This is a genomic window from Streptomyces sp. JNUCC 63 (genome assembly GCF_054366325.1).
The window spans coordinates 7,913,869-7,971,539 of the sequence record NZ_CM135963.1; the positions used below are offsets into that span (position 1 = coordinate 7,913,869).

The following is a 57,671-nucleotide window of genomic DNA, read 5'->3' on the forward strand; positions in this document are numbered from 1 at the left end:
GCCATCAGGGATCTCCGACGGCAGCACATCCCGCCTGGAACTCCTGACGGGATGACTGTGATCCGGCTACCCGACCGCCATGGCCCAAACGTAGGAGTCGCGGCGCACCCGAACGCTGATTTCGAACGCTTGCGCTAATTCTGGGTGTAGTGCATACCTGAAGAGGTACAGGTCGGACAGGTGGTGCGTGAGCGACGGGAGGTGCGGGTGGTGGATTTACTCATCTGCATGCCGCTTCGGGGTTCTCGGCTCGCTACGGCGCCTCCCACCCCACGGACCTGGTGGCCCGGGCGGCGGAGCGGGGCATGAGTGCGCTGGCGCTCACCGACCGGGACGGCGTCACCGGGATGATCCGCTTCGTGAAGGCCTGCGCCGCCCACGGTGTGCGGCCGGTCCTGGGTGTCGACCTCGCCGTCGCCGCCCACACCCCCGCCGCCCCCGCCCGGCGGCGTCGCACGCCCGTGAAGGGTGGCGCCCACGTGGTCGAGCCGCGCCTGCGCATCACCCTGCTCGCCCGGACGAAGGAGGGCTGGGCGCGGCTGTGCCGGCTGGTGTCGGCCGCGCACGCCGCGGCCGCGGGCGGCCCTGCGGTGCTGCCCCTGCCCGCGCTCGCGGAACACGCGGGGCCCGGCCTGGTCGTGCTGCTGGGCCCGATGTCCGAGCCGGTGCGCGCCCTGGCCGCCGGCCGGCCGGACGTCGCCGAGCAGCTGCTCGCCCCGTGGCGTGCGTTGTTCGGCGCAGGCCTGCGCCTGGAGTGCGTGTACTACGGACTCGCGGGCACCGGGCCGGGGTCGCTGCGGCTGGCCGCGCGCACGCTGCAGCTGGCCGACCACACGGGCGTGACGGCGGTGGTGAGCAACGCGGTCCGGTATGCCGACCCCGGCCAGTACCGGCTCGCGGACGTGCTGGACGCGGCCCGGCTGCTGCGGCCGATCCCCTTCCGCCGCCCGGCCGGGCTGGACCCGGGCGAGCGGTGGCTGAAGGACCCGCAGGCGATGGCCGAGGCCGCCGCGCGGATCGCGCGCGCCGCCGGCGCGGGTCGGCGGCGCGCGGCCCGGCTCCTGGCCCAGACGGCGGCGACCGCCGCGTCCTGCACGCTCGATCCGGTGGCCGATCTCGGGCTGGGGCGGCCGCATTTGCCCGAGCCGGAGATGGTCGGGGCCGGCCGCGGGCCGGGCCAGGCGGACCGGCTGCTGCGCGAGCGGTGCGAGGCCGGGCTGATCCGACGCGGCCTGGACCACGACCGGGCCGCACGAGAGCGAATGGAGGAGGAGCTCGCGGTCATCGCCCGGCTCGGCTACGCCGCCTACTTCCTCACCGTCGCCACCGTCGTCGCCGACGTGCGGGAGATGGGCATCCGGGTCGCCGCGCGCGGCTCCGGTGCGGGCAGCATGGTCAACCACCTGCTGCACATCGCCACGGCCAACCCCCTCGACCACCACCTGCTCATGGAGCGCTTCCTGAGCGTTCGGCGCCGGTCGCTGCCGGACATCGACATCGATGTGGAGTCCGCCCGCCGTCTGGAGGTCTACGACAAGATCTTCGACCGGTTCGGCGCCGAGCGAGTCGCGGCGTGCGGCATGCCGGAGACCTACCGTGCCCGGCACGCCCTCAGAGACACCGGGCTCGCCCTGGGGATCGCGCCGCATGAGGTGAACCGGGTGGCGAAGTCCTTTCCGCACATCCGCGCGCGCGACATCCGGGCCGCGCTCGCCGAGCTGCCCGAGCTGAAGCAACTGGCCGCCGAGGCCGGCCGGTTCGGGATGTTATTCGAACTCGCTGAGGGCCTGGACGCGCTGCCCCGCGGCATGGCCATGCACCCGTGCGGCGTCATCCTGTCCAACGCCTCCCTGCGAGACCGGCTGCCCGTCCAGCCCACGCCGGGCGGCCGGTACCCGATGGTGCACGCGGACAAGGACGATGTGGAGCTCGACGGGTTCGGCCTGGTCAAGCTCGACGTCCTCGGGGTGCGCATGCAGTCGGCGATGGCGCACGCCGTCACCGAGATCGCGCGGGCGACCGGACGCCGCATCGACCTGGACGATCCCCAGCAGGTGCCGCTGGACGACTACTTCGCCTTCAAACTCATCCAGGACGCTCGCACCATCGGCCTGTTCCAACTCGAGTCATCCGGACAGCAGGATCTTTTGTCCCGGCTGCAGCCGCGCGACGTTCAGGACGTCATCGCCGACATCAGCCTCTTCAGGCCCGGACCGGTGGCAGGCGGCATGCCCGAGCAGTACATCGCCGCCCGGCACGGCGCCAAACCCGCCTACCTCCACCCGGACCTCAAGCCGATCCTCCGGGACACCTACGGCGTGGTCATCTGGCACGAACAGATCATCGACATGGTCAGCGTGCTCACCGGCTGCGACCGGGCGCTGGCCGAACTCGCCCGCCGCGCCCTCGGCGACACTGAGCGCCTGCCGGGGCTGCGGGCCTGGTTCCACACCCAGGCGGCCGCCCGCGGCTACGACCCCACCATGCTCACCCAGGTGTGGCAGACCATCGAGTCCTTCGGCGCCTACGGTTTTTGCAGAGCGCACGCGGTCGCCTTCGCCGTCCCCGCCCTGCAGTCGGCGTGGCTCAAGGCCCACTTCCCGGCCGCCCTGTACGCCGGCCTGCTGGAGCACGACCCCGGCATGTGGCCCAAGCGGATCATCGTCGCCGACGCCCGCCGCCACGGCGTGCCCGTCCTCGGCGTCGACATCAACCACTCCCGCCCCCACCACAGCATCGAACAGACCGCCGACGGCACCTGGGGCGTGCGCCTGGCCCTGAGCGCCGTGAAGAACATCAGCCAAGCGGACGTGGCCCGGATCGCCGACCACCAGCCCTACACCTGCCTGCAGGATCTGTGGCACCGCGCCCGCCCCGCCCGCCCGACCGCCGAACGCCTCGTGCGGATCGGCGCCCTCGACCCCCTCGCCGGCACACAGACCCGCCGCGACCTGCTGCTGCAGATCACCGAGCTGCACCGGCACGCCCGCACCCGCACCACCACCGGCCAGCTGCCCCTCGACCACGGCCAGGAAAGCGCGCCCGCCCCCTCCGGGCTGCCGGAGATGACCAGCCGCCAAGCCCTCGCAGCCGAGCTGGAACACCTCCAGATCGACGTCACCCGGCACCTGATGGACCACCACCATCAGCTGCTGCGCGAACTGGGCGCCGTCCCCGCCGGCCGCCTCGCCCAGCTGCACCCGGGTCGGCAGGTCCTCGTCGCCGGCATCCGCGCCTCCACCCAGACCCCGCCCATCGCCTCGGGCCGGCGCATCATCTTCGTCACCCTCGAGGACGGCACCGGCATGATCGACCTGGCGTTCTTCGAAGACAGCCACGACGCCTGCGCCCACACCATCTTCCACTGCGGGCTGCTCCTGGTCCGCGGCCACATCCAGCGCCGCGGCCGCCGCACCACCCTCACCGGGCAGCGGGTGTGGGACCTCGACGAACTCGCCGCCGCCCGCCGCGACCACGGCCCCGAAGCCGCCACCCGCCTCCTGGGCGACGACCTCCCGCCGGCCACGCACCCGGCCCGCCCGCGGCGCACGCTGCCGACGGAGACCGGTGCCGTCCTGCACCCGTGGGCCGACCTGCAGGTAGCCGGCACCCGCTTTGCCGACCTGACCAAGTTCGGCCACACCAGCCCTGCAAGCGCCGGACAAGCACCATGACCCCGGCCCAGCCCTCCGTACGGCACATCGTGCACGTCCACTACCACGGCCTCACCCCGGCAGATCCGCGCTACCCGCAGGTGCTGGACCTGCTCGCCACCATCAGCGCCCGCGTCCAGGCCTACCCGCCCGACACGGCGATCGCCGACGTCACCGGCGCCGAGCGGTACTTCGAGCGCGACCTGGAAGGCCTGGCCCAGATGATCCGGCTCCGCACCCTGGCCTGGACCGGCGTGCACACCACGATCGGCGCCGGCCCCAGTCTCATGCTGGCCGCCATGGCGGCCGCCGTCACCGCGCCCGGCGGCATCACCGTCATCCCCGACAACGACGAGGCGATCGTCGCCTTCCTCCACCCGCGCCCGGTCGCCGCGCTGCCCGGCGTCGGCCCGGCCACCGCCCGCACCCTGACTCACCACGGTCTGGAGACCGTCGGCGACGTCGCCCGTACCCCGCTCGCCATCCTCCAGCGCCTGCTCGGCGTGGCCGCCGGCCGCCAGCTCCACGAGCGCGCCCACGCCCACGACCCGAGGACCGTCGTCCCGCACGCCCTGCCCAAGACCACCACCGTCCACCACGGCTTCGACCACGACGAACTCGACCCGGACGAACACCACCGCGCCCTGCTCGCCCTCACCCACCGGCTCGGCGCCCGCCTGCGCGACGACCAGGTCGTAGCCCGCACGCTCACGCTCACCGTGCGCTACGCCGACCGCGCCACCACCAGCCGCACCCGCACGCTGCCCGAAGCCACCGCGCACACCCTCGCCCTGACCCGCACGGCCACCGGGCTCTACGAGGCCCTCGGCCTGCAGCGCGCCCGGGTACGCGCGCTGTCCCTGACCGCCGAGCTCACCGACGCGACGGCCGCCGTTCACCAGCTCACCTTTGATCCGGGCGGTACCAAGGCCCGCCGCATCGAGGCCGCTGCGGACCGAGCCCGCCGGCGCTTCGGCGCGGATGCAGTGCTGCCCGCCGCCCTGTCCGGGCGTCGCGTCCGGCGATGAGGGAGAGGGCGACGACGGCAGCAACGAGGCAGTTGGTTGCGGCAGGCGCTAGGCGCCTGCCGCACGTTCTGTCCCCACCTGGCTGACGCCTCTGCGACAGTACGAGCACAAGGGATTGCCGCCGTGGCCGAACCGATGAGTCTTCCGCTGGCACTTCGCGCGCGGCCCGACCTCGTCACCACGGCAGGTCAGAACCGAGGGATCGGCCTCCGTGGGCGGCGGTACGGGAGTCGCCATCGCAAAGTCCTGTTCTGGGCGAAAAGCGACACTCGCCTTGAACGAGGAACAGAACACGCACTTGGGCGAGGTGCCTGCTCGATGCGCCGGCGCTCACCCGGCCGGACCCACCGAACGGGCCCAGGGAGACGCTGAAGGCCGGCGTCGTAGTGCCTTGCGCTTGACAGGACTGGCAGGGCTCGGGCGGCCCCGCACCCTGTGCCGGAGCCGCCCCAACCGCCTCCGGCCGTTTGCGATCGCCTTCACGACCACGCTTTGGCTGATCAGCCCCGTGAAGCCAATGGGCACTGGCTAGCGGCCGCGTGGTTGACCTGCTGCTGAGGGAGGAAGAGCCCGCGGTGTGCGGCTCATGAGTCCGCGTCTTCCTGCTTGATCTTGATCCAGTCGCGGGAACGGCGTCCGGGCAAGTAGGGGCTGGTGAGCCGTTTGGCGACTATGCCGTCGAAGCCTTCCCTGACCGATTCCTCAAGTGCCTGGGAGGCGAGCGCGGGCCAGGCGGCGGGTACGGCGATACCGGGTCCGGCCAGATTGAGATCGTCCAGCAGGTCCCGGCGCGAGGTATAGGGCAGCTGCACCGTGGGCTCGCCCAGATAGAGGATGTCGAAGATCATCAGGTGGACGGGCAGGTCCTTGATCGCGTGGGCGACCGCGTCCGGATGGTGCAGGCTCATCCGCTGCTGCAGCCGCTCCACTGATGGACGGCCCTCGCTGTCCAGGACGATGATCTCAGCGTCGAGCACTGCCTCCAAAGCGGGCAGCGCAGAAGCCAGCGACTGGAATTCCGGGTACTGGGCGGTGACGTCCAGCCCCGTCGCGGAGAGCAGGCGAACGGTGCCGTCGCCGGGCAGATGGGCAAGGATCCGGGCGCCATTCCACAGTGTCTCGTACGCGTACTCAGCTTCGGTCTCCGGTGTGGGTCGCGGGCCGATCACTGCGAGCATCGGCGACAGAAGAGGCCGTACGCCCCGCGAGGCCGACGACGGGTGCACACTCATGGTTGTTTCCACCTGACTCCCGTGACGCGTTATCGACCGCCCTGCTCAGCGACGGAGAAGCTGCTCGCGTGCCATGGCGTCCGTCAACTGCCTGCGCGCCACATACAGCGCCGTATCCATCCGGCGGGTGCCTGTGACCACACACAATGTGTACGTCACATCCTCAAGCCGACGCGCGGTCTCCGCGTTGCCGCCGGACGCCAAGCGCCATCTGAGCGGCTCGCACCGCTCGACCAGCTCTCGCAGGAGCGCAGGATCCGCCCTCAGCACGCCGGCCGCCTCCGTCCTCGCCCGTCCGTATCATCCTCCCTCACCCATACGGTCGCAGCCGTTGACGCAAGCCGCACCTGGAAAGTGCGCCCCCTGGACCCGGCCGACCATAAAGCCGTCCGTCCCCAGCCAGCCGCCTGAAGCCCGCTTCCCGGCGGAAGCACTGGGCTACGACGGCCAGACGACTGCACCGTCACGTACCACCCAGCGGCTCGGGCTGGCAATCTTCATAGGGGCGGATCCATCCCAGGTCGACGCTGCCGTCGAGGCGTCGATGACGATCGCCGGCCTTGATCGCGAGCCGGCTGAGGAGTTCGCCGGCACGCTCGAAACCGTCGGGGTGGATCTCCTGCCGACTGGTCAAAGCCCAGGCGCCACGACTGGTGTCCTGCCGGCGCAGCAGGACCGAGGCCAACGCGCCCTCCACCTTGAACGCCGCGCCGTCGCCGCCCAGAAGAGGCTCAGGACGGTCCTCGATCACGGGCTCCCCGTGCTCATCCTCCACCACGACCGGAAACTCGGTGACGATGCGCAGAGTCTGCGGCTTGGGCCCCATGCCGAGGTGCCGTCGCAGCTCTGCGAGTTCCTCCTCCGGCAACTCGTCACGCAGGTCCAACGCGAGGATGAGTTCGAACATGTCAGCCATAGCCGCACACGCTGGCCCGGCGCACTGTCAGTGGAGGCTGACACGATAGCGGACATGACGATCAAGGACGTGCCCTGTCACCCAGTCACCCAACAGCGCATCGAACACGCACTACAGGACATGCCGTCGCGTGCCCTTCGCCGCTGCCACTCCGTGTACTTGGGGCGACCTACCGCCGCGCCCAAGGCCGCAGAGAAATGGGCAAGGAGCTCCACGACCACATCGCCGCGTGCACCGTGACGGACCCTGCGCTGCGCATGCCCGAGGCGCGCTCCGCCCTGCTCACTGCGGCGGAATGCGCTCTGGGGATGCTGAGCCTCGGCTGTTTCCCGACGGCGACTTCGAGGTTCCCCTGCCCCTCATCGGTGAGAGGCTCAGCGGCGAAGACCGGGGCCTGGGAGCCGCCCCACCCGGCGACCACGGCATGCACCTGGGTCCGCGCGTTCGCGATGTCCGTGATCAGCGGCGTCATATGGGAACGGAGCCGGGTGATCGACCCGCTGCCGCACGAGGACTACCTTGTTGACCAGGACGATCAGGCCGGCTTGGCCCGTCTGCGGCTCCTTGACACCGACGGCGAGGTCACCGACTCGGTAGGTGCGGTTGGCGTGGCTCGCCCAGGCCGCCGCGGCCCTTGCGCTGGGCACCAGGACCACGACGTCAACTGGCGCGGCCCCGGCGACGCTATCGCCGCCGGCTCGGCTTCTTCGTCATCACCTTCGACGCCGTGGTCGTCAACATCGCGCTGCCTTCGATCCGGCACGACCTCGGCGGCGGCATCACCGGCCTGCAGTGGGTGGTGGACGGCTACACCCTGATGTTCGCCGCGCTGCTGCTGTCGGCTGGCTCGCTGTCCGACCGCGTCGGCGCGCGCCGCGCGTTCGGCACCGGTCTGGCGGTGTTCGCTTCGGCCTCGGCGTCCTGCGGCCTGGCCCCGAACCTTGGCGCGCTGGTCGCCGCCCGCCTCGTACAGGGCTCGGCGGCGGCGGTGATGATGCCGGCCTCCATGGCACTGATCGGCCACGCCTACCCCGACTCCCGCCGACGGGCGCGCGCGGTGGCGATCTGGGCGATGGGCGGCGCGGTGGCGTCCTCCTCCGGGCCGGTGCTCGGAGGGCTGCTGACCCTGCTGTCCTGGCGGTGGATCTTCTTCATCAACGTCCCGGTCGGTGCGGCGGCGCTGCTCCTGCTCGCCCGCACTCCCCGCTCGCCCCACCGGCGTGTCCCGTTCGACTGGGCGGGCCAGGTCACTGCGGTGCTGGCCATGGGCGGGCTGACCTACGGGGCGATCGAAGCCGGCGCCGCGGGATTCGGCGCCACCCCGGTGATCGCCGCCTTCGGGGTGGCCGCCGTGGCGCTCGCCTCCTTCCTGGCCGCCCAGGCCCGCGGCAGCCATCCGATGATGCCGCTGGACCTGTTCCGCTCCCGCACCGTGACCGTCGCCGTCGCCGTCGGGTTCGCGTTCATCGTCGGCTACTACGGGCTGCCGTTCGTGATCAGCCTGTACCTGCAGCAGCAGCGGGGCCTGTCCGCTCTGGCCACCGGGACTGCGTTCTTGCCCATGATGCTGATCGGTGCCGCCCTGACCCCCTTCAGCGCACGCCTTGCGGAGAGGATCGGCGCCCGTGCGCTCGTCAGCACGGGCCTGGCCCTGATGACCGCCGGGCTGGTGTTCCTCGCCCTCGCATCCGCCTCCGCACCGGTGTGGGCGGTCGCTGCGCTCATGGTCCTGGTCGGGCTGGCCGGGCCGCTGGTGATGCCGCCGGTCACCGCTGTCCTGCTGGGCGCCGTTCCCTCCCACCGGGCCGGGGTGACCAGCGGCGTGTTCAACACCAGCCGGCAGGTCGGCGGCGTCCTGGCCGTCGCCGTCTTCGGCGCCCTGCTCGCCCAGCCGGGCGGTTTCCTGATCGGCATGCGCACCAGCCTGCTCATCGCCGCAGCGGTGGCCCTCACGGCCACGGCGGTTAGTACATCCCTGGCACCCGCTCCGCGCCCCTGACCGAACCTGGAACCCCACGAGAGGAGACCGCCGATGATCCCCTGGACCGGCGACGAACTGGAGAGGATCGCCGCCGCAGACGAACTGCGGATCGCGCCGCTGCGCCTCGACGGCACCCCGCGCCGGCCAGTACCGATCTGGGTCGTCCGCGACGGCGACAACCTGTATGTCCGTTCCTACCGAGGCACCGACGGTGCCTGGTACCAGGCTGCCCGAGCCAGCCACCAAGCCCGCATCACTGCCGGCGGTATCGAGAAGGAGGTCGCCCTGGCCGAGGAGAGTGATCCCGGCATCAACGACCGGATCGATGCGGCCTACCGCACCAAGTACGACCGCTACGGCGGCACCTATGTCACTCCCATGGTCGCCGCACCGGCCCGAGCCACCACCTTCAAGCTCCTACCACAATGAGCGAGGGCCGGCGCCTCGACCTGGCTCAGTCCTCGTGGCCGTTGTTCTCGTGGGTGATCGAGAACCGGCTGCACTTCGTGCGCGACACCGCCTTCCGCGAAGACGCCTCCAAGATCCGCACCGGGCACGGCCCGGAGAACATGGCCACCCTGCGTAGCTTCGCTATCAACCAGCTCCGCACCGCAGGACACACCAACATCGCTCGCGGCTTGCGCGAGATGGCTCTCCGCCCCTTCGAGCACCCCCTGGCCCTCCTGGGAATCGGCTGACCAGCACCGACGCATGAACATCAGACTTTGCAATCCCCCTGGGGTTGTCCCGTAAATGATCCCTCAGAGGCCATCAAGGCCCGTCCGTTCAGACGTTCTCCGACGACGTTCGGGGGCGTGGGCCTCGGCTCACGTAGACGGCGGTTCCGGCGACGGCGAGCACTGCTGCGACCACGGCCGCGGGCCGGCTTCCGGGCGCCTGCGCCTGCCAGGTCAGCGCCTCCCCCGCGGTGCCCGTGCCCGAGAACACCGCCGCGTCGAGCGTCCACCCGAGAGGCACGAACCACGACCGGGCGGCACCGACCGTGGCTGCACCCAGGGCGGTCAGGCCCAGTAGGCCGGCCGTGTCGCGGATGACAGATCCGAACGGCCCGAATCGTGTGCCGGTGAGCAGCGTGGCCAGCAGGAGCAGGAGTACGCATCCCAGGGCCGTGGCCAGGTGGGACATCCGCAGCCACGCCCACGGCCTCGCCGCCGTGCGGTCCAGGGTGTCGTCGGGGCCGCCGAGCGTGGCGGTGACGACGGCCACGAGGAGAAGCACCGTCAGGACGAGTACGGCGCTGCTCACCTCGCCCTTGTCGCTGAAGACCGCCGCCAGCAGCCACGCGATGGCCATGCCCGCGACCGCCGCACCGAGCGCCGCCGGCACCCGACGCGAGCGGGCGTAGAGCATCAGTCCTCTCATCGCGCGCTCCGGGTCAGGAGGTCGGTGGTGTCCTGGCACTTCTGGGCGGCCTGGTAGACGGCGGTCACCCGGGCGTCGGCCTCGGCTCGCGGCAGTGCCTTCAGACCCTTCCAGAGCTTGTCGGCCTCCGGGTCCTCGAATTCGAGGCCATCGAGACCGACGGTCGGCTCCCGGTCGAGCAGCCAGTGGGCCGCAGCGGTGGCTACCTGGAAGTTCCGGGTGTCTCCGCAGCTGAGAGGGCCGGTGAACACTTCGGTGAGCATCGCCGGTTCGAGCCGGCCCGGGTGGGCGAGGCGACCGTGCTTGTCGACCGCGATCGTCATCAGCGCGGTGTCGGCCCGCGACCTCGGTGAGGTGGGAGGAAAGAACGTGGTGGTGTCCTCGTGTGCCGCGACGACCGGTGTTTTCGACAGGAGTTCCAACGCGTGCCGGGCCTTGGGTGTCACCTCGGGCAGCAACCCTTCGTGCGCCCGGCTGACGCAGACCCGCGGAGTGTCGTCGGTGCACACCAGTTCCTGGGCGACCGGGTCGAGCGTTCCTTGGTCGTAGGCATCGCCGGTCGGCACGACCAGGACCGTGGCCGTAGCCCCGATTGCCAGCGGCAACAGTGCGGTGAACGCGAACTTACGGTTTTGGACGGCGAAGAGCACGACACCGGCCATCGCGACCGCGACCATCCAGAGTGCCTGGGCGGCGCTGACCCCGCCGCTGACGGTGTCGTAGTCGCTGAACATGCTCATCCCCATGGCCGGGGAGAACGCCGCCGTGACTCCACCGTCCGGAAGGGCGTGGGGCGCGAAGATCAGCAGCGCGAAGCCGATTACGGCCAGCGCGGGTGCGGTGGCGAGCGCCGGCACCAGGCGTCCGACGGCCAGCCCGAGCCAGACCGAGGCGATCATCGCGACCAGCCCGACGGCCACGACGACAAACGCGGCTGACGGAAGGTAACGCGCCGTGTCGGCGATCCGTGGTGCCGCCGCGAGGAGCGTGACCAGGTACGCGACGAGCACCGCCAGCCCGGTCGTGACCAGAATCGGCACGATGTGCTGCGGTCGCGGGCGGGGCACGCTGGTGAACAGCTCGGCGACGTTCGCCCGGTGCCCGCGGTAGGACTGCCAGGCGCCGGCGGCCATCGCAAGGGGCGAGAGAACCGCGAGGTATTCGCGCTGCGTCCTGGCCAACGCCATCCACCCGGTGGACCATCGCCCCGCAGTGGCGTGGAGCACGATCGTGCCGGCGACGGCGATCAGGAGCGCGGCGCCGAGAGCGGCAGACCGCCGGAGCTCGATGCCGAGGATGCGGTTCATGCGTTGCTCCGGTGCTGACGCAGGAGTGCGGAGTAGCCGCGCTCCGCCGGGCTGTCGCCCGCGTCGCCCTGCCCGCCGCGGGCGATCAGGTCGTCGGGGGTGCTCTGGAAGAGGAGTCGGCCTTCGTGCATGAGGATGACGTCGGTGCAGGCGGCGACGACGTCCTCGACGAGGTGGGTGGAGACCAGCACACAGCTGTCGGCGCCGAGGTCACGCAGCAGGTCGCGGAAGTCGAGACGCTGTTCGGGGTCGAGTCCGACGGTGGGCTCGTCGAGCAGCAGCAGCTCGGGGTCGTTCACGATGGCCTGCGCGATGCCGGCCCGGCGCAGCATGCCGCCGGACAGCGCCTTCATCTTGGTGTCGGCCTTGGCGGTGAGACCCACTCGATCGATCGCGCGTTGCACGGCGTCGGGTACCGCGGTTTTGGGCATTTCCTTGAGCCAGGCCATGTACTCGACGAACTCGCGGACGGTGAACCGCGGGTAGAAGCCGAACTGCTGCGGCAGATATCCCAGTCCGCGACGTACCTCGCGCAGGTCGGCGCGGCCGTCGACCTGCGCGCCGAGCAGCGTCAACGAGCCGCCGGCGGGCTTGATGACGGTGGACAGCGCGCGCATCAGCGTGGTCTTGCCGGCGCCGTTCGGTCCGAGCACACCATGCACGCCGGCCTTCAGGGTCAGGTCGAGGCCGTCGACGGCCAGGTGGCGGCCGGCCCGGACACGCAATTCTTCAGCGTGGACGGGAAAGGGATGAAGGGTGGGGGTCGTTTCGGCAGCACTCACCGCTCGCATGGGGCTCTCCTGTTGATGAAGGGTCAGTTGCCGCTGGTCAGGCGGTGGAAGTGAGGGGCGGCGAGCAGGGTGCTCGCGGCAAGGGCCACGGTGGTCACCGCCCAGACAGCGGTGCTGTCCGGCTGCAGTACCGGGGACAGAGATTGGGTCGCCACACTCGGCAGCAGGACGGCCGTGGACCACGCTGCTCCGAGTCCGATAGCCGCGCGCCGCACGCCGATGAAGGCGCCGAGCACGAGGGTGGCCGCAGTGAACGCCAGGCACGGCAGCAGGGTCAGGGCCAGTGAGGTTCCGGTGCTCACGCCCCCCGCCAGCAACGCCGGAAGCACGACGACGAGCACCGCGAACGTGCGCCGCAGCACCATGGCCAGGCCGGCTGCGGGTGTGGTGGCGATCAGCTCCCAGACCGGGTCGATCCGCCGGCTCCAAGCCACCGCGACGCCGGGCAGCGGAGCCACCGGGGCCAGCAGCAGCACGAGCGACGGCAGGCTCGGCTCGGCGGAGTTGAGGAGCACGCCGCAACCCAGCACCGCGACGGTCACCGCGAGCCAGGGCAGCAGCGTCCAGGCGAGCCAGCGTCGGTTCACGGCCGCTGCCTGTGTGCGTTGCCGGACCGGAGGCGGGCTCGTTTCGATCGCCTGGTCGAGCGAGATGGCGACACGGTCGAGCAGATCCGCCGTGGCCGGGGTGGCGTTTGCGGCGAGTTCCTCACGGCAGTCCGCGCACGCGTCGAGATGGACCTCGATGGACCAGAGTGCGGCATCGTCGAGTCCGCGCCCGCCGTCCGCGTAGCGGGCCAGCATCAGGGGGGTGGGATGAGTCATGAGAGCGCCTCCCGCAGCGCGATCCGGGCCCGCCGCGCGCGGGTCTTCACCGTGCCCTCCGGCATGCCGAGCAGCACCGCCGTCTGCCGGACCGACAGGTCGTCGAGCACCATCGCCTGCAGCACCTGGCGCAACTCCGGCGGCAGCCGCAGCAGCGCCTGTTCGAGGTTCTGGTCGACGCGGTTCGCCATCACCTCGTCCTCGGCGGCCGGCGCGGTCGTCTCAACCAGGGCAATGGTCGGCACCCGCTCGTGCCGGGCTCGTCGGCGGAACGCATCGACGAGACGGTTCGCGGCGATCGTCCAGAGCCAGCCGACCGCACTGCCCTCGGTCACGGAGCCTGCGTAGCTGCCGGCTGCCCGCCAGACCGCCAGGTAGGTCTCCTGGAGCACTTCGGCGATGACGTCGTCGTCAGCGCAGCGGCGACGGAGCCGCACCGCCAGCCAGGGCGAGGTACGCCGATACAACTCGTCGAACGCCGCCCGGTCACCGCAGGCGATGCGACGCACGAGCTCTGCCTCGTCGGGGTCTGCCACGCTTTTCACGATCAGGGAGACGATGCGACCGTCGATTCAGGTTCTCGGGCGGTTCGGCGACTATCGAGAGTGACGTCGCTTTACGCCGAGTGGAAAGCTGTCCGAGTAGCCGACCGTGTGCCGTTCAGAAACGCGTCGCTGCAGCTCGCAAGGGGTCTGGCGATGCTCGAGGGCTCGCTGGGACCATGCCTCAGGTGATTGTCCCGCTGGTGCATCAGGTGACACGGAAGCTGCTGTCGGTCCCGGCAGCGCTGCGTCGGCAGGCGGCCAAGAACGCCGAGCTTCTTGCCCTGCGGCACGAGAACGCGGTGCTGCGCAGACAGCTCGCGCGTCCGGTGCGCCACGAACCGGTGGACCGCTTGTGGTTCGCGGCGCTGTCCTCGCTGATACCCCGGCAGCGGTGGGCGAACGTGTTCCTGGTGACGCCGGGGACTTCGCTCGGGTGGCACCGAAGGCTCGTGGCGCGCAGGTGGGACTACAGCAGGCGACGGAGCAGGCCCGGCCGACCACGGACCGCGGAGGCGATCAAGGAGCTGGTGCTGCGGCCGGCCGCAGAGAACCCTCGCTGGGGCTGCCGCAGGATCCAAGGCGAGCTCGCCCGGCTCGGGCATCGGGTCGGCGCCTCCACGGTACGGGAGATCTTGACCGCTGCCGGCGCAGGCCCTGCACCCCGCAGAGGCGGGCCCACGTGGTGAGAGTTCCTCACGGTGCAGGCCAACGGCATCATTGCCTGCGATTTCCTGCACATCGACCTGGTGGATCTCCGCCGGGTCTACGCGCTGGTCCTCCTCGAGCACGGCACACGCCGCCTGCACATCGCCGGCGTCACCGCTCACCCAACCGCGCGGTGGACGGTGCAGCAGGCCCGCGACCTCGCCATCGATCTGGGCGTGCGCCTCGAGTCCCTGCGCTTCTTGGTCCGGGACCGGGACGGCAAGTACGCCGACTCCTTCGACGCAGTCTTCGAGTCCGAGACCATCGAGGTCTTGGGGACCGCGCCGCGATCCCCACGGATGAACGCGCACTGTGAACGGGTCATCGGGACCCTGCGGCGCGAGGCCCTCGACCATGTGCTGATCTGGAACGAGACCCATGCCCGGCGAGTGCTCGACGCCTATGCCCGGCACTACAACGGGCATCGCCCACATCAGGCCCGAGTGCAACTGCCACCGCTCGCCGAACGGCAGCCTGCACCGGTCACCGACCTGAGCACCACCCGACTCCTACGCAGCCGCGTTCTCGGCGGCCTGATCGGCGAATACAGATACGTGGCTTGACCAGCAGAGACGAATATCCGAACGGCACAGGCCGGGAAGCGCTCCCGGCCGGTCGTCTCAAAGTGAGACAGCCGACGACTCGCAGGCTCCCTGCTCCGTGCCTAACGTCGATTTTGTGGCACGAGGCATTCACAGGGACGGAGGCCGACGTGTACAGCAAGGACGGCGAGAACTACTTCATCGTGGACGCGCACATCGCGCTGTGGGACGCACGCCCCGAGAACCAGCTCAACATCCACGGCAAGCAGTTCATCGACTGCTTCTACGACTACCACCGCAATCTCAGCCCCGAGTCGGAGGTGTGGCCGTACGAGGAGTACCTCTACTACGGCGGGCAGCGGCTGATGAAGGACCTCTTCGTCGACGGGTACGTAGACCACGCGATCTTCCAGCCCGCCCTGCTCAGTGCTTTCTACCGCAACGGCTTCGGGCAGACCGAGGAGGCCTTCGCGCTGGCCCGGCAGCACCCCGACAAGCTGACCTACAACCACTGCTGGGACCCCCGGTACGAGGAGCGGGGCCTCGACCAGCTCCGGCGGGACGCCGACCGGTTCCAGCTCAAGGGAGCCAAGCTCTACACCGCGGAGTGGCACGGCGACTCGCGCGGCTACAAGCTGGACGACCCGTGGTCCTACCGCTACCTGGAGATGGCCCAGGAACTGGGCATCAAGAACATCCACGTCCACAAGGGGCCGACGATCCGGCCGCTGGACCTTGACGCCTTCGACGTCGCGGACGTCGACAAGGCCGCGACGGACTTTCCCGAGCTGAACTTCGTCGTCGAGCACTGCGGGCTGCCCCGGCTGGAGGACTTCTGCTGGATCGCCACGCAGGAGCCCAACGTGCACGCCGGACTCGCGGTCGCCATCCCGTTCATCCACACCCGCCCCCGCTACTTCGCGCAGATCATCGGAGAGTTGCTGTACTGGCTGGACGAGAACCGCATCCAGTTCTCCAGCGACTACGCGCTGTGGACGCCCCGATGGCTGATCGAGCGGTTCGTCGACTTCCAGATCCCCGAGGACATGCAGGATGAATACCCGCCGATCACCGTCGAGCAGAAGAAGAAGATCCTCGGCCTGAACGCGGCGGCCATGTACGGCATCCCGGTGCCCGCCGGGGCCGAGGTCTCGGCCACCGCCCCGGGCCCGGCCGCGAGCGAGGCCACGGGCCCGGCCGGGGCAGCCTCCGTCGCGGCGCAGCCCAATGAGGCGTGACAGTGCCCACCGGAACACTGGAGCAGCGGGCCAGGGAGGCGCTGGACGCGGTCCTCGACCCCGAACTGGACGAACCCATCACCGACCTCGGCTTCGTCCGCTCCGTCGAGGCCGGCCCCGACCGCGGGCTGACGGTGCACCTGCGGCTGCCCACCTCCTTCTGCTCCCCGAACTTCGCCTACCTCATGGCCTCCGACGCCAAGGACGTCCTGGCCGCCCTGCCGGACGCCGGCCCGGTCACGGTCCTGCTCGACGACCACCACGACTCCGACCTGATCAACCGCGGCCTGGCCGCCGACGCCGGGTACCGGGGTACGTTCGGCGCCGAGTCCGAGGAGAGCCTGGAGGAACTGCGGCTCGTCTTCCGGCTCAAGGCCCACGCCGCGGCGATGGAGCGGGCCCTCACCGCGCTGCTGCGGCAGGACCCCGCGCTCACCGAGGAGAAACTGCACGACGTGGTGCTCGGCGACCTGCCCGACACCGCCGCGACCCGCGCGCTGCTGCGCCGGCGCGAGGCGCTCGGTCTCGGCACGGCACCCTCGGAGCCCGTCCTCGTCGACGATGACGGACGCCCCTTCCCGCCGGACGAGATTCCGCTGCGACTGCGGTTCGCCCGCGCGATCCGCATCTCGATCGACGGCAACGCCCACTTCTGCCGCGGTCTGCTGCGGACCCGCTACCCGGAGTCCGCGGCCGACCAGTCCCCCCGGGCCACGGATCCGCGGCCCGCCACGCTTCCCAAGGAGAAGGCCTCGTGAAAGCAGTCCAGGTCGTCGGCTACGGCCGCAACCCGGAGATGACCGACGTGCCGGACCCCTCGGTCACCGGCCCGTACGACGTGGTCGTCAGGATCGGCGGCGCCGGCGTGTGCCGGACCGACCTGCACATCCTGGAAGGGCAGTGGGCAGAGAAGTCCGGGGTGACACTGCCCTACACGATCGGGCACGAGAACGCCGGCTGGGTGCACGCGGTCGGCAGCGCCGTCACCAACGTCGCCGAGGGCGACAAGGTCATCGTCCACCCGCTGATCACCTGCGGGCTGTGCCGGGCGTGCCGGTCCGGGGACGACGTCCACTGCGAGCAGAGCCTCTTCCCCGGCATCGACACGGCCGGCGGCTATGCCGAGTACCTGAAGACCTCCGCCCGCAGCGTGGTCCGCATCGACGACCCCCTGGAGCCGGCCGACGTCGCGGCCCTGGCCGACGCCGGCCTCACGGCGTACCACGCCGTGGCCAAGGCGGCCCGGAAGCTGCGGCCCGGCGACCGCTGCGTGGTCATCGGCGCCGGCGGGCTCGGGCACATCGGCGTGCAGGTGCTCAAAGCCCTGACGGCCGCCGAGATCGTGGTCGTCGACCGCAACCCCGACGCGGTGAAGCTGGCCGGCTCCATCGGCGCCGACCACGGCGTCGTCGCCGACGGGGGACAGGTCGAGCAGGTGCTGGAGCTGACCGGCGGCCGGGGAGCGGAGGTGGTGATCGACTTCGTCGGCGAGGGCGGCGCCACCCGGGACGGGGTGCGCATGCTGCGCCGCGCGGGCGACTACCACGTGGTCGGGTACGGCGAGAACATCGACGTGCCGACCATCGACATCATCTCCAACGAGATCAACTTCATCGGCAACCTCGTCGGCTCCTACAACGACCTGTGCGAGCTGATGGTGCTCGCCGCCCAGGGGCGGGTCCGCCTGCACACCACCCCCTATCCGCTCGACCGCTTCCAGGACGCCCTCACCGACCTGGACGCGGGTCGGGTCCGGGGACGCGCGATCCTCGTCCCCTGAGCGGGAACACTGCAAGGGCCCGGGCCGCCGGGCACACGCACCGTCTGTGAGGAGCATCGATGATCTTCATCACCGCGAAGTTCCGCGTCCTGCCCGAGCACGCTGACGCCTGGCCCGAGATCACCGGGGAGTTCACCCGGGCGACCCGCGCCGAACCGGGCTGCCTGTGGTTCGAGTGGTCCCGCAGCGTCGACGACCCGGCGGAGTACGTCCTGACCGAGGCGTTCCGCGACGACGAGGCCGGCGCGGCGCACGTCGGCTCCGACCACTTCCGGACGGCCTGCGAGGCACTGCCGCGTCACCTCGCGGAGACGCCCCGCATCGTGAACGTGACCGTCCCCCAGGACGACTGGTCACGCCTCGGTGAGATGGCCGTGCCGCAGGAGAGCTGACCCCTGGGGCCGGTCCCGTATGCGCCGGACAGCCTGACCCAGTCGCAGAACATCAGCCTCATTCATCCAGCCCATTCAACAGCAAGCGCAGTAGCCCTACTCGCCACTCGGCTCCGGCACGGCTTCAGGTGCGCGGCGCCGAGCTGGCGACGATCCGTGCATCTCAGGAGAAGAGCAGGGGCACAGCCGCCGTGCACAGCAGAGAGACCGCATCGAACTCCCACAGTCCCTCGCGCCAGGGCCACCACGGTCGGCCTCCTCGTAGCCGAACTCGGCGAGCGCCCGGCGGCGGTCGGAGATAGGGGCCCGACTGCCTGGCGCCGCTGCCCTGTGCCGCTCGAGAAGTCGTCGCCGCAGGTCACGCGGCGTATCTGTACTCGCTGATGAGGCCGCCGAGGATTCGGGTGCGCAGCAGCTTGTGGGCGCCGCTGTCCATCGCGGTGGGCTGTTTTGGGGCATCGGGTGGTAGCTGGCTGCGCGCCGGGTGGGGCCGATGCTCGTCGTGGTGCCTCTGACAGGCCGTGAGCACCTGCCGGGCATGCGTCTCTGCCCTGACGAGGATGGGGTCGAGTACCTCGCGGCAAAGGCTGCCGACGACGCGCTCGCAGGGGGCGGTCGTCCCAGGCGCCCGCGGTGCACTCCTGATCACGTCCAGTTCCTCTGCCTCGAAGACCGCGTCGAACGCCGCACCGTACCTGCCGTCGCGGTCACGCGGCAGAAACCGCAGAGACTCCCTGCGCGTGCCTATTGCCGCATCAGACAACCTTTGCCCCGTAGTGATGTGACGCGCCGTTCTGATGCTGGTTCGGGCGGCGCGGTGTCGCCAGGCTGTCCGGGTGGCAGAACGAGTACGCGTCCGCGAGATCGATGACGACGAGGGACAGCGCCTGTTGCGGATCATCCGCAGAGGCACGGGGTCAGTGATGACGTGGCGGCGGGCCCAGACGGTGCTGCTGTCCGCGCAGGGCGTGCCCGTGGCAAAGATCGCCGAGGTGACGTTCACCAGCGCGGACCGGGTCCGGGACGTGATCCACAACTTCAACGCCGACGGCTTCGAGTCGCTCTACCCGAAGTGCAAAGGTGGCCGGCCGAGGACGTTCACCCTGCCCGAGCGCCACGAGATCGAGAAGATCGCCAAGTCCAAGCCGGCTGAGCACGGCCTGCCGTTTTCGACCTGGAGCCTGGCCAAGCCGGCCGACTTCCTGGTCGCCGAGGGAGTGGTCGACGACATCAGCCACGAGGGCCTGCGCATCCTGCTGCGCGAGGAGGGCGTGTCATATCAACCCATAAAGACCTGGAAGACCTCCCGCGACCCGGACTACGCGGCCAAGAAGGCCCGCGTCGAGCACCTCTACGCCATGGCCGACGGCGAGGTCATACCCGAGGAGGGCGAGCCCAACGTCGTCTTCTGCCTGGACGAGTTCGGTCCGCTCAATCTCCAGCCGCACCCCGGCCGGCAGTGGGCCGAACGCGGCGGGAAGCACAAGGACCCCGAGCGGGAGCCGAGGCCCCGCCGACGGGCGACCTACACCCGCCCGCACGGGGGTCGGCACCTGTTCGCGGCCTTGGACCTGGGCAAGGACAAGATCTACGGGCACATCAAGCCGAAGAAGAACAGGACGAGGTTCTTGGAGTTCTGCCGCTGTCTGCGCAGCCTCTACCCGCCCAAGATCCGTATCGCGATCGTGCTCGACAACTTCTCCCCGCACCTGACCACGAAGAAGGACACCCGGGTCGGCGACTGGGCCGCGGCCAACAACGTCGAGTTCGCCTACACACCGACCAACAGCTCCTGGCTGAACCGCATCGAGGCCCAGTTCACCGCCCTGCGTTACTTCACGCTGGACGGCACCGACCATGCCGGCCACAAGGAGCAGGGCAGCATGATCCGCCGCTACATCATCTGGCGGAACAAGCACAGCGCCGATATTCGCTTGCACGCCATCGTCATGCGGGCCAACGTCGCCTGACATCCGACGAAGGCAGAGAAGATGACCACGCAGACCCACCCCGTCGACCACGAACTCATCCAGGCCGCAGCCCACGTCGCTCGCACACGCTGCCGGAGCGACAACCACACCATGGCAGCCGCAGCCCGCGCCCGGGACGGCCGGATCGTCACCGCGGTGAACGCCTACCACTTCACCGGAGGGCCCTGCGCCGAGTTGGTCCTCATCGGCGCGGCAGCCGCCCAGGGCGCCTACGAGCTGGACACCATCGTCGCCGTGGGCGACCGCGACCGAGGGGTTGTTCCCCCGTGCGGCCGGTGCCGCCAGGTCCTTCTCGACTACTTCCCTGTCCTGAAGGTCATCGTCGGCGAGGGCGACCGCATCCGAACCGTCCTGATCACCGACTTGCTGCCCGAAAGCTACGTCTGGGCCGACCACCAGCTCGACGCCGAGAAAACCGCGCCACTCAGCACGAGCTGACACCGCCAGCCGACAACAGGGCGAACGTTGCTTGATGCGGCACCAGTCGGCCTTTTCCACATCGACCTCTCCCGCGTCCTGGCAGGTAAGCAGTGGCGCGAGTTCGAAGGAGACCTGCTGCCCAGTCCGTTTACGCTGACCGGCTCGCGCGACCGGATGCGTGCTCACCCGGTATCCGTGGCGAAGGTCCTCCTCCTGAACGGGGGATGCGCAGCCTTGGCCGTCCCCGCAGTGCCCGCCGGCCGGGCCGCTGCGCATGCTGTGCGCAGCGGCTTTGGGGCCTGCGCATTTCCGGCCGGGTGGGCTGCGCAACGCGTGGACCTGCTGTGGTCGGGGTCCTGGCCATCGTGGTCAGGGTGGCGAGGGCCGTGGTCGGGCCTGCGCCGCCGACCTGCCCGGTCACGGGGATCCGGACACCGCGAGACGGCTCACCCAGGCTCATCCACGAGAGCCCGAAAAAAGTTCGGACGGTGATGTCGAGAACTGGTGACTGGCTCCGTCCCTGGGGTGAACGCGGCCCACAATGGGTCGCACCAGCACCGGGGAGAAGCACGATGGCGAAGTACTTGCTGCTCAAGCATTACCGCGGCGCTCCGGCTGCGGTCAACGACGTGCCGATGGAGCGGTGGACGCCCGAGGAGATCTCGGCGCACGTGCGGTACATGCACGACTTCGCGGCCCGGCTGGAGCGGACCGGCGAGTTCGTCGACGGTCAGGCGCTCGCCCCCGAGGGCACGTTCGTGCGGTACGACGGCGAGGGGCGCCCGCCGGTCACCGACGGCCCGTTCGCCGAGACCAAGGACCTCATCGCCGGCTGGATGGTGATCGACGTCGACAGCTACGAGCGCGCCATCGAGCTGGCCGGGGAACTGTCGGCCGCCCCAGGGGCGGGCGGGAAGCCGATCCACGAGTGGCTCGAGGTGCGCCCGTTCCTGGCCGCGCCGCCCACCATCACGGAATGACCTCTCCGATGAACGAGGCCCTGCTCAGGAGCCTCACGCCGAGCGTGCTCGCCATCCTCGTCCGCCGCGGAGCCGACTTCGCGGCGGCCGAGGACGCCGTGCAGGACGCGCTTGTCGAGGCGGTCCGGCTCTGGCCGGCCGACCCCTCCCCAAGCTCTTCGAGCAGGGAATACCCCATGCGGGATGCGAAGGGCTGGCTGGTCACCGTGGCCTGGCGCAAGTTCCTCGACACGAGGCGGGCGGACGCCGCCCGCCGCCGGCGTGAGGACCTCCTCGACGAGGAGCCGGCGCCCGGGCCCGCGCCCGCGGTGGACGACACCCTCCAGCTCTACTTCCTGTGCGCCCACCCGTCGCTGACGCCGTCGTCCGCCATCGCGCTCACGCTGCGCGCCGTCGGCGGGCTGACCACCCGCCAGATCGCCCGGGCCTACCTGGTGCCCGAGGCGACCATGGTGCTGGGGGTGCCCCCTCTGGGGGAGGATCAGCCGGGCCAAGCGCACAGTGGCCGGGGTGCGGTTCCACCAGCCCGGCGACGTCGCCACCGTGCTGCGCGTCCTCTACCTGGTCTTCAACGAGGGCTACTCGGGCGACGTCGACCTCGCCACCGAGGCCATCCGGCTCACCCGGCGGCTCGCGGCCCAGGTCGACCACCCCGAGGCGGCGGGGCTGCTCGCCCTCATGCTGCTCCACCACGCCCGGCGCGCCGCCCGGACCGCGCCCGACGGCAGCCTGGTACCGCTCGCCGAGCAGGACCGCGGCCGGTGGGACACCGCCTCGATCGCCGAGGGCATCGCGATCCTGCAGGCGGCCCTCGCCCGCGACCGGCTGGGCGAGTTCCAGGCCCAGGCCGCCATCGCGGCCCTCCACGCCGACGCGCCCACCGCCGAGGAGACCGACTGGGTGCAGATCCTCGAGTGGTACGACGAGCTCGCGCGCCTGACCGACAGCCCCATCGTCCGGCTCAACCGCGCGGTCGCCGTCGGCGAGGCCGACGGACCGCGCGCCGGGCTGGCGGCGCTCGCGGCGCTGGACGCCTCACTGCCCCGCCACGCCGCGGTGGCGGCGTACCTCCACGAGCGCGACGGCAACCTGGCGACGGCGGCACGGCTGTACGCCGAGGCGGCCCACAAGGCACCCAACCTCGCCGAGCGCGACCACCTGACGCGCCAGGCCGCCCGGCTCAACGCCCGCCGGTGTCGCTGACGGGTCGCGCTCGGATCTTCCCGCAGCACTCGGTGCGGCCCCGTGGCCCAAGCGGTCGCCTCACAGCGAGGAGGCAGGTCGGCCAGGTGGAGGCGCTGAACGAACGGAACACCCCCGCGTCGGCGGGGAGAACAGGGCGAACTGAAGCGTGCCGCCCGTGACGGGCGGAGCCCTCCCGCGTCGGCGCGGCGGGCCTGGACGGCGACGAGGAGGTCCTCGGCCAGGTCGCGGTTGCCGCCCCTCGCCAGGTCGTCGCCGCACGTGGATGTCGGATTCCTGCCAGCCTCCCCCTGTGCGGGGCTGGTTGAGTGCGGGGTATGACGAACGAGAGCACTCCTACCCTGCGTGACCGTGCCCTGGCCTTCCACGCCTTGCACGTTCCCGGGCGGCCGCTCGTCCTGCCGAACGCCTGGGACGCCGCCAGCGCCCGGGTCGTGGAGGACGCCGGTGCCGCCGCCGTGGCGACCACCAGCGCCGGGCTCGCCTGGGCCCTCGGGGCCGCCGACGGAGACAGGCTGGACAGAGACCAGGCACTCGCCGCTCTCGCCCGGATCACGGCCGTCGTCCGCGTGCCGGTCAGCGCCGACATCGAGAGCGGGTACGCGGCGGACGCCGCGGGCATCGCCGACACGATCCGCGCGGTGCTCGCGGCCGGCGTGACCGGAGTGAACATCGAGGACGCGCTGCACGAGGAGGGCGCGGGTCTGCTGCGGCCGACCGGTGAGCAGGCCGAGCGGATTGCCGCCGCCCGGGAGGCCGCCGACGCCGAGGGGGTGCCGCTGTTCCTCAACGCCCGCATCGACACGTTCCTGCGCGGCGCCGGCGACGTGGACGCCACCCTGGAGCGTGCCGCCGCCTTCCGGGCCGCCGGCGCCGACGGAGTCTTCGTGCCCGGGGCCGTCGACCCGGGCGTCGTGAAGGCGCTCGCCGACGGCGTCGACGGGCCGCTCAACGTCATGGCCGGCCCGGGAGCCCCGACGGTCGCCGAACTGGCCGCGCTCGGTGTCGCGCGGGTGAGCGTGGGCTCGGGCATCGCCCAGGCCGCGCACGCCGTGGTCCGCCGCGCCGCGCGGGAGCTGCTGGACGCGGGAACCTACGGGACGCTGGCCGCGGGACTCGACTACGCCGAGCTCGACACGCTGATGCGGGCGGGCCGCTGGTCCAGGGCCACACCCGCATCAGCGGGGAGGCCCTGACGTCGGCCAGCTCACAGATACCACCCGGCGGAACACTCCCGCGTCGGCGGGAAGGACTCGACGTCCCGAGTCTTGCCCCAGGCTGGTGTTGGAACACTGTGAGGCTCGTAAAGTCCTCGCTGCAGGTGGGAGCTCGCGTGCAAGACCCCTTGGCGGTGGCTGGGATGCTGCACCAGTGATCATCTCGCTGCTGTACCGGGCCACCCGGGCGGTGCTGTCCGTGCCTGCGGTCCTGCTGCGCCGGGACACGGCCAAGGGCGCCGAACTGCTGGTGCTGCGGCACGAGAACGCGGTGCTGCGACGGCAACTCGCCAGAACGGGTCCGCTACGAGCCCGCGGACCGGTTCTGGCCGGCCGCGCTGTCGTCGCCGATACCGCGCCGGCGCTGGAACTGTGTCTTCCCGGTCACGCCGGGGACGCTGCCGACCTGGCACCGCAGGCTGATCGCCAAGAAGTGGGACTACGCCGACCGACGCCGCACCGGCCGCCCTCCCACGGCCGCCGCGCTCAAGAAGCCGGTTCTGCATCCGGCAGAGGAGAATCCGCGGTGGGGCCACCGGCGGATCCAGGGTGAGCCGGCCCGGCCGGGGCATCCGATCGCACCGTCCACGGTCTGGGAAATTTTGCACGCGGCCGGCATCGGCCCGGCCCCGCGCCGCACCGGCCCGAGCCGGCGCGAATTCCTCACCCCCAGGCCGAGGGGATCATCGCGGCGGACTTCTTCCACGTCGACACGATCACCGGCAGGCGGCTGCACGCGCCGGCGTTCGGCGAACACGGCACCCGCCGGCTCCGCATCACCGGCATCACCGCCCACCCCACCGCGCAGTGGGCGACCCAGCAGGCCCGCAATCTGACCGCCGACCTCGGCAGCCGTGTCGAGTCGCTCCGCTTCGTTCTCCGCGACCGCGACAGCAAGTACACCGACTCCTTCGACGCCGTCTTCGAGCCGGATTCTCCACACGCGCACGGGCATCCCGCAGCAGCCGAGCCTCGTTGTCGGGGACTCGGCAGGCCGCGAGGAACGCCTCCAGCAACTCCGCTGTGATCCGCCCGCGTCCCTTCAGCACGGCCTGAAGCGTCGACTTCGGCAACCGGAAGGGAGTCGCGCGCTCCAGCTCCCGCAGCGAGACGAACCCGGCGCGGGCCATGATCCGCTGCATGGCGCGCCCAAAGCCGGCCCGCGTGGTGATCTGCGTAGCGTCGTAGCCCTTGCGCGCGTTGGGGTCGCGTGCCGCTCGCGCCTCGCGGAGCAGGTCCTCGCCCTCGGCGGAGTCGACGCCCGTGCCGGCGGCCCAGGCCCTCACCACCTTCGGACTGAAGACCCGCCCATCGACGGCCCGGCGCAGGGTGTCGGCTGCAACCTTGTGCCCGGCCGCCTCCGCAGCCGCGGCCAGCTGGCGGTAGGACCGGTTGCCCCGGATGGTGTGCAACCACCGTTACAAGACTGCCAGTTCCACCGTCCCCGAGCCGGAGGCGGGACCGCCACCGCGGGGCGCTGCGGCGTTCACGAACCGCTCCCGGCGCAGCAGGTGGAACAGGGGCGCACGGGGACGGCCGCGAGGCCGGCTGTGCGGCGGTCGCCGACCCGGGCGGGGGCGGTGATCCCGCCGCCCGGGGAAGAGGAGAACGAGGACATGGCAACGCGTCTTTCAGCGCAGAAGGGCGGAGGTGCGCCCGGCCAGCGCGGCCGGGCTGTGTCCGCACGGCGGGGGCGCCACCCGCGGCGCGGACGCCCCGATCGTGGCAGGAGGATCGACGGAATTTCCAGCCGCGCCCCCTGCTCGCCGCGAAGGTACGCCCACTCCGCCCCTGATGAAAACCCCAGGTCACGGCCCGCTCTCCGATATTTCTGTCCAAGTTGACGCGACGTCCGGCACTCCTGTCGAACAGCAGAGCGCCATCAACGCGTTCCAGGACCACAGCGCGCCGCTCGGTGTGCCCGTCCGCAGTACGCGGCGCGGATCCCCTGGAAGACGCTGCCGGACACGCACACCGTCCATCGCCGACAGGGTGATCCCGCCTCGATACAGGCCCAGGCCACGGTGGAGCCGTCCGCTCCCACCACCGCGATCCGAGCCCCCATCTCTTGGGGCCACAGGCCCCCGGCAGCGCCTTCGATGCCATCACGGGAGCCTTCCGGGCTGTGTTGCGGTGGACAGGTGGCGTCGTTGGTCCGGCTTCGTGAAAACAGGAACCAGCGCGGTCGAAATCGGGCATGCGCGTCGTGGTGGTCATTCACGCTGTGGGTGAGGCCGCACCGGGCGGCCGCCCTACGCCAAGAGGAGACATTGTGCGTATCCCCACCACACTCGCTGCCCTTGCCCTGGCCTCAGTCGGTCTCATCGGCACCGCCGGCACCGCCGCCGCTGACACTGACAGCGACCAGAACACCAGCGCGCCCTCCACCCTGTTGTGCAACAGAGGCACCGGTGTCCTTGCTCTTCCAGTTGGCCAGGCCGCCTGCAAGGTTCTCCCTCACGGCCCGGCATCCCGGAAGCAGTGACACTGCGGGCCTTCCCAGTGCTTTGTCCGGGTGAAGACCGGCAGCGCCTCTGGCTCTGACAAACCTTCACGCAGGCTTGATCGGAGGTTCGATGGGAAGCAGGGGGGATTCCCTCGTCCTGAAGCCCCGGTTGTCTCATACCAGCTGATCCGCCGTCACCCTTGCCTGCTGCTGCCTGCTCCCGTACGGGACTGCGGAGCGGACTCGTACGGGAGCAGACAGCCGGCGGAGCCGGATTGGCCTGCCGGGCAACGGAGTTGCCCGGCAGGCCTGGAGCGGAGTTCTGTGGCGTGGCTGCTGCGCTTGGTTATTGATCTTGTTCGTGGTGGGCTGTTGTCCAGTTGTACTGAGCGGCGTGTTGGTTCTACGGGGGGAGGCTCGCGCTGAACCCTAACTACCCGGCCTTGGAAGTTTCCCCGTGATCTTGGACACTCGGTCTCTATGCCGCGAGGGTGTGCTGGTGGCGCTGCCTGGTCTCAGCCGGGGTGAGGTAGCCGAAGATCTCGTGCTTGCGCAGGCGGCGCCGGTTGTAGAACGTCCCGATGAAGGCGAAGACCTCGGCGCGGGCGGTGGCCCGGTCGGGCCGGGTGCGGGTGCCGATCTCTTCCTTGAGCAGGACCCAGAAGCTCTCCGCGGCGGCGTTGATGCCCCTATGGATGTCAAGCGACGCCTCGGGCTGGTCCCGTGTCGTTTGCAGCGGTGTTTGTGGGGGCGATGAGTCGGTAGATCTCTCGTGCGACGTACCGCTTGAGGCAGCGGATGACCTCGCGCTTGGTCTTGCCCTCCGCGAGGCGTCGCCGCAGGTAGTCCTGGGAACGGCCCTCCCAGCGCAGGCGGCTGAGGACGATCCGGAAGAGGGCGGCGTTGGCCTGGCGGTCGCCGCCTCGGTTCAGTCTGCGGCGCTGGGTCTTGCCGGAGGAGGCCTCGACCGGGCTGGTGCCGCACAGGGCGGCGAAGGACGCCTCACTGTCGAGGCGTTCGGGGTTGTCACCTGCTGCGATGAGCAGGGCTGCTGCGCCGTCCGGGCCAACACCGTGGACGTCGAGCAGGCCAGGAGCACTCGCTTTGATCGCTTCGGTTATCCGCGTGTTGAGGTCGTTGATCTCCGCGGTCAGGTTCTGGATGCGGCGGGCCAGCAGTCTCAGGGTGTGCCGTGCGGCCCCTGCCGGCCCGGAGAGCCCTGAGTCCTCCAGCTCGGCGCACTGCTTGAACAGCTTCGGGTTGCTCAGCCCGGCCAGGGACTCACGAAGTTCGGCATCGGCGCAGACCAGGACGCTCTTGAGCTGGTTGATGGCCTGAGTCCTCGACTTGGTCGCGGACCCCTTCGCCAGCTTGAACAGCCGCAGCATCTCCACCGGACCATCACTCGTCTTCGCCGTGGCAGTGGCGCGACCGGACAATACGGCGCGGGCGGCGGCTTCGGCATCGATGGCATCGGTCTTGCCGTGACGCCGTCGGGCGGCCTTGTCGGGCTGGTTGACCTCGGTGACCTCAATGCCTTCGGCCCGCAGGTGCCGCGTGAGGGCGGCTCCATAGGAGCCGGTGCACTCGACCCCGGCTCGCCGCAGCATGCCGAACGAGCGGGCCCAGGAGACGAGTTGACGATAGCCCTCCGCAGTCGCCGGGAAGCTGCGGCCGTCCAGAGCGGCGCCGAGCGTGGTGATGACGGCTGCGGCGTGGATGTCCTTGTGGGTGTCCACCCCGAGCAGAATGTCCTCCTCGGCTTCGGCCGGGACGTGACGTGGGGCCGTGGGCTGCATGATGCTGGGCAAGGTCGCCTGTCTCCTGATCGCCTCGGGTGCTGGTGGCCGTCGCCGGGCCGGGGCGGTCAAGACTGTGACGGTGCCTGTCGCGAAGGCCCCTATCGGGACACGTCCCCTGCCCGGCGGCAGCGAAGGCCGCTCCAGGCAGTGGCCGACAGATCAACGCCAAGGCAACAACGCCAGTCGAAGCACGGGTCAGGCCACCGCCCGAAGCGGTACCTGACCATCCTCACAGTCGAAGCACGATCCGGTGCGGCCGCAGCCTTGTCGCAGGCCCAGCTCGCTTATTTCACCGCGGAATTCGGCTGATGTGTATTCGCTGCCGCGATCCGAGTGTGTGATGCATCCCGGCTGCAGGCCGCCGCGGCCATGGGCCATCTTCAGGGCGTCGACGACGAGGGAGGCGCGGTGGTGGTCGGCCATTGCGTATCCGACGACCTCGCGGGTGGCCAGGTCCAGCCGGCAGGCGAGGTAGAGCCGGCCCTCGGCCGTGGGGAGGAAGGTGATGTCCCCGACCGGCTTCGTGCCCGGCAGCGCGGCGTGGAAGGCGCGGCCGATCAGGTCCGGGGCCGCTCTCGCCCTCTTGTCCGGCCGGGTCGGCGAGCGCCGTCGACGGCGGTGGGCGCCCTGGCCACCGCGTTCGCGCATGACGCGGGCGACGCTCCCCCGCAAGCGGGGGTACCCCCAGCGGTTCACCGCCCGGCCCAGGCGCCGCAGTTCGGCGTGGATGCGCGGGACGCCGTACGTGTGGCGGGATGCGACGTGGATGACGGTGGTCTCGTGGGCCAGGGCCTCGTCGGCCGCCTTCCGTGCGGCGCGGGCCTTCGCCGCCGCCTGCCAGGCGTAGAAGGAGGAGCGGGCCACGTTCAGCAGCCGGCACAGGAAAGCGACGCCGTGGGTGGTCTTCTCCGCTTCGATGAACGCGTACGTCTCGTTCATCGATCGCTCTCCTTCGCGAAGAAGACCGCGGCTTTTCGCAGCACCTCGATCGTCCTGGCCTGCTCGGCATTCTGCTTCCGCAGTCGCTTGAGCTCCTCACGCTCGGCACTGGTCAGCTCGCCGGGGCGCCCTTCGCCTCGGTCCGCCTTCGCTTGGCGGTACCAGTTGCGCAGGGACTCCGGACTCACCCCGAGTTCCCGGGCGACTTCGGTGACCGCCCGGCCCGTGGAGTCGACGAGCGCAATCGCGTCCCGTTTGAACTCCGCTGTGCACCGCTTCGTGTACTTGCTTCCCACCCGGTGCTACTTCCTCTGGAACCTCATGTCCCAGTCTCCAGGTGTCCACGATCAAGGGGAAGCTTCATCATCGACCTGGCCCCTCCTGCGGGACCTGCCCCGGCTGGGCATCAGCATTTTCGCCGAGGATCAGGCGGCGGCCTGCCGAGCCCTCGCGGGGCGGGGCCACAGGTTCCGCGATGTCGGCTGGAAGAGGACCGCCGAGGGTGCGGTGTTCATCGACGGCGCCGCAGCCGTGTTCGACTGCTTGGTCCACCAGGAGATCGACGCTGGCGACCACGTGATCGTCCTGCTCAAAATCGAGGCGCTCCGGGCCGACCGTGCACGGCTGCCCCTCGTCTTTCACCACAGCAACATGGGACGACTGGCCAACTCCCACGGCCGCGCTGCTCAGGTACTCCCGTTGCTGCTGGTCAGTGAAGGTGGTGCGGCGTTGTTCCCGCCCGTGTGCTCGTAAGAGGACGTCCCGATTTTCCATCCGGACTCCTACGGCCACCGGCCGAACCGGTCGGCCCTGGACGCGGTCGGGACCTGCCGACGGCGCTGCCGGGAGTGTTCTCGTCGCCGCCGGCAAGCGCGATGCCGACGCCGCCCCAGCGCATCTGCATCGCCGCCGACCAGAGGGCCTGCAGGCCGCCACCGAGGACTGCCCACCCTGCAGACGCGGGAACAGCACGTTGATCAGTCGGCCCAGCCGCGTCTTCTGCAGGACCGCGGTGATCCGTCCCGGCATCCCTGTGGCCAGGCGGCTGCGCCCACCATGGCTGCGCATCGGGAAGCCGGTGACGGCTCGCAGGAAAAGTCGGGCTGCTGGACGTCGGGACCGGAGGGCACCGGCGTGCGGTAGGTGTCCGGTCTGCGCGTGGTGTCGGCGTACATGAGAGTACCCAGGTAGGTACGGCCGAACGTACCCCGCCGTCTCAGTTGCTCCCCTGCCCTCACGCCGGCGGCCGGGGCGCCCGGGGCGTCCGTGCGTCGCCGTACCCAGTCCATCGGCCGCTCGTGACCCCACCACCCCGGGACGCGTTGCAACCCTGGCACAGTCGGCCGGGAGAGAACGCGCCCTCAACACCAGGGGCGGCAAACCCCGTCCACAGGTCGCAGTGCTCGGGCAGAGGCTCCGCCGCAGTACATCACGGCGCCTCGCCCGGACCTCATCGTCGATCAACGATTCCCCGTGACGATGTCGCCACCCTGCACGACGTGGTCGGCGGCCGGACGCCCACACAGGGCAGTGCCGCGCAGATCCGCCCTCGTGCGGGCACCGGCTGACGGTACGGTGACCATCCGAGGACTGGGCACCGTAGTCGCCGTGACCGAGACCCGCCTCAGTAAAGCGCGGCGGACCGCACGCCGGTCAGGGCGCCCACGGGCCAGGCTGCCGGACCCCGCTCATTCCTCGATGGGACGCAGAGCCCCCAGGTCGCCGAAGACAATCAAGGTGTCTCCCGGGTGAAGGGCGCTGTCCGGGGCGGGGCGGGGAAGCAGCGTGCCGTCCGCGCGCCGCACCAGCAGCGGCAGCACCCCCTTGCACGCCTGCCGCAGGGGGCGGCCCAGCAGGTGGGAGCCGGCTGCGATGCGAATCTCTTCCAGCCGGCAGTCCGAGGTACCGGGCCGGCTGAACTCCAGGAAGTCGACGATGTGCGGCCGCACGGCGAGCAGTGCCATCCTCCTGCCGCTGCTGACGTACGGGGACACCACGCTACTGGCCCCGGCGCGGGCGAGTCGGTCGACGGAAGCGGGTTCGGAGGCGCGGGAGACGATGGCGATCGCCGGGTTGAGTGCGCGAGCGGTGAGGGTGATGTACACGTTCTCGGCGTCCGAGTCGACCGCACACACCAGCCCGCGGGCCCGGTCGATCCCTGCCCGCCGCAGCACCTGCTCGGAGGAGGCGTTGCCGATCAGGTAGGCGACCTTGTCGCGCTGCATCACCTCCTCCAGCTCCGCTTTGCTGTCGATCACCACGAAGGGGATCCCGTCGGCTTCGAACTCGTGCGCCACGGCCTGACCCACTCGTCCGTACGCACAGATGATGAAATGATCACGGAGTGTGTCGATCCGGTGCTGCATGCGTCGCATCCTTCCGCGCGGACCGAACCTGCCCTCCACCAGCGCGGTACCCACCACTCCCAGAGCAGCCACGAACACCGCCACGCCGAGTACCGCCAGTGAGGTGGTGAACAGCTTGCCGCCGGTGGAGAGCCGGTCAGCTGCCGACGACCCTTCGGTGGTCAGCGTCATCACCGTCAGGTAGACGGCGGAGGAGGGCGAGGACCCCAGCAGCATGTACCCACCGATGCCGTACCCGAGCAGCACCAAGATCGCGGACACCACCAGCAACGCCCGCCATCGAACACCGCGCGGCGACCACACACCCGCTCCCGTCATCGCCTTCCCCCAGTGTCCTGCACAGTCAGTGGCCCGGTCCTCCCGAATGGCATCGCGCCCTCTTCGAGAGGCGGCAGGGACCAGTGCCGCGTCAGCACCCCCCTGAGCAGGTCACCCCCCTGCTTCCGCCCATCGGCGGCGGCTGGACCAGCTTTGTCGGCGACGGCGGATCCGCCCGGCGACCGTATGCAACCCGAGGGGGTGTCGCATGGGTTCCGACCGAGCACGGGTCGACCTGCGGAGGGTGGTGGCTTCACCACTCACAGGTTCCAGCAGCCGGGCAGCGCGGAGACGCCCGTCGACGCGCAATACGCCCACTTACAGCGCCTTGCGGAGTGTCGGACCCGAGCCGTTGAGGAGGTCACTGATCAGCTGCTCGGTCTCCAGTTCCAGGTCGCAGTCCAGGGTCTGGTTGACCTGCTGGATGCGGGAGATCGCCGTGTGCAGCCCGGACCGGTTCCCGGCCGCCCATTCGATTGTCATCCAGTCCCGGTATAGCAGTTCGGCTGTCTCATCTACCTCAAGCCCGGTCGCGATGGCCTGCCGGGCGGCGTGGAGGTCGTGGTGCGGGCTGGCCGGGGTGCGCCAGGTGGCTACGGTGTGGGCGATGTCGATGATCCGGGTGATCATTTCCTGCTGGTGGGGCCCGGCCCACGGCAGGGGCCGGGTGCCGAAGGGGCGGCCGCGCACCAGGGAGAGGGCCTTTTCCAGATCCGGCAGGCCGGCCGCGGCCTGGGGGAGGGCGCGCTCGGCGAGCCCGAGGAACCGGGTCCAGTCGCAGCGCGCGGCGGGGGCCAGGAGGTAGGGGTCGTCGCCGCCGCGGCGGCGTGGCACGTAGGGCCGGCCGGGTCGTTGCCCAGGGCGCGGCGCAGGCCCTGCAGCCGGGCGTTGAGGGTGGCCGGCGACCAGGGGTTGAGCGGGTCCATGTCGGCGCACAGCGCGTCGGCGGTGCGCCCGGGGCGGAAGAACAGGAGGGCGGCGAGCTGGGCGCTGCGCGGGCCGTGGCCGGTAGGGCCGACCCGGTCCGCCTCCACGGGTCCCAGCACCCGGATCTCCGGCGCGGTCATGTCGTGCGCCCCGGACTCGTCACCGGGCTCGCGGGCCGGGGAGCGCGGAGCCTTTTCGGGTTCGGCTTTTCCGGACCGGTCTGCGGCGGCTGTGCGGTTGCCGGGTCCTGCTCTTCGCCGCCGTCGTCGGTCTGGCCACGGGTCGCCATGCCGGGCAGGAGCCGCGGCGAGGAGGGATCGGCGCAGGCCGCCAGCAGGGCCGGGAACACCTCACCGTCGCCCGCGCCCACACGGGCAGACACCGGTGCGGACGTGTCGCTCTCCTCGTCGGCTTCTGCGCCGGCGGGCTCCTTGGCCGGATCCGGCTGCGGCGGTGCCTCAACGGCGAGTTCCTCCGCAACGTCCCGCCAGGGCCCCTCGGCCTCCGCCGCGGGCTGCCCGGACAGGGCGAGCGCCGCGGTGATCTGCTGGTAGGCGGCATGCTCCAGACGCTGCACCGTGATCTCGGTACCGAGGTGGTCGAACCGCTGCGGCGCGCCGACCGAGGCGTTGACGATCTCCGCTTCGGGGAAGTGCGCCGCTGCGGAGCTGGCCGGGGCGATGAGGGTGGCCGGTACCCGGCCCGTCTTGTCGATCGCGTCGGCGAACTCCCATGCCATGTCCGGGTCCATGACGGCCGCGCACAGCAGCACATAGGGCTGATGCCGGGTCTCGGGCATCTGGTGGGCTTCCAGTAGCCGCTCGGTCAGGTCTGTGAGCGCGTGGGCGGGCTGCCGCATGTGCGCGATCCGCGTGGTGGGCAGCAACTGCGGCAGGTCCTCGCCGAACCCGATGGCGACCACCTCGACCTCGCCCGCCCACGGGCTCATGCCCAGCTCCAGGGCCAGCGACGTGCACACCTCGGTGACGTGCACCGGATTGCCGTCCAACAACAGGGCGGGCAGAGAAGCCAGGTTGACCAGCACGAACTCACCGGAGGCGGTGCTGCCCACCGTAACCAGACCCGGATACGGCGCCGGCACGCCTCGGGCCGCATCTGCGTCCAGGAGCTCGGCGTCGCCGGCCAGCCGCCACCAGTCCGATGACGGTCTGCGGCAGGTCCCTGCGGTGGTCCTTGGAGTGCCCGTACTGCCGCAGGCTGCAGTCCTCGCCGTCCGGGGCATCCGCCTCGTCGCGCTCGAAGCAGGTGGAGGTGGTGTCGAAGAAGACCAGGTCGACTTCCAGGTTGAGCAGGTGGGCGGCGGAGAAGAACACCGCCTCCTGCACCGCTCCTTGGGTGTCGGCATCGACGAGCAGGTCCATGGCCCGGTGGGCGTGTTGCTCGGCGAGGGCGTCCAGGCCGGGGATCACCTGGTCGAAGGTGGCCCACTCGGCGGCGGCAAGCTTGGACGCGGGGGCGATGGCCCGGTTCGCGACCAGCGCGAAGATCGTACGCTCGATGTCGGTGCGGAACTTGCGCCCGTCGATGTGCGAGGCCAGGGCCGTGTCGATGCCCAACAGCTTCCACAGCCCGTCGAGCAGCCGGCTTGTCCCGAGCGGCCGGGAGGACTCCACCGTCAGTGGGCCGGGCTCCTCAGCTCCCAGCAGCGGGGCGGCCTCGTCCTCGTCGCCGAGGCAGCGGTTGATCGAGGCGACCAGGCGGCGCAGGCCCTCGACGTCCAGGCGGTCCTCGCGGCCGAAGTTGACCAGCACCTCGGCCTGGGTGGTGCCGCCGACCCGCCGGTTGTGGGCGAGCTGGAGGTAGCGGACCACCGACCCGTCCTTGTTCCGCCGCTGGATCTTCCGCAAGTACATGCCCGCACGATCGAGCAACAGGCCAGATCAGAGTAAGGTCCATGACAAATCCGTTTGCCCACGCCTCCGGGCAGTCTCAGGCGGGTGCCAGCCCTCTCACCTGCAGAGATCCGCGGCTGACCCACCCTGCATGCCTACCAACTGTCGAACTCGGGGGACCTCGGCGCTTGTATGTCCAGTGGAGATTGACCAGGTCGGCATGCCAGCGCAGCAGCGTGCCTGGGGTGACGAACAGATGCCCACGTGGTGCCCTGGGCGGCAGGCGTGCCGGTCCCGCGATCACCGCTCGATCCGCCCGCGAGAGCTTCGGCCGGTCGACCTGACGGCGTAGCACCGCGAGTTGGTGCCGCAGCACGAGAATCTCCGCGTTCTTTGACGCCCCCGATCGCGCCGGCAAGGCTGTCCATCCCAGGACCTTCAGGAAGGTCGGGTACAGCAGCCGCAGAGCCATACGTCAGGATCCCGCTCCGCCTGACCCTGACCGCAAGTCCCAGGTCAGCAGCAGTGGCTGAGTTTCGGGCACCCACAGGCTGCACGGGTGGGCCATGATGCGCTGAGGGCTCGCCGGTGAGATGCCGGGGGAGGTGGACGGGCCTGACCCGCACATAGGGCAGGAGAGCCCTGTATCCGCCGTGCCGCCGCCTCCCACCGGCGATACTGGAGGCATGGACGCGACGACCACCGCCCCCCGCGCCGAGGTGCTGCGGGACCGTTACCGCAGTCGACTGCCCGAGCGCCTGCAGGAGCTGGCCGGCCCTGTCGAGGGCACCGTCGACCTGCCGCTCCACATCGTCTGGTCCGGGCGGACGAGCTACAGCCTGGACCGCCCGAAGTCCCGCATGACGCTCTACCGGACCGTCCTGGCCGAGGGCCTGCGCGAGGACCTGGCGGTCTTCCTTCACCACCGGCTGCTGGCCGAGCAGTGGCCCGTTCTGCGTCGCTTGGTCAGTCCCTACATCCGCGAGGTCTGGGAGGACGCCTTCCCCGAGCTGCCCCGTACCGCTCCGGCCGACGCGACCGCCGCGTGAAGCTCACCCCGCTCCACGAGCGGCTCCTTGCCGACATCCTCGACCTCGGCTCCCCCTATCCTCTGGTCCTCACCGGCGGATACGCCGTGCAGGCCCATGGCCTGGTCGAACGCTTCAGCCGCGACCTCGACGTCGCCACCGAGAATCCCGCCCCGATGGACGAGATCGTCGCCTCCCTCACAGCCGGCCTCACCGCGCGCGGATGGCGGACCGCGCAGGTCCAGACCGACCCGCTCAGCGGCCGGTTCCTCGTCACCGACCCGGACACAGGCGAGGAGTGCGAGGTCGACGTCCTCAAGGAGGCGTTCTGGGCCCCGCCTGCCCAGACCCCCTACGGTCCCGTCCTCTCCTTCGACGACGTGATCGGCACCAAGGTCCGCGCCCTCGCCGACCGCGGCACCGTCCGCGACCTCACCGACGTCCAGGCCGCCTCCCGCCACCGGTCCACCGCCGACCTCGAAACCCTCGGCCGCCACCGCGCCCACGACGAGTTCAGCCTCGAGGACCTCCGCGACCGGCTCACCGGTGCGGATTGGTACGAGGACTAGGACTACGCCGCGTACGGGCTCACCCCCCGGCAGATCGAAGAGCTCAAGACGTGGGCGCTGGAGTGAGCGGAGGACCTGGGGGCGCGGGTCCACGAGGAGAGCGCCTGATGAGAGGCCGTGCCCCTCTCAGGTCGGCGTGATCACGCGCTGGTCGTGGGTCGAGGAGCACCGCGCGGACGGTCTTGCCGCCGGGTGGATAGGGGACGCAGTCCCAGTGGTCGGCGAGGGCGGCGACGAGCGCCAGGCCGCGCCCGCCGGTGCGGAGTGCAGTGCATCGGGTTCGGCGTCCGCCGCAGGAAGCTGCGGGCACAGGTCCCCGTAGGCGTCGGTGACCTCGATGCGGAGACGGCCGGCCGCCGGGTCGAAGACGAGCGTCAGCCGGAAGCAGCGGCCGGGCACGCGGCCGTGGAGGGCGGCGTTTGCGGCCAGCTCCGCGACGATGACTTCGGCACGCTCCGTGAGGTTTTGCGGGGCCGTTGTGCTTCAAAACGGTTTCACCGGTTGCGAGCCGGGGTTTCGTTGGGCCGTCAGCTTGCTCGGCGGTATTCGTTGATGAGTCCCGCCACGGCCTGTCGGCGTTCGATCCGGGCTGCAGGTAGGGGATGACGTGCTCGTCGTCGAGGGGTGCGAACTGACCTCGGCCCTGATGAGGCCGATGGCCGTTGAAGTGACGGGCGTAGTCGTGGAGGATCTTCTCCACATGGCCTCGGTCGAACCGCCGCCCTGCGGCACTCCCTCCTACCGGCTGCGCTCGCAGTGGACGGATCAGGACCGTAACGACGCGGGCGGCGTGAGCACGCTGTCCACCGCCGACGCCCAGGTGATCGCGGTTGCGGAACGCCACGGCCTGCCGGTCATGACCACCGACCGCGCCTGGCTGGTGATCGAGCGCCTGACGGGTGGCTTCCGCGTCAAGGTCGTCCACATCCGCTGAGACCGAGTGGGGTCGGTGCCGTGCACACAGCCCCCGATCACGCAGCCCCAGGTCAGCAGCGGTGAAGCAGTCTTGGAGCACTACGGGTCGATAACCGAGACGGCCAGGACGCCCATCCGACTCCCGAGCCGGTCGAGCCCATCACCCTGTCCGAACCGGTTCCGGCTGCTATGCCCGAGCGGCCTGCCGTGTCCGTCCCGACCGCGCTCGTTGAGCACGCCCGCTCCCGTTGGCATCAGAAGTGGGGGAGGGGCGGAGGTGACAGGCAAACCGGGGCGTGGCGCAGTCCCGCGCTCCGTCTGCGCCGGCGTACATGCGGGGTCGCCTCATGGCCCGGCGGCATCGTCGAGGGCATGGACCGGCCGGGTTTGCCTGGATGCGAGAGGGGTGCGGGGCGCTACAGGCCAGCCTGACACCGCAGCCGAACTGCATGACTGCGTCGCCGAATTCCATGACCGTGAGTACGGCATTGGCGGTGCCGAGACCGCCCCGCCCACCGAGGGCGACGCGGGCGTCGCCCCCCCCGCGAGTAGCCGGAGGGCGAGCCCCTGCAGGATCGGGAGATTGAGCAGGAGACCGCGGCCGCGGGAGGCCGGGCTGCCAAAGAGCAGCGTGGCCCGAGAATCGATGCCGAGGTCGACGAGCTGCCTTCGCCGCAGGACTCTGCCGAGGGGGGCGGCCTCACCGTCGTCGACCGCTACTGCCTCGCATGGATGGAGTATCAGGCTCAGCACGGCGGCGAACCTGATGCCGGCGAACTGTCCGCCTTCCTCGCACAGGAGGGCATGCTCGGCCGGGTGGGCAGGCCCGGTCCGGATCAAGCCGGAGCGGCCGGGCCCGTGCCGTCGGGCATGAAACCGGGCGTGAACGTGATGGGCAGGCGCTCGAGGCCGCGCAGACCGCCTGGCCTCCACCGCAGCTCGCCCGGCGGCACGGCCAGGGCGAGACCGGGAAGGCGGCGCAGGGCACTCCCGATGGCGACCTGACCCTCCAGCCGGGCCAGCGGGGCGCCCAGGCAGTAGTGGATTCCGTGCCCGAACGCGAGGTGGGCGTTGTCCCGACGGGTGATGTCCAGACGATCGGGGTCCGGGAACCGCGCCGGATCCCGGTCGGCGATGGCGGAGGCCACCAGCACGGTGGCGCCGCGCGGGATCCTCACTCCCGCGATCTCGACGTTCTCCCGCGCGAAGCGGGCGATGCCGGGGTTTACCGGTCCGTCGTAGCGCAGGAACTCCTCGATCGCGTCCGACAGCAGCGCCGGATCGTCCCGCAGCAGCTGAAGCTGGTCGGGATGGGCGAGCAGTGCGGCGATGCCGCCGCTGATCAGGTTGACCGTGGTGATGTATCCGGCCACCAGCAACAGGAACGCCATGGCGATCAGCTCGTCCTCGTCCAGCCGCTTCTCCTCGTCCCGAGAGATGATCAAAGCGCTGAGCAGGTCGTCTCCGGCGCTGGCTCGTTTGGCTTCCAGAAGCTTGATCAGGTACGCGCGCATCTGCTGCCAGGCACCGTCGACCACGGTCGGGTCCGGCGGCTCGGGTCCCTGGAGGATCATGTCGTCGGTCCACCGCTGGAAGTCGTACCGGTCCATCGTGGGTACCCCGAGCAGCTCACTGATCACGGCGACCGGAAGCGGCAGCGCGAAGTCGGCGACGAGGTCCGCGCAGCCGGCCTGCACGATCGCGTCGAGCAGCCCGTCGGTGATGGCCTGGACACGGGGCCGCAGCTCGGCCACCCGGCGCGCGGTGAACGCCTTCGAGACCAGGCGACGCAGGCGGGCGTGGTCGGGCGGGTCCGCCCGGAGCATGGTGCTCAGCATGGACTCGCGCTCCGTCGCGGGCAGCTGTCGGAGGAGCCGGGGGTCCGACGCGTCGCGGACATCGCTGCTCAGTCGCGGGTCGCAGAGCGCGGCGAGACCGTCCTCGTAGCGCGTGACCAGCCAGGCCTCCAGGCCGCCGACGATGACCGCGCGCCGCACCGGGTCCTCCTCGCACAGCTGTCGGTAGAACGGGAACGGGTTTGCCACGAAGGCCGGATCGGCATAGGGAAGCAAGGGCGGCTGCTCGCTCATCGTCGTCTCCCGAAGTACGTCGAGGTGCTTCACAGAACGTCTGGGTTCGCCACGGACTGCGTGGCGGATTCAGCAGACCTTGAGTGCATATGCCCCAGTATGGCGACTCTGCGATTTACGCTGAATTGCTCGGGAGCGGGCGCTGGACGGTGGTGTTACGGGCACGGCCGGGCCGTGACGGGAACGAGGAACGGGTCGTGCGTCGGCTGCCGCGAGCCCGTGAGGCGCCGCGTGATCCGGTGCTGCGGGCACGGATGGTCGAGCTGAGCTGGTCCGGGCGGCGAGTGCCGGCCATCGCGGACGAGCTGAGGTGCGGTCCCAAGACGGTCCGCCGCTGGTTGCACCGCTTCAACCGCCTGGGCCTGAGGTTCCCCCGTTGTGCGGGAGGTGCTGATCAACTGGTCAGGAGGCGGCGGGGGCCGTGGGGCCAGGCAATGGCGGACTCGGCGCCCACCGGATGCGGCCCAGGCCCGAGCCGTGCGACTGTCCGCGCCGGGCGATCTTCGGGACGATGCCGCGCTCACGCAGGCGGCGGCGGTACCGCTCGTGGTCGTAGCCGCGGTCGGCGTACAGGGCGCGGGGCTTGCGCCAGGGACGGCCCCGTTTGCCCCGCACCGGTGGCACGCCGTCGACCAGCGGCAGGGGCTGGGTGACATCGTTGCGGTGTCCGCCGGTCAGCGACACCCGCAGCGGGGTGCCGTGTGCGTCGGTCAGCACGTGGTGCTTCGAGCCCGGCCGCCCGCGGTCAACCGGGCTCGGACCGACTTTGGGCTGCTGCGCCCCCGCTTGGCCGGCACAGGCACATGGGAGGCGTCGATGGTGGCGCGGGAGAAGTCCAGGCGGTCCGCCGCCCGCAACCGGTCCGGCAGCACCCGCTGGAGGTCGGCCCACACCCCGGCCTGCTGCCATTCGGCCGGCCGCCGCCAGCAGGTGGAACCGGAGCCGAACCCCCACTCCTGCGGCAGGTACTCCCACTGGATGCCGGTGTAGAGGACGAACAGCACACCCTGCAGCGTCCTGCGGTCATCGATCCGCTTGCGTCCCGGGTGCCGGAACCGCCGCTCGTGCTTCGGCAGCAGCGGCTCGATCACCGCCCACAACTCGTCGCTGACCTCCCACGGCTTCCGCCGCGCCATCGGCACCCCACACAGCACGAGATCACCTGCATCTCCACCGTGCCACAGGAAGATCATTCTGCAAGGACCCCCAAGGCGGCATGGTTGGCGGCCATTGACGGCTGTACTGAGTACGCCTACCTTGCCCTCACCCGCGCGGCGGACATGTGTCGGTGTGACGGGTTCCGAGGAGATGGGGGCAGGGCGATGAAGGCAGTGCTCCAGGAGCGGTTCGGGCCGCCGGACATCCTGCGGCTGCAGGAAGTCGACCGGCCCCGGGCCGGGGCCGGCCAGGTGCTGGTTCGTGTGCACGCCGCCGCGCTCAACCCCTACGACTGGCACATGATGCGCGGCGACCCTTACGCGGCGCGGCTGATGGGAGGCATGGGACTGAGCCGTCCGAAGTGCCGGGTGGCCGGCATCGACGGGGCCGGAGTGGTGGAGGCTGTCGGCGCCGGCGTAGGAGGGCTCCGGCCCGGCACTCCGGTACTGGGCTTCTGCGCGGGGGCGTTCGCCGAATACACGTGCACCACGGCGGAGTTGGTGGTGCCCAAGCCCGAGCGTCTGTCCTTCGAGCAGGCCGCGGCCGTGCCGATGGGGGCGGTGACCGCACTGCGCGGTATCCGGACGGTGGGCCGGGTCCGGGCCGGGCAGCGGGTGCTGGTCAACGGGGCGGGCGGCGGCGTGGGCACCTTCGCCGTACAGATCGCCGTTGGCCTGGACGCGGAGGTCACCGGGGTGTGCAGCGCCGGCAGCACCGAACTGGTGCGCTCACTGGGCGCCGCGCACGTCATCGACTACGCCCGCGAGGACTTCACCGACGGACGCGCCCGCTACGACGTGATCCTGGACAACGTGGGCAACCTTCCGCCGGGCCGACTGCGTCGGGCGCTCACCCCGACCGGAGTCCTGGTGGCCAACGGGGGCGGCTCACCCGGCCGGGTGTTCGGGGCGATCGGCTCCATGCTGAAACTGGCCGCGGTCAACGCGGTCACCCGGCACCGCCTGCGCCCGATCATCCCGGCGACTCCGGGCGGTCCGGCCCACGAAGACCTGCTCGCCGCGACCGCGCTCATCGAGGCCGGTCAGGTCACTCCCGTGGTCGGCCGGACCTACTCCCTGGCCGATACGGCCGAGGCCATGCGCCATGTGGAGGAGGGCCACTCCCGCGGCAAGACCGTGATCACCGTGCGCTGACGTACGGGCTTCCGGTCCTGCTCGGCGCTCGGGGGATTGCCCGGCTGAGTGCCGCCGAGGGGCACGTTCGGCGAACGCGCCCCTCGGCGGTGCCGGCGGCGAAAGGGTCAGAGCTGGCCGGACTCGGCGATGGTGATCTTCGCGGAGGTACGGCCGCTGGAGGAGCCAAGGGCCTCGATCTTCTTGACGAGGTCCATGCTCTGGGCGTCGGCGACCTCGCCGAACACCACGTGCTTGCCGTCCAGCCAGTCGGTCACGATGGTCGTGATGAAGAACTGCGAGCCGTTGCTGTTGGGGCCCGCGTTGGCCATGGACAGCAGGCCCGGCCGGTCGTGCTTGAGGGTGAAGTTCTCGTCGGCGAACTTCTGGCCGTAGATGCTCTTGCCGCCGGTGCCGTTGCCCCGGGTGAAGTCGCCGCCCTGGAGCATGAAGTCGGGGATGACACGGTGGAACGACGAGCCCGCGTAGCCGAAGCCCTTCTCGCCGGTCGCGAGGGCGCGGAAGTTCTCCGCCGTCTTGGGAACCACGTCGTCGAACAGGTTGAAGACGATCCGCCCGGCGGGCTCGTCGTTGATGGTGATATCGAAGTAGACCTTGGTCGTCATGCCCCCATCCTGACATCCCGCCGGGCACCGCTCGCCTCCTACCGTGCCGTCGCCGGGCCCGCCGGTAAGACCGCTGTGCGGACCTGTGCCGTGGCCCCGACCCGGTGTACAGGATGAACGCATCAGCCACCGAACGAGCGCGGGCACGCCCACTGGCCCGTCACGGGGCGCGGATGAGATCTCGGCCGCTGGCGGGAAAGTCGGATAAACGGCGGGTGTGCCGGGTAGGACGGACGCCGGGATGATCTCCACTGCGGAGGACGCCCCAGTATTTGCCCGGCCGGGCTTGCCCGGTGAACCGCTCCGGGTCTGGTGGAGGCTTTACCTGTCGACGCCTGGGTGACCAGTTGAGATCGCCACCTTCGACCATGACCCCGACCAGGTTGCCGTGCGTCCCCGTACACGGCTGGTCAGCGCACCGATGGATGCTGTCACCGGTGCGCTGACCTCGGCGGCCTGGAAAGGACTCGCCCTGCGATCACCAGCGCCTCGACTCCAGCCAGCCGACTTCCTGACCGGGCCGTGGACCGTCACGAACGATCGCGGCTAATGCACGTAGAGTTTGTGAGGATTGGGGTAGCTCGCCTGGAGGCTCCGCAGTGCGCGAATGTCGGAGGGCTTGAGCTTGATGCAGCCGTTGGACTTGTAGTCGCTGTTGCCGTCCCACCGGTACGGCTCGGAGCTACCGGCCTTGCCACTGGGGAGCATCTCGCTGTGGATGAACAAATCGGTGCGCCAGCGGCCGCTGTGGCACTTGTGATCGCCGATGTACCAGGCAATGCCGTTGACGCCGTGCGGTCCGCCGTCGTGATGCGCATAGAACTTCTTGACGGTGTACGTGCCGTTCGGCAGCCATCCGGCGTTGCTCGCACAGGTGTTCTTGCTGCCGCTGCCCGAGCCGGCCCGCCAACTGCCGAGCGTGTGAATGCGGGGATGGTCCGGGTTCGAGGACTGCACATAAACGAAGTACAGCCGAGAGTTCTGCGAATTCGATCCCTTCTTGAACTCCAGGTAGGTGTAGTTGCTGCTCGCGGCCTGGACCGTGGTGTGACCGATGCTCTGCTTGGCCGCGGAAAGTGCTCCCGACTGGGCGTGCGCCGCGGGTGCGGCCATCAGGCCGCCACTCAACGCGGTGGCCGCCGCGTACAGCAGCAGGCGGTTCTTTCGGGTGGTCATGGATCTCCTGTCGTGGTTGAAGCCTGAACACAGCCGACGGCAGGGCCGGCTGCGGGAGTGGTGATCCGATGGTGCTGAGGAGGGCAGCATCGAGGACAGGGCATCGGGGTATGACGGGCAAAGATGGGACGTCAGGGCTGTGACCAGGGAGGATTCGACGACCGCTGACGCATCTCTGGGACGCCGGGCGCCTGTCGATGGCCGAAAACGGGCTCGGAAAGTTCCTGCCGGGCTATTCCACGTACGGCAGGGTTGTGACGGAGACCGCCGCATGCCTGGGGGACAGCATGGGACAGTGGAAGCCGTTGGCCGACGGATTGGAACCACCGGTACATCAGCTGATCGTCCGTCTGCGGGAACTCAAGGACCAAATGGGGGTCAGTACCACGACTCTGGCGGCGAAGACCGCTTACAGCAGGTCGTCCTGGGAGCGATATCTCAACGGCAGGCAGCTGCCGCCGTATCAGGCCGTGCAGGCCATGAGCAGGGTGTCCGGCACCGACCCCGCGGAGTTGCTTGCCCTGTGGGAACTGGCGCAGCACGCACGCGCACAGGAACGGCAAGACTCGAAACCGGAGTCTGAGCCGGTGACTGACCTGCAGCACCAGACCGCTGGACCTACGGAAGAGCAACGCCGTCCGCGCCATCGGTGCCTGGCGCTGACCGCGGTCGTCTCCGCCTTGACGCTCGTGGTGCTGGCCGTGGCAAGTTGGGTGGCGTTACGCGACGACTCGACACCCGCACGGTCCGGGCGGCAGGAACACCAGAGCCACGCCGCCGTACAGCCGTCAGGCTTCGCCTGCCACTACACACGGCGAAATGGTCGGCTGTTCGCGGGCCACAGTATGTCCGAGCCGCTCGTCGTGCTGAATACCGGTGGCGAGCAGGTGGTGGAAGTGCAGTGCCTGCTGATCTTTCATGGGTACTCTCCCGGCCGGGTCGACGGCCTCTTCGGTGAGCACACGGAAAAAGCCGTCAAGGAGTTCCAGCGCGCCGACGGCGCCGCCGCTGACGGGAAGGTGGGCCCGCAGACCTGGGCCCTGCTGCGGGCGTGAGCGGCTCCACCCGGCGTCCGCTCCCGCCGTCCCTCGATCCGCAGACTGCCTATTTGGTAGGGACGTTGCGGGAGTTGAAAGAACGCACCGGACTCAGTTTGACCGCCCTGGCGGCCCAGACGCCATACAGCAGATCGTCGTGGGACCGCTATCTACGCGGACTGAAACTGCCTCCGCGAGAAGCGGTCGAAGCGCTCGGGCAACTCGCCGGAGAGCCGACCGAGAGACTCGTGGCACTGTGGAAACAGGCCGAGGCTCAGTGGAGCAGGAGGGACACCGAATCCGGACCCGGCACGGGCACACCGAAGAGCACCACACGACCGGCTTCTGCCGAACCACGCCCTGCCTCCAGTTCGGGGGATCGTTCCGCAGCCACCTACTGGATCCGTCTCGGAACGATCGTGGCGGCGGTCGTGGGCGTCGTGGCCTGGGTCTGCCTCCGTGTGCTCGGCGCGCAGGTGGAGACCACGTCGTCAGGCGAGTCCGACCGGTTTGAACCGGTCCCCCTGACCGTCGGCTGCCGGGGTGCTCAGTGCAAGGGTCGGGAGGCGAACGCAATGGCATGCGATGTGGACGCGGCTTCCTACGCCGACCTGCGGATCGGTTCGAGCCACGTAGAGCTCAGAATGAGCCGCAACTGCACTGCTGCCTGGGCACGGATCTCCTACTCATCCGTCGGCGACCGGTTGAAGGTGCAGGACCGCACCGGCTCCGCTCAGACAGTCACCGTCGCCGACAAAAAGGCAACCGACCGATACGTCGTCACCCGTATGCTCCCCGCCGGCTCACCCACCCAAGTGCGCGCCTGCTGGGAGCCCCGCGAGGGCGGTCGCCACTGCACTTCCTGGGGCACTACGGCGCCGCTGTCAGCCCTGGGCGGTCCAGCACATCGAGGCACCCGATGACGAGGCGCTCCAGGCCGAACTGTGTCGGTGATCGACGGATACGACACCTACGGCGCCGCCAGACCGAGACCGGCTGAGGTACTGGATCGCCGACGTCTGCGCGGACGAGCAGTGCGGCCTGGCCACGTTCGCAGCCGGACTGATACCCGACCTCGACGCCGTCGTCCATGGCATGAGCACCAACTGGTCATCCGCGCCGGTCGAGGGCCGCGTCAACGACCTCAAAGCCCTCGAGCGCAGCATGTTCGGCAGAGCGAAACCACTCCTACTACGCAAGCGGCTCCTCCTGACCGCGGCCAGCCGCCGACCACAGATGGTGCCTCAACTTCCCCTGCAGTCACGGTCTCTACGCTATGAGAGGAAGGACACCGGAGGCTGAAGTTCCCAGCCTCATAAGTTCGTTTCTGGCGTGCATTCACTTGACTGATCCATCGTGTTCGGCGCCCTACAGGCACGATGGAAGGAACTGCATCAGATGCAGCCTGCAAGATGTCGCGGACGGCTCACAGCGGTCGCCGTGACTGCGATGCTTCTTGTCACCAGTCTTGTGACAGTCGCTCATGCGAACCCCGACTCGGGCAAGGGCAAGGGCAAGGACCCAAAGCCCTCTACTCCCGTCTCCCAGGCCGTACCCGCCCTCACCCCGGCCGACGGGGCCTACCTGGAAGGCAGGAAGAAGGTCGCGGCAGAACCCGTCGTGGCCGGTGACAGCGTCACCGAACTCTCCGTGGACGGCAACCGGATCGATGCCGCCAAGACGGTGGGCGTCTCCAAGCTGCGCTTCGACGTCGGGTCCAACTCGACCGAGGCCCGGTACCACAACTACGTGGTCGTCAACGGCTCCTTCAAGGCCGAAATCGGCGACTTCGTCAACGAGCGGGCGACCCTTGAGGTTCCCAACGAGCACCTGGTCACGGGTGAGAACACCGTCGAGATCCACGCCGGTGCCATCGAGACCTCGTGCGGCATGAACTACGACGACTTCGTCCTCTCCGACGTCAGCCTGGAGCTGCTGGGCGAAGTCGCCGACGGCGAGGACAACCCGTACACCTTCTCCTTCGGTGACGGCAGCTGCGGCACCAACAACACGCTGCTGAAGGAAGCAACCCTGAAGTTCTACGTCCACGGCGACCCCAAGGGCACCACGGGTCTGGCCGCGGACCTGGACACCACCAAGCTGGCCAACGGCAAGCACACCATCGCCGCGAAGAACGCCTCCGGCGCCACGGCCAAGCACACCGTGACGGTGAACAACGCCCCGGCCGGCGCGCCCACCCTGCTGCCCACGGACGGCACTCTGGTACGGGGCGACCAGACGGTCACCGCGACGTCTCCGGCCTCCGGTGAGGGTGACGCCGCATCCCTCACCGTCGACGGCAGGAAGCCCAAGGCCCGGGCCACGCTCGGCACCGGCGCCGCGGCCTTCTCCTTCGACGCCGGCAGCAACTCGATCGATGCCAAGTACCACAACTACCTGCTGGTCAACGGCAAGCGCATCGAGCTGGGCGGCACCTATGTCAGCGAGCGCGTGAAAATCGCGGTCCCGGCCCGGTTCCTGGTGCCCGGCGACAACACGATCAAGGTCGTGACCGGCGTCTACGCCGACAGCTGCGGCGCCAACCGCGACGACTTCGTGATGTCCGACCTCGGCCTCGAGCTCGCGGGCGCCACCGTGACCGGCCATGACATCAAGCAGACGTACAACATGGGCGACGGAAGCTGCGGCAGCAGTCAGACCATGCTGCGCGACGTCGAACTGCACTACACGATCGACGCCCCGGCCGTGCAGGTCGTCCCGACCCTCGGCTCGGGCACCGCGACCCTCAGCTTCGACGTGGGCAGCAACTCGATCGAGGCCCGCTACCAGAACTACCTGCTGGTCAACGGCCAGAAGGTGGTGCTCGACAGCGACTACGTCAGCGAGCGCGTCGACTTCACCTTCCCCAATGAGTACCTGGTACCCGGCTGGAACACGATCGACTTCGTGACCGGCACGTACGAGACCTCGTGCGGCGCCAACCGGGACGACTTCACGATCAGCAACATCGCCCTGACCCCGGCCAAGGGCAAGGCCGCCGGTCGGATGCTCAAGAGCTCCTACGGCATGGGCGACGGCAACTGCGGCAGCAATGTCAACCTGCTGACCGAGATCGACCTCGAGTTCCTGGTGGACGCGCCCTCCCAGGGCCTGCGCGCCGACCTCGACACCACCGCGATAGCGGACGGTGAGCACAAGCTGGCCGCCGCCTCGACCACCGGAGAGGTCGCCACCCGCACCCTGTTCACCGACAACTCCGGCCCGGCGGTCGCGAGCAGCGTCCCGGCCGAGGGTCAAAAGATCACCGCCGCGGTCGTGCTGGACGTCAAGCTGGAGGACCCCTCCGCTGTGGTCTCCGGTCCGGACGTCAAGCTGGACGGCAAGCCGATCGCGCTCGGCGCCGAGGTGGGCCCCGGCCTCAAGGCCGGTTCCCACACCCTCGCGGTGACCGGCACCGACGGCCTCGGCAACACCGCCACCCGAAAGATCGCCTTCACGTCCGCGGGCATCCCGGACGCCCCGGCCAAGCTCTCCCCGGAGGTGGGCGACACCGGCGTGCAGGGTTCCGCGACCCTCTCCGCCGAGGTCGGCGAGCCCGACGGCGGCAAGGTGGAGGCGACCTTCTCCGAAGCCGAGATCCTGACGCCCAACCAGGCGTACCAGGGCACCTCGCGGGAACTGCCCACCACCCTGCGGGTGAAGGGCGAGAAGAAGGTCAAGACCGACGGGCTCCTGCCCTTCGACGGCAGGACGCTTGACGCGCCGGCCGGCCCGGACGTCACCTACCAGCGGTTCGACATCCAGGTGAAGGGCCATGTGGACACCCCGGTGCTCCGCTGGGAGGGCGTCATCGACCCCGAGCGCCTCGCCGGTCTGCGTGCCTGGAACACCAAGACCCGGGCGTGGGACCTGCTGACCAGCTCCCGTGGCGCGGCCAAGGGCACGACCAGGCTCAGCGCGGTCGTCGACGACCGGTACATCGACCACCAGCAGGTCCACGTCATGGTGACCGGTGAGGACCCGTTCGCCGACGACATCGAGCCCGGCGACCCCAACGCCTTCGCCGACCCGTCCACCTACGACTTCTCGGTCGCCCACTTCACCGATACGCAGTACCTCTCCGAGGGCTCGGTGAAGCCGGAGACCGCTGAGGAGCGCAAGGTCTGGGAGTCCGGCTACGCCAAGATCATCGACTGGATCAAGGCCAACCAGAAGCAGCGGAAGATCGCGTACGCGGCGCACACGGGTGACATCATCGAGGACAACATCCGCAAGCCCACCACCGACACCCAGCAGCAGACCGTCGTCGGCGAGTACGAGGTCTCCTCGAAGCTCCAGCGCGGCCTGGACGAGGCCGGCATCCCCAACGGTGTGATCGCCGGCAACCACGACAACCAGTCGGGCACCGAGACCGGGCCGGAGTCGATCTACAACAAGTACTACGGCCCCGACCGTTACCACACGGCCGCCCAGGGCTGGCAGCACGCCGAGTACGGCGGCCCGTGGAAGCCGGGCGACAACCAGAACCACTACGACCTGTTCTCGGCCGGCGGACTGGACTTCGTGGTCGTGGGTCTGTCGTACGGGGTGACGCGGGAGGAGGCCGAGTGGGCCGACTCCATCTTCAAGAAGTACCCGGACCGCAACGGCATCCTGCTCTCCCACGACTACCTGGTGCCGAGCGAGAACCCCGACGGCCGCGGCGCCGGATTCTCCGCCCCCGACGGCTCGATGCTCTACAAGACCGTGGTGGAGAAGAACCCCAACGTCTTCCTCATCCTCGCCGGACACGAGCACGGCGTCGGCACCAACGTCAAGCCGAAGGTGGGCCAGGTCGGCAAGGGCGTGGTCGAGCTGCTGGCCGACTACCAGTTCTACACGGTCCGCGCCGACCGCCTGGGCCTCACCGGCATCGGCGGCCACAAGCCGGACGACGAGCTGCAGTTCGGCGCGAGCTTCCTGCGGCTGCTCCAGTTCAACGTGGCCCGGTCCGAGATGACCGTCAACACCTACTCCCCGCTGCTGGACGACTTCGGCGCCACCGAGTTCGACCCGCGGCACCGGTACAACGGCCGGGAGGACAACATGATCCTCCCGGTCGACCTCACGACCCGCACGACCAGCTTCAAGACGGACTCGCTGGCGCTCTACAAGCCGAAGCAGATCATCGGCAAGAGCACCGTCGCGTCGGGTCAGGTCGCCTCGGTGAAGTGGGACCACCTCAAGGACAGCACCGCCTACGCCTGGTTCGTGACGGCGCGCTCCTCCGGCGGCGGTGTGACCGCCTCCGAGCCGAGCGTCTTCGTCACCAAGGACAAGAACGGCCGCCCCGGCAAGCTGAGCGACAGCTCACCGCTGTCGTCCTGGTTCGACCGCCGGTGACGTCCCACTGCCGGTGATGTCCGACCGTATGCAACACCCGGCCGCCCCGGACCCCGGTCCGGGGCGGCCTTCCTCCCGCACTTGGAGACACCAGACCATGCGCCGGTTGTCCGCCCTCCCACTGCTCCTCCTCTTCCTCTTCCTGGGAAGCACCCAGGCCTCGGCACACGACGCCACAACCAAGGCCCACGCCCGGCTGACCGGTGAGGGCGCGGACGTCACGGCCGTGCTCGAACTCGAATACGACCTCCTCATGAAGTCGGCCTGGCTCTACGCCGAGGCCTACGAGGCCAAGGAGCGCACCGAGCAGCTCCACCAGCTCAAGATCAACCACGATGCGGTGACCGAGTACGTCACCGAGCGCTTCGCCGTGGACTACGACGACAAGCCCTGCGCACCGTCCACGGTGGGCGACGCGGACATACGCATCCGAAGCGGCAAGACCTTCGCGGTGCTGACCCTCGCCTACGACTGCGCGGACGGGAGCGGAGACGAGCACGCCGTCTCCAGCGCGCTCTTCCCCGACGAGGAGTCCTTCGTCCACAGCACGCAGACCCTGGTCACCTATGACCTCGACGGCAAAAAGGGCTCAGCGGTCCTCTCCGCCGCCGACCCGACGCTGCGCACGGGCCAGGGCCGGACATCCCACCAGGTCGGGGAGTTCTTCCTGCTCGGCACCGAGCATCTGCTGTTCGGCCTCGACCACGTTCTCTTCCTGACCGCCCTGCTCATCGGCGCGCGCCGACTGCGCGACGTCGTCATCACCGCCTCCGCCTTCACCGCCGCCCACAGCATCACGTTTCTGCTGGCGGCACTCGGAGTGGTGGATGTGCCCAGCGCCCTCGTCGAGCCGGTCATCGCGGCGACGATCACCGTCGTGGCGGCCGCCAACCTCCTGGGGAAGGGCGAGGACAGGTTCGGCAAGTGGCGGCTGCCGGTGGTCTTCGCCTTCGGCCTGATCCATGGGCTGGGCTTCGCCGGTGCGCTCGACATCCAGGAGCCGGGGTCGTGGGGGCTGCTGCTGTCGCTGCTGAGCTTCAACCTCGGCATCGAGGCCGCCCAACTGGCGCTCATCGCCGTGCTCTTCCCCTTGCTGATGCTGGTCCGTCGGACGGCCACGGCCCGCTGGGTGCTGGTTGCGCTGACGACAGCCATCGTGACGATCAGCCTGTACTGGTTCCTCGACCGCATTCCGCTGCCGATCGGGCAAAGCTCCTGACGCATCGTCGATCCAGGGTGTGAAGTCATGAACGATCACAGACCTGATGGCAGCGCCGGGGATGCGGAGGCCGGACCAGGGATCAGGCGCCAATTGCGGAAGCGCAGGTGCTGCCGGCGGAGGCGGGGCGGCCAGTGGCACCGCTCGTGATCGCCTGCGTTCCACACACGGTCCGAGGCAGGACCGGATCTCCGTCCGCCCATTCGGCAGCCGCGCGAGAGAGCCTCTGGCGCCGCGGCGGGCAACGCTCGCCCGTCAAGGAACGGCATCCGGTGCGTGCTCTCGGCGTCGCTGTGCCGTTCGGAAACTCGTCGATACTGATCAGGCGGCGTATCTTTACTCGTTCTCGCAGGCGATCAACCGGCTCAAGGCCGTCCTGATCGCCGCCGACCCACCACTGAGGGCCGGCCGGCTCGGCTCGGCAATCAGGAGTGGAGCGTGGTCACCGCCCAGGCGATCAGGGCTTCATATCGCGGGATGGGGCGGAAATCCGCTTGCCCCTTCGACGCGTATCACACCCCTCACCCGTTCCTCCGGTCCGCCCGGGAACCGGGCGGACCGGTGTCGGGACCCTGGGCGGTCTCGGCGGTTGGCACCGCCCCGCCGCGGCGTTCGACCATGGACGTTCGGCGTACGCGCGTACGCCAGGCGGAGCCCCGTGCCCTCGGCGGCCGGCCCCCTGACGTGGGTGGGCGCCGCGCGGGGTCGGGCCGACGCGTGGCGGCCGGCTCCTCCCCTGCCGGAACCTCGCGGCGCAGGCGGCGGGGGAGCAGGCGCAGCGCGTCGCCCACGTCGGCCACCTCGGTGACCCTCATGCCGGCTGGGATCCTGCCCGGGTCGACGGGCACCAGGGCGTGGGGGAAGCCGAGCCGGGCGGCCTCGGCCAGCCGCCGCTGCACGCCGGTGACCCGGCGGACCTCACCGGCCAGGCCCACCTCGCCGATCGCGATCAGGTTCTTGGGCAGTGGGGTGTCGCACGCGGCGCTGGCCAGAGCGAGGGCCACGGCGAGATCGGCGGCCGGCTCGGTGAGCTTCACCCCGCCGACGGTGGCGGTGTAGACGTCGCGCCTGCCCAGCTGCGAGATTTTCCCACGCTGTTCGAGGACGGCCAGCATCATCGCCACGCGGGAGGTCTCCAGGCCGGAGGTCGTGCGGCGCGGATAGGGGAGCTGCGAGTCGACGGTCAGGGCCTGGACCTCGGCCACCAGGGGGCGGCGGCCCTCCAGGGTCACGGTCAGGCAGGTGCCGGGCACCGGCTCGTCGCGCCGGGTCAGAAACAGGCCGGACGGGTCGGCGAGGCCGGTGATGCCCTCGTCGTGCAGCTCGAAGCAGCCGACCTCGTCGGTCGCCCCGAACCGGTTCTTCACCCCGCGGACGAGGCGGAGGCGGGCGTGCCGGTCGCCCTCGACGTGCAGCACGACGTCCACGAGGTGCTCGAGGAGGCGGGGTCCTGCGATGGCGCCGTCCTTGGTGACGTGGCCGACCAGGATTGTGGACATCCCGCGCTCCCTGGCGGCCCCGAGCAGCGCGCCCGTCACCTCGCGTACCTGGGCCATGCCGCCCGGCGCACCGTCGATTTCGGGGGAGGCCACGGCCTGCACCGAGTCGAGGACGAGGAGCGCGGGCTGGACGGCGTCGAGGTGGCCGAGGACGGCAGACAGGTCGGTCTCCGCGGCGAGGTAGAGGTGGTCGGAGAGCGCGCCGATCCGGTCGGCGCGCAGCCGCACCTGGCCGGCCAGCTCCTCGCCGGTCACATACAGCGCGCGGGCGGCGGCGCTGGAGGCCTTCGCCGCGACGTCGAGCAGCAGCGTCGACTTGCCCACGCCCGGCTCGCCGGCGAGCAGCACGACGGCGCCGGGCACCAGGCCGCCGCCGAGCACGCGGTCCAGCTCGGGCACGCCCGTGCCGCGCGCGGTGGCCTGCCGGCCGTCCACCTGGCCGATGGGGAGGGCGGCGGTGGTGACCCGGCCGGGCGCGGTCGTGCGGACGGCGGGTGCGCCGAGCTCCTCGATGGAGCCCCAGGCCTGGCACTCGGGACACCGGCCGAGCCACTTGCCGGTGGTCCAGCCGCACTCGGTGCAGCGGTAGGAGGGGCGGTGCCCGAGGGGGAGGCGGGAGGTGCGGGCGGCCATGGCTCTCACCGCCGCGGGGACCACTGCCGGGGCGGCGGTGAGGCGACATGCCCCCCGGAACCCGTGCCGAACGGGCCCTGCTGCCCGGTTCCGGGTCCACCCTGCGGCAGCGGTGCGAGGCCCAGGTGGGCCCAGGCGGCGGGGGTGGCGACCCGCCCCCGGGGGGTGCGGGCCAGCAGCCCCTCGCGCACCAGGAACGGCTCGGCGACCTCCTCCACCGTCTCCCGCTCCTCCCCCACCGCGACCGCGAGGGTGGACAGACCGACCGGCCCGCCGCCGAAGAGGCCCAGCAGCGCGCCCAGCACCGTCCGGTCGAGCCGGTCCAGGCCGCGGCCGTCGACCTCGTAGACCGCCAGGGCCGCGGAGGCGACCTCGCGGGTCACCACGCCGTCGGCCTTGACCTGGGCGTAGTCCCGCACCCGGCGCAGCAGGCGGTTGGCGATGCGCGGGGTGCCGCGGGAGCGGCCGGCGATCTCCGCGGCGCCCTCGGGCTCGATCGCCACGTCGAGCAGCCGGGCGGAGCGGTGGATGACACGCTCCAGCTCGGCCGGTGCGTAGAACTCCAGGTGGGCGGTGAAGCCGAAGCGGTCGCGCAGCGGGGGCACCAGCAGCCCGGCCCGGGTGGTGGCACCGACGAGGGTGAACGGGGGCAGCTCCAGGGGGATGGCGGTGGCGCCGAGGCCGGTACCGACCACGACGTCGACGCGGAAGTCCTCCATCGCCATGTAGAGCATCTCCTCGGCGGGACGGGACATCCGGTGGATCTCGTCGAGGAAGAGAACCTCACCCTCGGTGAGGGAGGAGAGGACGGCGGCGAGGTCTCCGGCGTGCTGGATGGCGGGCCCGGAGGTGATGCGGAGCGGGGCGTCCATCTCCGCAGCGATGATCATGGAGAGGGTGGTCTTGCCGAGGCCCGGAGCTCCGGAGAGCAGCACGTGGTCGGCGGTCGCGCCGCGGGTGCGGGCGGCGCGCAGCACGAGGTCGAGCTGCTCGCGAACCCGCTCCTGGCCGATGAACTCGTCGAGGTCCGTGGGTCGCAGCGCGGCCTCGACGGTCCGGTCCTCGCCGTCGGCGCCTGCTCCGACCAGCCGGTAGACCGGCTCGATCGTGGCGGGCCGGCCAGGGGCTGTCTCACTGCCGGTGTCGTTCTGGTTCATCGTCGTACGGCCATTACGTATTCGTATGCAAGTTCGAAAAAGGCTAGAATCACGCTAAGCGCAGATGAAGGGACAATCAATATCTTTTAGGCAGAAACCTGCTCAGGTGGCGATGATCAGCGCCGCGAGCGGCACAGGACTCCATCCGCCTGCCCGTGCGGGACGTCTTTCAGCGTCCTGTGCGCCCCCGCGGCCCGCAGCGTCTTGTGGGGGAGGGCTGAGGGGTCGCCCCGCCGCTGCCTCCGCAGCCTTCTCCGACGTAACCTGGTAAATCCTGGCAAAAGGGGTAAAAATGCAGGCGGTCTGGAGGGGGGTCATCTCCCTCGGCACCATCGACATCCCCGTGGTCCTCTATAAGGCCACCGAGACGGACAGCGGTCCCGTCCTGCACCAGGTCCACGCCGAGGACGGCTCACGCGTGCGTCACAAGTTGTGGTGCGAGGAGGAGGACCGGGAGATCGAACACCGGGAAGTCGCGAAGGGCTATCAGCACCCCGACGGCCGGAGGGTTGTTCTGAGCGACAAGGAGCTGGCGACCCTTCCCCCGCCGGACAAGGAGCGGATCAGCGTGTTGGCCTCTGTCGACGACGGCAGCATCGATCCGATGGTGCTCGGGCAGGCCTACCACGTCGGAGGATCGGATCCGATAACCGACCGGTTCTACGTCCTGCTCCGGGACACGCTGAGGGAGTCCGGGCGGGTCGCCGTCACCAAGGTCGCCCTCGGAACCCGTGAGTCCCTGGCGGTGCTGCGCGCCCACAACGACCTCCTTGTCCTGCAGACCATGAGCTGGCCCGAAGAGGTCCGCCGCCCGACCGGCATCGCCCCCAGGAGCGACATCGCCGTGAGGCCGCAGGAGCTGAAGATGGCCATGCACCTCATGGACATCCTCTCCGAGGGCTTCGTCCTGGAAGAGCTCCACGACGACTACCAGCAGGCTCTGCAGCAGGTCGTCGCCGACCGCTTGGAGGAGATGGCGTCCCCGCATCACGCCGACGACACCGACCTCATGGCCCTGCTGCAAAGCAGTTTGGAAGCGGCGAGGAGTGGCCGCGTCGATGCCACACCAGCCAGGAGGACTGCGGCCAGGAAGAGCGCCTCGGCCGCGAAGCGGGCCACCGTGAAGAAGAAACCAGCAACCGGCGCCGCCGCGGCCCAAAAGACCACCGCCAAGACCACCGCCAAGACCACCGCCACGAAGAAGGCCACTGCGAAGAAGACCACCGCGAAGAAGACAACGCCCCGCCGAGCGTCCTGACCGCTCCACCCGGATGGGCACCGTTCCCGGACGGCCGGTCGGTGTCGGCCACGGCACGGGCGCCTGCCACGGACGGCACCGCCGCCGGCACGGGAGCGGTCACAGTGCCGGGTGCAGGTCCGTGACATCAGCGACTCGCAGCCCCGCGTAGCCCTCACGGCCGTGCGGGGTCTGGTGGACTTCCGTCCAGGGCGCAAGGAGCCGGACGATGCCGGTGCCGCGGTTGCGCGGCGCCGTGCCGTGCCGCCTGCAGTTGGTCTGTCTCGGCAGCGGGGACGTGCTGGGCTGCGAGCCGGCGGGAGGGCGGTCTGCGGGCCGTGGAGCGCAAGCTGCTCGCCTTGTGGGGGGCGATCGGGCGGGCCACGGTGACGGGCGACTGGCGGCCGAGGCCGAGCCGGCTGTGCGACTGGTGCCCCCATCGGGTGCTGTGCCCGGCGTGGGGCGGCATCCCGCCGCCCTGTCCCCTGGCCGCGGCCACCGACCCGGCCGCGGAGCACGACGAGCGCCCGGCCGCCGGCGCCCGCTGAGGCCGGACCGCTTCACCCGCGGCGGCTCGCCCGGAACGGCACCGTGCCCCGTGGTGGGGCCGGCCCGGCAGCCCTCCTCGAAACGCAGGGGCCGGACGTGTCCGGCCGCGACATGGGCACAGGCAAGCTCATTTTAGGTCCTGGCACTGACAATTGGGACTCTTGGCAACTTTTCTGAAGAGAAGTGTTGATTATCTTCTCTATGCGCGCGTAGCGTGAAGTTCCAGACAATCTTCGAACTGGTATTCGAACAAGCCGGCGGCCGTGCGGGTGCCCGTCCTGCCGGGTGAGGACCGTCTTCCGTCCCTCCCCAGGCCCACCCCGAACCGCCGTCGGAGACGCCAGAGGAGCACGGCGTGAACCACCTCGCCTTCATCCCCGCCACCAAGGAACAGGCCAAGGCCCGCATCGCGCTCACCGGGCCCACCGGATCGGGCAAGACCTACACCGCCCTGGTCACAGGCACCGGGCTCGGCGACCGGATCGCCCTGGTCGACACCGAGCACGGCAGCGCCGCCAAGTACGCCGACGAGTTCGCCTTCGACACCCTCCCGCTCACCACGTTCCAGCCCACCGCGCTCGTCGAGGCGCTCGCGGTGGCCGCTCACGACGGCTACGACGTCATGATCGTCGACTCCCTGAGCCATTTCTGGTCCGGCACCGGAGGGATGTTGGAGCAGGTCGACAACGCGGCCAGGCGCGTCGGGGCGGGAGGCAGCTTCGCCGGCTGGAAGGAGGCCCGCCCCCTGGAGCGGGCGATGCTCGACGCCCTGCTCGCCTACCCCGGTCACCTCATCGTCACCATGCGCACCAAGACCGAGTACGTCGTCGAGGCCGACGAGCGCGGGCGCAAGGTGCCGCGCAAGGTCGGGCTCAAGCCCGAGCAGCGAGAGGGCATCGAGTACGAATTCGACATCGTCGGCGACCTCGACCACGAGAACACCCTGGTGATCTCCAAGTCCCGGGCCAAACCGCTGTCCGGGACGGTGCTCCACAAGCCCGGCGCGGAGTTCGCCGAGGCCGTCCTCGGCTGGCTCAAGGCCGGCAAGCCCGCCAAGTCCGTGCCGGACTACATCACGGCGGCCACCGCGCCGGGCGCCACCTATGAAGACCTGCGCGCCCTCTACGAGGAGGCCCGCCGGCACAACCTGATCGGCGCCGCCGTCCTGGACGGCGAGGAGACCCGCACGCTCGGCGAGCTGATCGTGCGCCACGGCACCGAGGCGGCGAAGAACCGGGTCGCCCAAGATGTCGAGTCGAGGGCCGGGACCGGGTAGGGGGCCAGGCCGCATGAGCCTCAAGGACCAAGCCACCCGGGTCGCCGTGCTCCGGGTGCTGCGCGACGCGGTGGACGCCGAGTACGAAGCCGCCCGCCGCACGGTGCTCGACGGGCTGCGCGCGGCCCGTGCCGAGCTCGACCTGAAGTCGATCCGGGCGACCCTGCCGGACCACACGCCCATCGCCACCATCACGCTCATCGACCCCAGGCCGACGGTCGTGATCGCCGACGAGCACGCCTTCCTC

Annotated in this window: 44 protein-coding genes and 9 pseudogenes (1 of these 53 running past the window's edge); 30 read left to right on the plus strand and 23 right to left on the minus strand. The window is 70.2% G+C overall.

All coding sequences use genetic code 11. The annotated features are described in order from the left end of the window. Nucleotides 1-224: 224 nt before the first annotated feature. Together ACX25U_RS36760 and ACX25U_RS36765 are read left to right on the plus strand one after the other, a co-directional pair. Nucleotides 225-3,674 carry a DNA polymerase III subunit alpha gene (locus ACX25U_RS36760; protein WP_454394672.1) on the plus strand — a complete coding sequence of 1,150 codons (3,450 nt, stop codon included), beginning with the start codon at nucleotides 225-227 and terminating at the stop codon, nucleotides 3,672-3,674. Then, a complete protein-coding gene (locus tag ACX25U_RS36765; RefSeq protein ID WP_454386466.1) occupies nucleotides 3,671-4,681 on the plus strand; it encodes a DNA polymerase Y family protein in 1,011 nt (336 codons plus the stop codon). The genes ACX25U_RS36760 and ACX25U_RS36765 overlap by 4 nt, the downstream gene beginning before the upstream one ends. Nucleotides 4,682-5,265: 584 nt before the next feature. Here the strand turns inward: ACX25U_RS36765 and ACX25U_RS36770 are convergent. From ACX25U_RS36770 to ACX25U_RS36780, 3 genes are all read right to left on the minus strand, one after another. After that, complete coding sequence (locus ACX25U_RS36770) at nucleotides 5,266-5,913, minus strand: ATP-dependent DNA ligase (RefSeq protein ID WP_454386467.1); 648 nt, start codon at nucleotides 5,911-5,913, stop codon at nucleotides 5,266-5,268. Nucleotides 5,914-5,958: 45 nt separating this feature from the next. Continuing rightward, nucleotides 5,959-6,183 (minus strand): DUF5133 domain-containing protein, encoded by a 225-nt coding sequence (locus ACX25U_RS36775; RefSeq protein WP_454386469.1) that lies wholly within the window; start codon nucleotides 6,181-6,183, stop codon nucleotides 5,959-5,961. Nucleotides 6,184-6,376: 193 nt separating this feature from the next. Then, nucleotides 6,377-6,820 (minus strand): hypothetical protein, encoded by a 444-nt coding sequence (locus ACX25U_RS36780; RefSeq protein ID WP_454386471.1) that lies wholly within the window; start codon nucleotides 6,818-6,820, stop codon nucleotides 6,377-6,379. Nucleotides 6,821-7,463: 643 nt separating this feature from the next. Between ACX25U_RS36780 and ACX25U_RS36785 the strand changes: the two genes are divergently transcribed. From ACX25U_RS36785 to ACX25U_RS36795, 3 genes are read left to right on the plus strand one after another with little or no spacing between them, the layout of a single operon-like run. Then, nucleotides 7,464-8,828, plus strand: coding sequence for an MFS transporter (locus ACX25U_RS36785; protein WP_454386473.1), 1,365 nt, complete (start codon nucleotides 7,464-7,466; stop codon nucleotides 8,826-8,828). 33 nt (nucleotides 8,829-8,861) lie between these two features. Further along, entirely contained in the window at nucleotides 8,862-9,239 is a 378-nt protein-coding gene (locus ACX25U_RS36790) for a DUF2255 family protein (protein WP_454386475.1), read from the plus strand. Continuing rightward, the gene (locus tag ACX25U_RS36795; protein ID WP_454386477.1) at nucleotides 9,236-9,508 is read left to right on the plus strand and encodes a hypothetical protein; all 273 of its coding nucleotides are present in this window, start codon (nucleotides 9,236-9,238) and stop codon (nucleotides 9,506-9,508) included. The genes ACX25U_RS36790 and ACX25U_RS36795 overlap by 4 nt, the downstream gene beginning before the upstream one ends. Before the next feature lie 88 nt (nucleotides 9,509-9,596). Here ACX25U_RS36795 and ACX25U_RS36800 read toward each other — a convergent pair whose 3' ends face one another. The 5 genes from ACX25U_RS36800 to ACX25U_RS36820 are packed head-to-tail and all read right to left on the minus strand — an operon-like array spanning nucleotide 9,597 to nucleotide 13,651. Then, nucleotides 9,597-10,193: a hypothetical protein gene (locus ACX25U_RS36800; protein WP_454386479.1), complete on the minus strand. Its 597-nt coding sequence runs from the start codon at nucleotides 10,191-10,193 to the stop codon at nucleotides 9,597-9,599. Beyond that, a complete protein-coding gene (locus ACX25U_RS36805) occupies nucleotides 10,190-11,500 on the minus strand; it encodes a hypothetical protein (RefSeq protein WP_454386481.1) in 1,311 nt (436 codons plus the stop codon). Before ACX25U_RS36805 ends, ACX25U_RS36800 begins: the two co-directional genes overlap by 4 nt. After that, on the minus strand, nucleotides 11,497-12,291 hold the full coding sequence (locus ACX25U_RS36810; protein ID WP_454386483.1) for an ABC transporter ATP-binding protein: 795 nt from the start codon (nucleotides 12,289-12,291) through the stop codon (nucleotides 11,497-11,499). Before ACX25U_RS36810 ends, ACX25U_RS36805 begins: the two co-directional genes overlap by 4 nt. A gap of 23 nt (nucleotides 12,292-12,314) precedes the next feature. Beyond that, nucleotides 12,315-13,115 (minus strand): zf-HC2 domain-containing protein, encoded by an 801-nt coding sequence (locus ACX25U_RS36815; RefSeq protein ID WP_454386484.1) that lies wholly within the window; start codon nucleotides 13,113-13,115, stop codon nucleotides 12,315-12,317. Then, nucleotides 13,112-13,651 (minus strand): RNA polymerase sigma factor, encoded by a 540-nt coding sequence (locus ACX25U_RS36820; protein ID WP_454386485.1) that lies wholly within the window; start codon nucleotides 13,649-13,651, stop codon nucleotides 13,112-13,114. Before ACX25U_RS36820 ends, ACX25U_RS36815 begins: the two co-directional genes overlap by 4 nt. Nucleotides 13,652-13,845: 194 nt before the next feature. On the opposite strand from ACX25U_RS36820, the pseudogene ACX25U_RS36825 reads away from it, so the two are divergent. From ACX25U_RS36825 to ACX25U_RS36845, 5 genes and pseudogenes are all read left to right on the plus strand, one after another. Continuing rightward, nucleotides 13,846-14,928, plus strand: a pseudogene (locus ACX25U_RS36825) (integrase core domain-containing protein). 149 nt (nucleotides 14,929-15,077) lie between these two features. Next, nucleotides 15,078-16,145: an amidohydrolase family protein gene (locus tag ACX25U_RS36830; protein WP_454386486.1), complete on the plus strand. Its 1,068-nt coding sequence runs from the start codon at nucleotides 15,078-15,080 to the stop codon at nucleotides 16,143-16,145. Between the two features lie 2 nt (nucleotides 16,146-16,147). Next, a complete protein-coding gene (locus ACX25U_RS36835; protein WP_454386488.1) occupies nucleotides 16,148-16,903 on the plus strand; it encodes a metal-sulfur cluster assembly factor in 756 nt (251 codons plus the stop codon). Further along, on the plus strand, nucleotides 16,900-17,925 hold the full coding sequence (locus ACX25U_RS36840; RefSeq protein WP_454386490.1) for an NAD(P)-dependent alcohol dehydrogenase: 1,026 nt from the start codon (nucleotides 16,900-16,902) through the stop codon (nucleotides 17,923-17,925). The genes ACX25U_RS36835 and ACX25U_RS36840 overlap by 4 nt, the downstream gene beginning before the upstream one ends. Before the next feature lie 59 nt (nucleotides 17,926-17,984). Continuing rightward, nucleotides 17,985-18,317 (plus strand): putative quinol monooxygenase, encoded by a 333-nt coding sequence (locus ACX25U_RS36845; protein ID WP_454386491.1) that lies wholly within the window; start codon nucleotides 17,985-17,987, stop codon nucleotides 18,315-18,317. 358 nt (nucleotides 18,318-18,675) lie between these two features. On the opposite strand, the gene ACX25U_RS36850 is transcribed toward ACX25U_RS36845, so the two are convergent. Next, entirely contained in the window at nucleotides 18,676-19,080 is a 405-nt protein-coding gene (locus ACX25U_RS36850; RefSeq protein ID WP_454386493.1) for an integrase core domain-containing protein, read from the minus strand. 73 nt (nucleotides 19,081-19,153) lie between these two features. Between ACX25U_RS36850 and ACX25U_RS36855 the strand changes: the two genes are divergently transcribed. The 6 genes and pseudogenes from ACX25U_RS36855 to ACX25U_RS36880 all read left to right on the plus strand — a co-directional run. Then, nucleotides 19,154-20,287 carry an IS630 family transposase gene (locus tag ACX25U_RS36855; RefSeq protein ID WP_454386495.1) on the plus strand — a complete coding sequence of 378 codons (1,134 nt, stop codon included), beginning with the start codon at nucleotides 19,154-19,156 and terminating at the stop codon, nucleotides 20,285-20,287. Between the two features lie 21 nt (nucleotides 20,288-20,308). Further along, a complete protein-coding gene (locus tag ACX25U_RS36860; protein ID WP_454386497.1) occupies nucleotides 20,309-20,746 on the plus strand; it encodes a cytidine deaminase family protein in 438 nt (145 codons plus the stop codon). 554 nt (nucleotides 20,747-21,300) lie between these two features. Further along, nucleotides 21,301-21,708, plus strand: a complete 408-nt coding sequence (locus ACX25U_RS36865; RefSeq protein WP_454386499.1) for a YciI family protein — start codon at nucleotides 21,301-21,303, stop codon at nucleotides 21,706-21,708. 8 nt (nucleotides 21,709-21,716) lie between these two features. After that, nucleotides 21,717-22,911 (plus strand): annotated as a pseudogene (locus ACX25U_RS36870) (RNA polymerase sigma factor). Nucleotides 22,912-23,228: 317 nt separating this feature from the next. Beyond that, nucleotides 23,229-24,107, plus strand: coding sequence for an isocitrate lyase/PEP mutase family protein (locus ACX25U_RS36875; protein ID WP_454386501.1), 879 nt, complete (start codon nucleotides 23,229-23,231; stop codon nucleotides 24,105-24,107). 175 nt (nucleotides 24,108-24,282) lie between these two features. Next, nucleotides 24,283-25,062, plus strand: a pseudogene (locus tag ACX25U_RS36880) (integrase core domain-containing protein); the annotation flags it as partial. Between the two features lie 2,210 nt (nucleotides 25,063-27,272). Here the strand turns inward: ACX25U_RS36880 and ACX25U_RS36885 are convergent. The 3 genes from ACX25U_RS36885 to ACX25U_RS36895 form a co-directional block, all read right to left on the minus strand. Beyond that, the gene (locus ACX25U_RS36885; RefSeq protein WP_454386503.1) at nucleotides 27,273-28,385 is read right to left on the minus strand and encodes an IS110 family RNA-guided transposase; all 1,113 of its coding nucleotides are present in this window, start codon (nucleotides 28,383-28,385) and stop codon (nucleotides 27,273-27,275) included. 186 nt (nucleotides 28,386-28,571) lie between these two features. Then, nucleotides 28,572-29,315, minus strand: a complete 744-nt coding sequence (locus ACX25U_RS36890) for an IS3 family transposase (protein WP_454386505.1) — start codon at nucleotides 29,313-29,315, stop codon at nucleotides 28,572-28,574. Further along, nucleotides 29,312-29,611 (minus strand): transposase, encoded by a 300-nt coding sequence (locus ACX25U_RS36895; RefSeq protein WP_454386507.1) that lies wholly within the window; start codon nucleotides 29,609-29,611, stop codon nucleotides 29,312-29,314. Before ACX25U_RS36895 ends, ACX25U_RS36890 begins: the two co-directional genes overlap by 4 nt. Before the next feature lie 25 nt (nucleotides 29,612-29,636). Between ACX25U_RS36895 and ACX25U_RS36900 the strand changes: the two genes are divergently transcribed. Then, nucleotides 29,637-30,068: a flavin reductase family protein gene (locus ACX25U_RS36900; RefSeq protein WP_454386509.1), complete on the plus strand. Its 432-nt coding sequence runs from the start codon at nucleotides 29,637-29,639 to the stop codon at nucleotides 30,066-30,068. Nucleotides 30,069-31,003: 935 nt separating this feature from the next. Here ACX25U_RS36900 and ACX25U_RS36905 read toward each other — a convergent pair. The 4 genes and pseudogenes from ACX25U_RS36905 to ACX25U_RS36920 all read right to left on the minus strand — a co-directional run. After that, on the minus strand, nucleotides 31,004-31,942 hold the full coding sequence (locus ACX25U_RS36905) for a potassium channel family protein (protein ID WP_454386511.1): 939 nt from the start codon (nucleotides 31,940-31,942) through the stop codon (nucleotides 31,004-31,006). A 375-nt stretch (nucleotides 31,943-32,317) separates the two neighbouring features. Next, nucleotides 32,318-32,833: a bacterial transcriptional activator domain-containing protein gene (locus ACX25U_RS36910; protein ID WP_454386513.1), complete on the minus strand. Its 516-nt coding sequence runs from the start codon at nucleotides 32,831-32,833 to the stop codon at nucleotides 32,318-32,320. A gap of 229 nt (nucleotides 32,834-33,062) precedes the next feature. After that, complete coding sequence (locus ACX25U_RS36915; protein ID WP_454386515.1) at nucleotides 33,063-33,998, minus strand: hypothetical protein; 936 nt, start codon at nucleotides 33,996-33,998, stop codon at nucleotides 33,063-33,065. Nucleotides 33,999-34,080: 82 nt separating this feature from the next. Continuing rightward, nucleotides 34,081-34,800, minus strand: a pseudogene (locus ACX25U_RS36920) (IS1634 family transposase); the annotation flags it as partial. Nucleotides 34,801-35,465: 665 nt separating this feature from the next. Between ACX25U_RS36920 and ACX25U_RS36925 the strand changes: the two are divergent. Together ACX25U_RS36925 and ACX25U_RS36930 are read left to right on the plus strand one after the other, a co-directional pair. After that, complete coding sequence (locus tag ACX25U_RS36925) at nucleotides 35,466-35,828, plus strand: hypothetical protein (protein WP_454386517.1); 363 nt, start codon at nucleotides 35,466-35,468, stop codon at nucleotides 35,826-35,828. Beyond that, nucleotides 35,825-36,442, plus strand: a pseudogene (locus ACX25U_RS36930) (nucleotidyl transferase AbiEii/AbiGii toxin family protein). The gene ACX25U_RS36925 and the pseudogene ACX25U_RS36930 overlap by 4 nt, the downstream one beginning before the upstream one ends. On the opposite strand, the pseudogene ACX25U_RS36935 reads toward ACX25U_RS36930, so the two are convergent. Further along, nucleotides 36,420-36,850, minus strand: a pseudogene (locus ACX25U_RS36935) (ATP-binding protein); the annotation flags it as partial. The pseudogenes ACX25U_RS36930 and ACX25U_RS36935 sit on opposite strands and share 23 nt — an antisense overlap. 133 nt (nucleotides 36,851-36,983) lie before the next feature. Between ACX25U_RS36935 and ACX25U_RS36940 the strand changes: the two are divergent. Next, complete coding sequence (locus tag ACX25U_RS36940; protein WP_454386519.1) at nucleotides 36,984-37,310, plus strand: hypothetical protein; 327 nt, start codon at nucleotides 36,984-36,986, stop codon at nucleotides 37,308-37,310. Between the two features lie 817 nt (nucleotides 37,311-38,127). On the opposite strand, the gene ACX25U_RS36945 is transcribed toward ACX25U_RS36940, so the two are convergent. After that, complete coding sequence (locus ACX25U_RS36945; protein ID WP_454386521.1) at nucleotides 38,128-39,381, minus strand: cytochrome P450 family protein; 1,254 nt, start codon at nucleotides 39,379-39,381, stop codon at nucleotides 38,128-38,130. A gap of 254 nt (nucleotides 39,382-39,635) precedes the next feature. On the opposite strand from ACX25U_RS36945, the pseudogene ACX25U_RS36950 reads away from it, so the two are divergent. Next, nucleotides 39,636-39,734 (plus strand): annotated as a pseudogene (locus ACX25U_RS36950) (helix-turn-helix domain-containing protein); the annotation flags it as partial. A gap of 47 nt (nucleotides 39,735-39,781) precedes the next feature. On the opposite strand, the pseudogene ACX25U_RS36955 reads toward ACX25U_RS36950, so the two are convergent. Beyond that, nucleotides 39,782-40,517 (minus strand): annotated as a pseudogene (locus ACX25U_RS36955) (IS5 family transposase); the annotation flags it as partial. A 186-nt stretch (nucleotides 40,518-40,703) separates the two neighbouring features. Between ACX25U_RS36955 and ACX25U_RS36960 the strand changes: the two are divergent. Beyond that, nucleotides 40,704-41,693, plus strand: a complete 990-nt coding sequence (locus ACX25U_RS36960; protein ID WP_454386523.1) for an NAD(P)-dependent alcohol dehydrogenase — start codon at nucleotides 40,704-40,706, stop codon at nucleotides 41,691-41,693. Nucleotides 41,694-41,800: 107 nt separating this feature from the next. On the opposite strand, the gene ACX25U_RS36965 is transcribed toward ACX25U_RS36960, so the two are convergent. Continuing rightward, nucleotides 41,801-42,298: a peptidylprolyl isomerase gene (locus tag ACX25U_RS36965; RefSeq protein WP_454386525.1), complete on the minus strand. Its 498-nt coding sequence runs from the start codon at nucleotides 42,296-42,298 to the stop codon at nucleotides 41,801-41,803. Nucleotides 42,299-42,844: 546 nt separating this feature from the next. Then, on the minus strand, nucleotides 42,845-43,474 hold the full coding sequence (locus tag ACX25U_RS36970) for a L,D-transpeptidase family protein (RefSeq protein ID WP_454386527.1): 630 nt from the start codon (nucleotides 43,472-43,474) through the stop codon (nucleotides 42,845-42,847). A 197-nt stretch (nucleotides 43,475-43,671) separates the two neighbouring features. Between ACX25U_RS36970 and ACX25U_RS36975 the strand changes: the two genes are divergently transcribed. The 4 genes from ACX25U_RS36975 (at nucleotide 43,672) to ACX25U_RS36990 (ending at nucleotide 51,073) form a co-directional block, all read left to right on the plus strand. Continuing rightward, on the plus strand, nucleotides 43,672-44,529 hold the full coding sequence (locus ACX25U_RS36975) for a peptidoglycan-binding protein (protein ID WP_454386529.1): 858 nt from the start codon (nucleotides 43,672-43,674) through the stop codon (nucleotides 44,527-44,529). Further along, nucleotides 44,526-45,434 carry a helix-turn-helix domain-containing protein gene (locus ACX25U_RS36980; protein ID WP_454386531.1) on the plus strand — a complete coding sequence of 303 codons (909 nt, stop codon included), beginning with the start codon at nucleotides 44,526-44,528 and terminating at the stop codon, nucleotides 45,432-45,434. Before ACX25U_RS36975 ends, ACX25U_RS36980 begins: the two co-directional genes overlap by 4 nt. A 547-nt stretch (nucleotides 45,435-45,981) precedes the next feature. After that, nucleotides 45,982-49,854 (plus strand): metallophosphoesterase, encoded by a 3,873-nt coding sequence (locus tag ACX25U_RS36985; RefSeq protein ID WP_454386532.1) that lies wholly within the window; start codon nucleotides 45,982-45,984, stop codon nucleotides 49,852-49,854. Between the two features lie 97 nt (nucleotides 49,855-49,951). Continuing rightward, nucleotides 49,952-51,073 carry a HupE/UreJ family protein gene (locus ACX25U_RS36990; RefSeq protein ID WP_454386534.1) on the plus strand — a complete coding sequence of 374 codons (1,122 nt, stop codon included), beginning with the start codon at nucleotides 49,952-49,954 and terminating at the stop codon, nucleotides 51,071-51,073. Between the two features lie 521 nt (nucleotides 51,074-51,594). Here ACX25U_RS36990 and radA read toward each other — a convergent pair. Continuing rightward, entirely contained in the window at nucleotides 51,595-53,205 is a 1,611-nt protein-coding gene (gene radA, locus ACX25U_RS36995) for a DNA repair protein RadA (protein ID WP_454386536.1), read from the minus strand. Between the two features lie 5 nt (nucleotides 53,206-53,210). Beyond that, entirely contained in the window at nucleotides 53,211-54,362 is a 1,152-nt protein-coding gene (gene ruvB, locus ACX25U_RS37000; RefSeq protein ID WP_454386538.1) for a Holliday junction branch migration DNA helicase RuvB, read from the minus strand. A 292-nt stretch (nucleotides 54,363-54,654) separates the two neighbouring features. On the opposite strand from ruvB, the gene ku reads away from it, so the two are divergent. The 4 genes and pseudogenes from ku to ACX25U_RS37020 form a co-directional block, all read left to right on the plus strand. Next, the gene (gene ku / locus ACX25U_RS37005) at nucleotides 54,655-55,620 is read left to right on the plus strand and encodes a non-homologous end joining protein Ku (RefSeq protein WP_454386540.1); all 966 of its coding nucleotides are present in this window, start codon (nucleotides 54,655-54,657) and stop codon (nucleotides 55,618-55,620) included. Nucleotides 55,621-55,840: 220 nt separating this feature from the next. Further along, nucleotides 55,841-56,147, plus strand: a pseudogene (locus tag ACX25U_RS37010) (recombinase RecB); the annotation flags it as partial. Between the two features lie 356 nt (nucleotides 56,148-56,503). After that, complete coding sequence (locus tag ACX25U_RS37015; protein WP_454386541.1) at nucleotides 56,504-57,424, plus strand: ATP-binding protein; 921 nt, start codon at nucleotides 56,504-56,506, stop codon at nucleotides 57,422-57,424. Between the two features lie 13 nt (nucleotides 57,425-57,437). After that, on the plus strand, nucleotides 57,438-57,671 hold the beginning of the coding sequence (locus tag ACX25U_RS37020; protein ID WP_454386543.1) for a hypothetical protein. The gene runs 279 nt beyond the window's last position; only the first 234 of its 513 coding nucleotides appear in the window; the start codon lies at nucleotides 57,438-57,440; its stop codon lies off the right edge, out of view.

Coding starts and splice junctions, on each gene's coding strand:
- ACX25U_RS36810 (WP_454386483.1), bottom strand. CDS start 12,291: ATGCGAGCGGTGAGTGCTGCCGAAACGACCCCCACCCTTCATCCCTTT.
- radA (WP_454386536.1), bottom strand. CDS start 53,205: ATGGCCGCCCGCACCTCCCGCCTCCCCCTCGGGCACCGCCCCTCCTAC.
- ACX25U_RS36900 (WP_454386509.1), top strand. CDS start 29,637: ATGTCCCAGTCTCCAGGTGTCCACGATCAAGGGGAAGCTTCATCATCG.
- ACX25U_RS36970 (WP_454386527.1), bottom strand. CDS start 43,474: ATGACCACCCGAAAGAACCGCCTGCTGCTGTACGCGGCGGCCACCGCG.
- ACX25U_RS36965 (WP_454386525.1), bottom strand. CDS start 42,298: ATGACGACCAAGGTCTACTTCGATATCACCATCAACGACGAGCCCGCC.
- ACX25U_RS36960 (WP_454386523.1), top strand. CDS start 40,704: ATGAAGGCAGTGCTCCAGGAGCGGTTCGGGCCGCCGGACATCCTGCGG.
- ACX25U_RS36765 (WP_454386466.1), top strand. CDS start 3,671: ATGACCCCGGCCCAGCCCTCCGTACGGCACATCGTGCACGTCCACTAC.
- ACX25U_RS36805 (WP_454386481.1), bottom strand. CDS start 11,500: ATGAACCGCATCCTCGGCATCGAGCTCCGGCGGTCTGCCGCTCTCGGC.
- ACX25U_RS36890 (WP_454386505.1), bottom strand. CDS start 29,315: ATGAACGAGACGTACGCGTTCATCGAAGCGGAGAAGACCACCCACGGC.
- ACX25U_RS36865 (WP_454386499.1), top strand. CDS start 21,301: ATGGCGAAGTACTTGCTGCTCAAGCATTACCGCGGCGCTCCGGCTGCG.
- ACX25U_RS36975 (WP_454386529.1), top strand. CDS start 43,672: ATGGCCGAAAACGGGCTCGGAAAGTTCCTGCCGGGCTATTCCACGTAC.
- ACX25U_RS36875 (WP_454386501.1), top strand. CDS start 23,229: ATGACGAACGAGAGCACTCCTACCCTGCGTGACCGTGCCCTGGCCTTC.
- ruvB (WP_454386538.1), bottom strand. CDS start 54,362: ATGAACCAGAACGACACCGGCAGTGAGACAGCCCCTGGCCGGCCCGCC.
- ACX25U_RS36795 (WP_454386477.1), top strand. CDS start 9,236: ATGAGCGAGGGCCGGCGCCTCGACCTGGCTCAGTCCTCGTGGCCGTTG.
- ACX25U_RS36815 (WP_454386484.1), bottom strand. CDS start 13,115: ATGACTCATCCCACCCCCCTGATGCTGGCCCGCTACGCGGACGGCGGG.
- ACX25U_RS36790 (WP_454386475.1), top strand. CDS start 8,862: ATGATCCCCTGGACCGGCGACGAACTGGAGAGGATCGCCGCCGCAGAC.
- ACX25U_RS36925 (WP_454386517.1), top strand. CDS start 35,466: ATGGACGCGACGACCACCGCCCCCCGCGCCGAGGTGCTGCGGGACCGT.
- ACX25U_RS36770 (WP_454386467.1), bottom strand. CDS start 5,913: ATGAGTGTGCACCCGTCGTCGGCCTCGCGGGGCGTACGGCCTCTTCTG.
- ku (WP_454386540.1), top strand. CDS start 54,655: ATGCAGGCGGTCTGGAGGGGGGTCATCTCCCTCGGCACCATCGACATC.
- ACX25U_RS36990 (WP_454386534.1), top strand. CDS start 49,952: ATGCGCCGGTTGTCCGCCCTCCCACTGCTCCTCCTCTTCCTCTTCCTG.
- ACX25U_RS36800 (WP_454386479.1), bottom strand. CDS start 10,193: ATGAGAGGACTGATGCTCTACGCCCGCTCGCGTCGGGTGCCGGCGGCG.
- ACX25U_RS36945 (WP_454386521.1), bottom strand. CDS start 39,381: ATGAGCGAGCAGCCGCCCTTGCTTCCCTATGCCGATCCGGCCTTCGTG.
- ACX25U_RS36780 (WP_454386471.1), bottom strand. CDS start 6,820: ATGTTCGAACTCATCCTCGCGTTGGACCTGCGTGACGAGTTGCCGGAG.
- ACX25U_RS36860 (WP_454386497.1), top strand. CDS start 20,309: ATGACCACGCAGACCCACCCCGTCGACCACGAACTCATCCAGGCCGCA.
- ACX25U_RS36845 (WP_454386491.1), top strand. CDS start 17,985: ATGATCTTCATCACCGCGAAGTTCCGCGTCCTGCCCGAGCACGCTGAC.